The 57,671-nt window shown below is 55.7% G+C and carries 51 protein-coding genes (2 of these 51 only partly in view); 21 read left to right on the plus strand and 30 right to left on the minus strand.

What is annotated here, in order from left to right:
- From PHACT_RS16820 to dacB, 3 genes are all read left to right on the plus strand, one after another.
- Positions 1-379: the final stretch of a hypothetical protein gene (locus PHACT_RS16820; protein ID WP_449577882.1), read on the plus strand. The gene continues 1,829 nt to the left of window position 1, outside the view; the window shows 379 of its 2,208 coding nt (coding positions 1,830-2,208); its start codon lies off the left edge, out of view; the stop codon is at positions 377-379.
- 63 nt (positions 380-442) lie between these two features.
- Entirely contained in the window at positions 443-1,210 is a 768-nt protein-coding gene (locus PHACT_RS13850) for a hypothetical protein (protein WP_139141585.1), read from the plus strand.
- 201 nt (positions 1,211-1,411) lie between these two features.
- Positions 1,412-2,923: a D-alanyl-D-alanine carboxypeptidase/D-alanyl-D-alanine endopeptidase gene (gene dacB, locus PHACT_RS13855; protein WP_083264653.1), complete on the plus strand. Its 1,512-nt coding sequence runs from the start codon at positions 1,412-1,414 to the stop codon at positions 2,921-2,923.
- Positions 2,924-2,953: 30 nt separating this feature from the next.
- Here dacB and pstB read toward each other — a convergent pair whose 3' ends face one another.
- From pstB to purU, 5 genes are all read right to left on the minus strand, one after another.
- A complete protein-coding gene (pstB, locus tag PHACT_RS13860; protein ID WP_083264654.1) occupies positions 2,954-3,826 on the minus strand; it encodes a phosphate ABC transporter ATP-binding protein PstB in 873 nt (290 codons plus the stop codon).
- 25 nt (positions 3,827-3,851) lie between these two features.
- Positions 3,852-5,519 (minus strand): phosphate ABC transporter permease PstA, encoded by a 1,668-nt coding sequence (pstA, locus tag PHACT_RS13865; RefSeq protein ID WP_070118859.1) that lies wholly within the window; start codon positions 5,517-5,519, stop codon positions 3,852-3,854.
- Positions 5,520-5,576: 57 nt separating this feature from the next.
- Positions 5,577-7,874, minus strand: a complete 2,298-nt coding sequence (locus tag PHACT_RS13870) for an ABC transporter permease subunit (protein WP_070118860.1) — start codon at positions 7,872-7,874, stop codon at positions 5,577-5,579.
- Positions 7,875-8,103: 229 nt separating this feature from the next.
- Positions 8,104-9,078 carry a PstS family phosphate ABC transporter substrate-binding protein gene (locus PHACT_RS13875; protein ID WP_317622291.1) on the minus strand — a complete coding sequence of 325 codons (975 nt, stop codon included), beginning with the start codon at positions 9,076-9,078 and terminating at the stop codon, positions 8,104-8,106.
- Positions 9,079-9,201: 123 nt separating this feature from the next.
- Positions 9,202-10,071, minus strand: coding sequence for a formyltetrahydrofolate deformylase (gene purU, locus PHACT_RS13880; protein WP_070118940.1), 870 nt, complete (start codon positions 10,069-10,071; stop codon positions 9,202-9,204).
- 178 nt (positions 10,072-10,249) lie between these two features.
- Here purU and PHACT_RS13885 point away from each other — a divergent pair, with 178 nt between their 5' ends.
- The 5 genes from PHACT_RS13885 (at position 10,250) to PHACT_RS13905 (ending at position 14,448) form a co-directional block, all read left to right on the plus strand.
- On the plus strand, positions 10,250-11,290 hold the full coding sequence (locus PHACT_RS13885; protein WP_070118862.1) for a hypothetical protein: 1,041 nt from the start codon (positions 10,250-10,252) through the stop codon (positions 11,288-11,290).
- A gap of 100 nt (positions 11,291-11,390) precedes the next feature.
- The gene (locus PHACT_RS13890) at positions 11,391-11,801 is read left to right on the plus strand and encodes a hypothetical protein (RefSeq protein WP_070118863.1); all 411 of its coding nucleotides are present in this window, start codon (positions 11,391-11,393) and stop codon (positions 11,799-11,801) included.
- Positions 11,802-11,854: 53 nt separating this feature from the next.
- A complete protein-coding gene (locus tag PHACT_RS13895) occupies positions 11,855-12,274 on the plus strand; it encodes a VOC family protein (RefSeq protein ID WP_070118864.1) in 420 nt (139 codons plus the stop codon).
- Between the two features lie 59 nt (positions 12,275-12,333).
- The gene (locus tag PHACT_RS13900; protein ID WP_070118865.1) at positions 12,334-13,215 is read left to right on the plus strand and encodes a bifunctional 5,10-methylenetetrahydrofolate dehydrogenase/5,10-methenyltetrahydrofolate cyclohydrolase; all 882 of its coding nucleotides are present in this window, start codon (positions 12,334-12,336) and stop codon (positions 13,213-13,215) included.
- A gap of 36 nt (positions 13,216-13,251) precedes the next feature.
- On the plus strand, positions 13,252-14,448 hold the full coding sequence (locus PHACT_RS13905; protein ID WP_070118866.1) for an amino acid aminotransferase: 1,197 nt from the start codon (positions 13,252-13,254) through the stop codon (positions 14,446-14,448).
- A 23-nt stretch (positions 14,449-14,471) separates the two neighbouring features.
- On the opposite strand, the gene PHACT_RS13910 is transcribed toward PHACT_RS13905, so the two are convergent.
- Positions 14,472-14,909, minus strand: a complete 438-nt coding sequence (locus PHACT_RS13910; RefSeq protein ID WP_070118867.1) for a universal stress protein — start codon at positions 14,907-14,909, stop codon at positions 14,472-14,474.
- 99 nt (positions 14,910-15,008) lie between these two features.
- Positions 15,009-16,088, minus strand: a complete 1,080-nt coding sequence (locus PHACT_RS13915) for a 3-deoxy-7-phosphoheptulonate synthase (protein WP_070118941.1) — start codon at positions 16,086-16,088, stop codon at positions 15,009-15,011.
- A 208-nt stretch (positions 16,089-16,296) separates the two neighbouring features.
- On the opposite strand from PHACT_RS13915, the gene efpL reads away from it, so the two are divergent.
- Both efpL and PHACT_RS13925 read left to right on the plus strand, forming a co-directional pair.
- Entirely contained in the window at positions 16,297-16,860 is a 564-nt protein-coding gene (efpL, locus tag PHACT_RS13920; protein ID WP_070118868.1) for an elongation factor P-like protein EfpL, read from the plus strand.
- 44 nt (positions 16,861-16,904) lie between these two features.
- Positions 16,905-17,693 carry a class I SAM-dependent methyltransferase gene (locus PHACT_RS13925; protein ID WP_245730806.1) on the plus strand — a complete coding sequence of 263 codons (789 nt, stop codon included), beginning with the start codon at positions 16,905-16,907 and terminating at the stop codon, positions 17,691-17,693.
- Between the two features lie 13 nt (positions 17,694-17,706).
- Here the strand turns inward: PHACT_RS13925 and murJ are convergent, their stop codons facing one another.
- On the minus strand, positions 17,707-19,296 hold the full coding sequence (gene murJ / locus PHACT_RS13930) for a murein biosynthesis integral membrane protein MurJ (protein WP_083264655.1): 1,590 nt from the start codon (positions 19,294-19,296) through the stop codon (positions 17,707-17,709).
- 123 nt (positions 19,297-19,419) lie between these two features.
- Here murJ and PHACT_RS13935 point away from each other — a divergent pair, with 123 nt between their 5' ends.
- A complete protein-coding gene (locus tag PHACT_RS13935) occupies positions 19,420-20,649 on the plus strand; it encodes an NRAMP family divalent metal transporter (RefSeq protein WP_070118944.1) in 1,230 nt (409 codons plus the stop codon).
- Between the two features lie 162 nt (positions 20,650-20,811).
- Here PHACT_RS13935 and PHACT_RS13940 read toward each other — a convergent pair whose 3' ends face one another.
- The gene (locus PHACT_RS13940) at positions 20,812-21,282 is read right to left on the minus strand and encodes a Dps family protein (RefSeq protein ID WP_070118869.1); all 471 of its coding nucleotides are present in this window, start codon (positions 21,280-21,282) and stop codon (positions 20,812-20,814) included.
- 219 nt (positions 21,283-21,501) lie between these two features.
- On the opposite strand from PHACT_RS13940, the gene rpsT reads away from it, so the two are divergent.
- Positions 21,502-21,768, plus strand: a complete 267-nt coding sequence (gene rpsT, locus PHACT_RS13945) for a 30S ribosomal protein S20 (protein ID WP_070118870.1) — start codon at positions 21,502-21,504, stop codon at positions 21,766-21,768.
- Between the two features lie 197 nt (positions 21,769-21,965).
- Here the strand turns inward: rpsT and proB are convergent, their stop codons facing one another.
- The 4 genes from proB to rplU all read right to left on the minus strand — a co-directional run bounded on the left by proB (position 21,966) and on the right by rplU (position 24,992).
- Positions 21,966-23,090, minus strand: a complete 1,125-nt coding sequence (gene proB, locus PHACT_RS13950) for a glutamate 5-kinase (protein WP_070118871.1) — start codon at positions 23,088-23,090, stop codon at positions 21,966-21,968.
- A complete protein-coding gene (cgtA, locus tag PHACT_RS13955; protein ID WP_070118872.1) occupies positions 23,083-24,276 on the minus strand; it encodes an Obg family GTPase CgtA in 1,194 nt (397 codons plus the stop codon). The genes proB and cgtA overlap by 8 nt, the downstream gene beginning before the upstream one ends.
- Positions 24,277-24,388: 112 nt before the next feature.
- A complete protein-coding gene (gene rpmA / locus PHACT_RS13960) occupies positions 24,389-24,646 on the minus strand; it encodes a 50S ribosomal protein L27 (protein WP_070118873.1) in 258 nt (85 codons plus the stop codon).
- 34 nt (positions 24,647-24,680) lie between these two features.
- Complete coding sequence (gene rplU, locus PHACT_RS13965) at positions 24,681-24,992, minus strand: 50S ribosomal protein L21 (protein WP_070118874.1); 312 nt, start codon at positions 24,990-24,992, stop codon at positions 24,681-24,683.
- A gap of 277 nt (positions 24,993-25,269) precedes the next feature.
- Here rplU and PHACT_RS13970 point away from each other — a divergent pair, with 277 nt between their 5' ends.
- Both PHACT_RS13970 and PHACT_RS13975 read left to right on the plus strand, forming a co-directional pair.
- Positions 25,270-26,250 carry a polyprenyl synthetase family protein gene (locus PHACT_RS13970; protein WP_070118875.1) on the plus strand — a complete coding sequence of 327 codons (981 nt, stop codon included), beginning with the start codon at positions 25,270-25,272 and terminating at the stop codon, positions 26,248-26,250.
- Positions 26,251-26,299: 49 nt separating this feature from the next.
- Entirely contained in the window at positions 26,300-28,171 is a 1,872-nt protein-coding gene (locus PHACT_RS13975) for an acyl-CoA synthetase (RefSeq protein ID WP_169819485.1), read from the plus strand.
- Between the two features lie 15 nt (positions 28,172-28,186).
- Here PHACT_RS13975 and PHACT_RS13980 read toward each other — a convergent pair whose 3' ends face one another.
- The 3 genes from PHACT_RS13980 to PHACT_RS13990 all read right to left on the minus strand — a co-directional run bounded on the left by PHACT_RS13980 (position 28,187) and on the right by PHACT_RS13990 (position 32,227).
- Positions 28,187-29,419 carry a tetratricopeptide repeat protein gene (locus tag PHACT_RS13980; RefSeq protein WP_083264657.1) on the minus strand — a complete coding sequence of 411 codons (1,233 nt, stop codon included), beginning with the start codon at positions 29,417-29,419 and terminating at the stop codon, positions 28,187-28,189.
- Between the two features lie 121 nt (positions 29,420-29,540).
- The gene (locus tag PHACT_RS13985) at positions 29,541-31,205 is read right to left on the minus strand and encodes an electron transfer flavoprotein-ubiquinone oxidoreductase (protein ID WP_070118877.1); all 1,665 of its coding nucleotides are present in this window, start codon (positions 31,203-31,205) and stop codon (positions 29,541-29,543) included.
- Between the two features lie 107 nt (positions 31,206-31,312).
- Positions 31,313-32,227 (minus strand): TIGR01777 family oxidoreductase, encoded by a 915-nt coding sequence (locus PHACT_RS13990; RefSeq protein ID WP_070118878.1) that lies wholly within the window; start codon positions 32,225-32,227, stop codon positions 31,313-31,315.
- A gap of 178 nt (positions 32,228-32,405) precedes the next feature.
- On the opposite strand from PHACT_RS13990, the gene PHACT_RS13995 reads away from it, so the two are divergent.
- A complete protein-coding gene (locus PHACT_RS13995; protein WP_070118879.1) occupies positions 32,406-34,592 on the plus strand; it encodes a TonB-dependent receptor plug domain-containing protein in 2,187 nt (728 codons plus the stop codon).
- A gap of 32 nt (positions 34,593-34,624) precedes the next feature.
- Here PHACT_RS13995 and PHACT_RS14000 read toward each other — a convergent pair whose 3' ends face one another.
- Positions 34,625-35,341 carry a class I SAM-dependent methyltransferase gene (locus tag PHACT_RS14000; RefSeq protein WP_070118880.1) on the minus strand — a complete coding sequence of 239 codons (717 nt, stop codon included), beginning with the start codon at positions 35,339-35,341 and terminating at the stop codon, positions 34,625-34,627.
- Positions 35,342-35,520: 179 nt separating this feature from the next.
- Between PHACT_RS14000 and PHACT_RS14005 the strand changes: the two genes are divergently transcribed.
- A complete protein-coding gene (locus PHACT_RS14005; RefSeq protein ID WP_070118881.1) occupies positions 35,521-36,705 on the plus strand; it encodes a CaiB/BaiF CoA transferase family protein in 1,185 nt (394 codons plus the stop codon).
- A 45-nt stretch (positions 36,706-36,750) separates the two neighbouring features.
- On the opposite strand, the gene nfsA is transcribed toward PHACT_RS14005, so the two are convergent.
- The 3 genes from nfsA to PHACT_RS14020 all read right to left on the minus strand — a co-directional run bounded on the left by nfsA (position 36,751) and on the right by PHACT_RS14020 (position 40,440).
- The gene (nfsA, locus tag PHACT_RS14010; protein WP_070118946.1) at positions 36,751-37,488 is read right to left on the minus strand and encodes an oxygen-insensitive NADPH nitroreductase; all 738 of its coding nucleotides are present in this window, start codon (positions 37,486-37,488) and stop codon (positions 36,751-36,753) included.
- A gap of 111 nt (positions 37,489-37,599) precedes the next feature.
- The gene (locus PHACT_RS14015; RefSeq protein WP_070118882.1) at positions 37,600-38,859 is read right to left on the minus strand and encodes a serine hydrolase domain-containing protein; all 1,260 of its coding nucleotides are present in this window, start codon (positions 38,857-38,859) and stop codon (positions 37,600-37,602) included.
- A gap of 186 nt (positions 38,860-39,045) precedes the next feature.
- Complete coding sequence (locus tag PHACT_RS14020) at positions 39,046-40,440, minus strand: Do family serine endopeptidase (RefSeq protein WP_245730807.1); 1,395 nt, start codon at positions 40,438-40,440, stop codon at positions 39,046-39,048.
- 206 nt (positions 40,441-40,646) lie between these two features.
- Here PHACT_RS14020 and PHACT_RS14025 point away from each other — a divergent pair, with 206 nt between their 5' ends.
- Complete coding sequence (locus PHACT_RS14025; protein ID WP_070118883.1) at positions 40,647-41,885, plus strand: winged helix-turn-helix domain-containing protein; 1,239 nt, start codon at positions 40,647-40,649, stop codon at positions 41,883-41,885.
- Positions 41,886-41,902: 17 nt separating this feature from the next.
- Here PHACT_RS14025 and PHACT_RS14030 read toward each other — a convergent pair whose 3' ends face one another.
- The 6 genes from PHACT_RS14030 to PHACT_RS14055 all read right to left on the minus strand — a co-directional run bounded on the left by PHACT_RS14030 (position 41,903) and on the right by PHACT_RS14055 (position 48,767).
- Positions 41,903-43,156 carry an NAD(P)/FAD-dependent oxidoreductase gene (locus PHACT_RS14030; RefSeq protein ID WP_070118884.1) on the minus strand — a complete coding sequence of 418 codons (1,254 nt, stop codon included), beginning with the start codon at positions 43,154-43,156 and terminating at the stop codon, positions 41,903-41,905.
- 140 nt (positions 43,157-43,296) lie between these two features.
- On the minus strand, positions 43,297-44,511 hold the full coding sequence (locus PHACT_RS14035; protein ID WP_070118885.1) for an acyl-CoA dehydrogenase family protein: 1,215 nt from the start codon (positions 44,509-44,511) through the stop codon (positions 43,297-43,299).
- A gap of 135 nt (positions 44,512-44,646) precedes the next feature.
- Positions 44,647-45,411 (minus strand): SDR family NAD(P)-dependent oxidoreductase, encoded by a 765-nt coding sequence (locus PHACT_RS14040; RefSeq protein WP_070118886.1) that lies wholly within the window; start codon positions 45,409-45,411, stop codon positions 44,647-44,649.
- 168 nt (positions 45,412-45,579) lie between these two features.
- Positions 45,580-46,422, minus strand: coding sequence for an SDR family oxidoreductase (locus PHACT_RS14045; protein WP_070118887.1), 843 nt, complete (start codon positions 46,420-46,422; stop codon positions 45,580-45,582).
- A gap of 3 nt (positions 46,423-46,425) precedes the next feature.
- Complete coding sequence (locus PHACT_RS14050) at positions 46,426-47,442, minus strand: NADP-dependent oxidoreductase (RefSeq protein WP_317622290.1); 1,017 nt, start codon at positions 47,440-47,442, stop codon at positions 46,426-46,428.
- Positions 47,443-47,558: 116 nt separating this feature from the next.
- Positions 47,559-48,767: an aspartate aminotransferase family protein gene (locus tag PHACT_RS14055; protein WP_070118948.1), complete on the minus strand. Its 1,209-nt coding sequence runs from the start codon at positions 48,765-48,767 to the stop codon at positions 47,559-47,561.
- Positions 48,768-49,303: 536 nt separating this feature from the next.
- On the opposite strand from PHACT_RS14055, the gene PHACT_RS14060 reads away from it, so the two are divergent.
- A complete protein-coding gene (locus PHACT_RS14060) occupies positions 49,304-50,839 on the plus strand; it encodes an energy transducer TonB (RefSeq protein WP_070118889.1) in 1,536 nt (511 codons plus the stop codon).
- 34 nt (positions 50,840-50,873) lie between these two features.
- Here PHACT_RS14060 and PHACT_RS14065 read toward each other — a convergent pair whose 3' ends face one another.
- From PHACT_RS14065 to PHACT_RS14075, 3 genes are all read right to left on the minus strand, one after another.
- Positions 50,874-52,076: a CaiB/BaiF CoA transferase family protein gene (locus tag PHACT_RS14065; RefSeq protein WP_070118890.1), complete on the minus strand. Its 1,203-nt coding sequence runs from the start codon at positions 52,074-52,076 to the stop codon at positions 50,874-50,876.
- A gap of 18 nt (positions 52,077-52,094) precedes the next feature.
- A complete protein-coding gene (locus PHACT_RS14070; protein ID WP_169819486.1) occupies positions 52,095-52,640 on the minus strand; it encodes a chorismate--pyruvate lyase family protein in 546 nt (181 codons plus the stop codon).
- Positions 52,641-52,750: 110 nt separating this feature from the next.
- Positions 52,751-53,788 (minus strand): OmpA family protein, encoded by a 1,038-nt coding sequence (locus tag PHACT_RS14075; protein ID WP_070118891.1) that lies wholly within the window; start codon positions 53,786-53,788, stop codon positions 52,751-52,753.
- 259 nt (positions 53,789-54,047) lie between these two features.
- On the opposite strand from PHACT_RS14075, the gene phoB reads away from it, so the two are divergent.
- Both phoB and phoR read left to right on the plus strand, forming a co-directional pair.
- Entirely contained in the window at positions 54,048-54,761 is a 714-nt protein-coding gene (gene phoB, locus PHACT_RS14080) for a phosphate regulon transcriptional regulator PhoB (protein WP_070118892.1), read from the plus strand.
- A 123-nt stretch (positions 54,762-54,884) separates the two neighbouring features.
- Entirely contained in the window at positions 54,885-56,219 is a 1,335-nt protein-coding gene (phoR, locus tag PHACT_RS14085) for a phosphate regulon sensor histidine kinase PhoR (protein ID WP_070118893.1), read from the plus strand.
- Positions 56,220-56,260: 41 nt separating this feature from the next.
- On the opposite strand, the gene phoU is transcribed toward phoR, so the two are convergent.
- Positions 56,261-56,989: a phosphate signaling complex protein PhoU gene (gene phoU / locus PHACT_RS14090; protein WP_070118894.1), complete on the minus strand. Its 729-nt coding sequence runs from the start codon at positions 56,987-56,989 to the stop codon at positions 56,261-56,263.
- Between the two features lie 210 nt (positions 56,990-57,199).
- Between phoU and ppk1 the strand changes: the two genes are divergently transcribed.
- Positions 57,200-57,671, plus strand: the 5' end (the start) of a protein-coding gene (gene ppk1 / locus PHACT_RS14095; protein WP_070118895.1) for a polyphosphate kinase 1. The gene runs 1,694 nt beyond the window's last position; the window shows 472 of its 2,166 coding nt (coding positions 1-472); the start codon lies at positions 57,200-57,202; its stop codon lies beyond the right edge, outside the window.

Here is a 57,671-nt window from a genome sequence, read left to right on the forward strand (position 1 = left end):
AAGTCCGACCCTGAGCGGCGGCGAGGCACAGCGCATCAAACTGGTGGCGGAATTGGCCAAGGCCAAGCCACATCTGAGCCTGCGCGGCAGCAAGCCGCCACACAAACTGTATGTGCTGGATGAACCCACTGTCGGGCTGCACATGGCAGATGTCGAAAAACTGTTGCGGGTACTGCATCGGCTGGTTGACACCGGCAATACCGTGATTGTCATCGAACACAATCTGGACGTCATTGCCGAAGCAGACTGGGTCATTGATATTGGCCCGGAGGGCGGTGAAGCCGGTGGTAAAATTGTGGCACAGGGACCACCGCAAAAAATAGCCCGAAGCAGGAAGTCACATACCGCCCGATTCCTGGCGCCAATGCTGGCAGGTTGAGGAACTGAGACAGCCAAAAAGGCAGTCCAATGGGCATTGCCAGACAGAACAATAAACCAGCCCATGCTCACACCCCTCGCCCGGAATGCGACCACTGCCCAGGACGCCAGACACGAACCCGTGATCTTGTCGGACCTGCTGCTGGACAACGAACCCGACGAGCGGCATTCGCCGGGGCGGCACCGGACCCTGCCCATTACCCTATTGCTCAGCGTGCTCGCGCATCTGGCACTGTTTGGCATAGCCGCGCTGGCCGCAAAACGTGATGGCAGCACCATTGAGCAGGCCGTGCTCCGGCCCAGCATCCAGATCCGCTTTCAGCAACCACCGCCGACCACTGAAGCCGAGTCACCGGCAGATTCGGTGGACGCAACAACCCCGACTGAGCCCGCCCCACCTTCAGCCGCTCCCCCCAGTCTTGCACCCACTGAAACTATTGCCGGAGAGCCGCAACGCGATGAACCTGCCGGGAATCCGGATCTGCCACCCACTTCGACGCAACCAGTGCCACTGCCATCACTGAACGACCTGCGCACGGCAGCCAGGAATCGCGCCGAACAGGATCGCCGGAGCCGCGGTACCCACCCGGATTGCCTGGCACGCGAACGCCGCAGTGGCTTTGTCGACTGCGAGGAGGGTCAGAATCATGACTTTGCCAGCGCCGACGTTAATGCAACCTACGATTCCCTGAGCGCCACTCTGTCCGCCCAACCTGATCAGGGTCTGACACCACCATCGTTTACACGCGCCCGTGTGAAGGCAGCACTCGATATGTTCGACGCCCAACTGGGCACGACAAAAGTGAAAAAGAGCATTATGGAGGTGCAGTAAACTTGACTATTCTCAGTTTCAGGGTTGCATCAGCTGAGGGCCGGGCGGTGGCACATGGTGGCTTGAGGGGCGTATGCGACCCTTGGACGGTCGCATCCGAGCCCCCCAGGGACGGGTTCATGGGCGTCCCCGAGAGCCACTATGCGCCACCGCCCGGTCCGGCCTTCAGGCATTTAGTCTAACAAGAAGCCCTTGACGACAATGCTCACGTCAGCGACAGTGCTTACCGTCAACAACCACAAAGAACAGCCCGACATGCATTTCAACAGCATCCACAAAGCCGCCATCCTGGTTGCCGCGCTCCTCACCCAGAGCGTACTGCCACATCTGGCCACCGCACAGGACATCGGCGATATTCCACCGGAAATTCGAATAATCACCAACGGCCATAATTTCCCGGCCGATGCCTACACCCTGCTGGTTCAGGAGGTGGGCAACCCGACACCCGTGCTTGCCATCAATACCGACCAACCGATGAACCCCGCATCCACCATCAAAACACTGACTACCCTCGCCGGACTCGAAGTGCTTGGCAGCGACTACACCTGGAAAACCGAAGTGTATGCATTGGGTCCTGTCAGTGACGGTACTCTGCAGGGCGATCTGCTGATCAGAGGCGGCGCCGACCCGTTTCTGGTAGAAGAACATGTGCGCAGCATGTTAAAAATTCTGCGGCGCCGGGGCGTGCAACACATCACCGGCGACCTGATTCTGGATAACAGTCTGTTCGATACAACGATGCTGGCCGGCAGCCCGGTCGACAATCAGTCAGGGCGGGCCTACAACGTCGCGCCTGAAGCATTGCTTTTCAACTTTCAGGTCGTCAACTTTTTCTTCTACCCTCACACCAACGGCCGCGATGTAATTGTTCGCAGCGACCCCGCCTTGCCCAATCTGCGCATCGACAACCGCTTACGGCAGCGCGACGGCACCTGTACCGGTTATCAGCGCGGCATCAGTTTCAGCGAAAACTCTGAAAACAACACGGTCACATTCAGTGGTGAGCACCCCAGCCGATGTGGCGAATACAGTATGACGCGGGCCGTGTTAGATCCGGCACAGTACAACTATGGCCTGTTTCAGGCCCTATGGCGGGAACTGGGCGGCGAGTTTGACGGACAACTCCGTCAGGGCAGCCTGGACAGCCTCGCCACAGCCGACGCCACGCCATTTGTGGTCTGGCAATCACCACCACTTGGCGACATCATCAAGTCCATCAATAAATTCAGTAACAATATGATGACGCGTCAACTGCTGCTGACGCTGGGTCTTCAGCACGCCGGCGTACCTGCATCCATCGACAAAGGGATTGAGGCGGTGCAGCAATACCTGGACGGCGTCGGCATTGATCGCAGCGCTCTGGTGATGACAAATGGCTCCGGATTGAGTCGCGACACCACGCTGACCGCCGACATGCTCGGGGCTGTATTACAACGTGGCTATCAGATTCCAACCATGCCTGAATTTGTTGCCTCCTTGCCGTTGGCCGGCATCGACGGCACCATGCGTAACAGGATGACAAGCGGGGATGGCCACGCCAGCAGCCATATTAAAACCGGCTCACTGAATGACGTGGCCGGCATCGCGGGATATGTCCATGCCCGTTCCGGCAAACATTATGTGGTGGTGGCGCTGGTCAACCATGCCCAGGCACACGCCGGTCCCGGGCAGGAACTCGGCGATGCTTTACTGGGATGGGTGTGGCAGCACTAGATCAGGCCGGCTGAAACTCAGTAACCAGACCTAGCCATAACGACCAGTAATGTAATCTTCGGTCTGTTTCTTGGAAGGATTGGTAAACAGAGTGTCCGTATCACCGTACTCTACCAGATTACCCATGTACATGAATGCCGTGTAATCCGACACCCGGGCCGCCTGCTGCATGTTATGCGTCACGATGATGATGGTATAGTCACGCTTCAGCTCGTTGATAAGCTCTTCAATCTTCAGCGTTGAAATCGGATCCAGCGCCGATGCCGGTTCATCCAGCAATATCACTTCAGGTTCAATGGCAATCGCCCGGGCAATGACCAGACGTTGCTGCTGACCACCCGACATGCCAAAGGCATTGTCCTGCAGTCGATCCTTGACTTCGTCCCACAACGCAGCCGCGCGCAGTGACTTTTCGACAACTTCATCAAGCACCCGACGCGAACTGACACCCTGCAGACGCAAGCCGTAAGCCACGTTCTCATAGATACTTTTGGGAAAGGGGTTGGGCTTCTGAAACACCATGCCCACGCTGCGCCGCAGCTCTGCGACATCGACGTCACGATCATAAATGTTTTTGCCATCCATGATGATTTCGCCTTCAATGCGGCAAATATCCACGAGATCGTTCATGCGATTAAAACAACGCAGCAGTGTTGACTTGCCACAGCCCGACGGACCGATAAACGCGGTTACACGTTTTTCCGGCACAATCAATTTGATATCCCTGAGTGCCTGATCGTTACCGTAATAAAGATTGAGGTTATTGACCTCAATCTTGGACGTCTCATCTTCCAGGGCAAGCGCCTCGCGATCGGCAACTTTGCGCGCGCCGGCCGCCGAGATCGTCGGGCGATCCTGAGCGGCAGTTGTTCCGGAATTACTGTTGGCAGTCTGAGTTGTCATCGTGCGTTACTCTTCCTTTAATTGTTTAATCACCGGCGCTGCGATAGCGCTCGCGCAAATGGTTACGAATGCTGATGGCTGTCAGGTTCAGGATCACAATCAGCATGACCAGGACCAGTGCGGTGGCGTAAACCAGCGGGCGGGCAGCCTCGACATTGGGGCTCTGGAACCCGACATCGTAAATGTGGAAACCCAGATGCATGATTTTTCTTTCCAGGTGAATGTACGGGAAAGTACCATCAACCGGCAAGGTCGGCGCCAATTTGACCACGCCTACCAGCATCAATGGTGCAACCTCGCCGGCTGCGCGGGCTATCGCCAGAATCAGTCCGGTCATCATGGCCGGCGTTGCCAGCGGCACAATCACCTTCCACAGGGTCTCGGATTTGGTGGCCCCCAATGCCAGGCTACCCTGACGAATAGTACTGGGAATCCGCGCCAGCCCTTCTTCGGTCGATACAATGACAATGGGCAGCGTTAACAGCGCCAGCGTCAGGGATGCCCAGAACAGGCCGGGCGTGCCAAAGGTCGGTGCCGGCAACGAAGCTTGATAGAACAGTTCGTCGATATTGCCGCCCAGAAAGTAGACAAAGAAACCCAGACCAAACACACCATAGACAATCGAAGGAACACCCGCCAGATTGTAAACCGAGATCCGGATAATGCGGGTCATGGTGCCCTGCCTGGCGTATTCACGCAAATAGATCGCTGCCAGAATACCAAAGGGCGTAACAATAATGGACATCACCATCACCATGATGACGGTACCAAAGATGGCCGGGAAGATGCCGCCCTCTGTGTTAGCCTCTCGCGGTTCATCACTCATGAATTCCCACAGACGCTCGACATACTGAATCATTTTTGCGAATACAGACATCGCATTGGGCGCGGTCACCCGAACAATGGTCGCCAGGGTAATATCGACTTCGGTACCATCAGCGGTCTGCATACGCAGTGTATCCCGCCGGGTGCTCTGATAGATGGCGTCGAGCTCCGTACGCAACACGGCATAATCGGCGTCAAACTGCGCAGCCGCTGCTTCAATTCTTGCACGTTCCTGCGCTTCCACGTCAGCCGGCGGCGGATTCAGCTCAAGGTTGCGTTCGTCCAGACGCAGACGCTCGATACCGGTATTGATACGACCGATTTCGCCGCGCTCCAGACGCCGGATTTCCCTGAACAGTTCCAGGCTGCGGTCAACGGATGCCTGCAGCTCTGACCAGAAGTCAGCATCATCAGGCATGGCAATGATTTCGCCATCACGCAGCAGCGCCTGTGGCTGCCCATAGAAGTTGCCCCATTCACGACGCTCAATGACAAACGCATCGTCAGGGTACTGCCAGGGTGACATGCCCAACTCCAGAAACCAGACAAAATCACGTCCGGTCTGGTCACGGTTGCCCAGTTTAAACAGATGGCGAGTCAAAAGTTCGATGTCATCGGGGACGCTTTCGCCCGAATCCCGTGCCACGGCCGCACTGACAGATTCGCTGCGCACCAGCTCACCCATAATGGAGCTCTGCTCTCCCTCGGCGCGACTAATATCTATCACGGCCACGTCTGAAGGCCAGAAATGGCTGAATCCCCTGACCGCAATCAGGCCTATCAGCCCAATCACCATGATCATGCACATGGCAACCGCGCCGCCATTGAGCCAGATCCAGGGAGTACCACTTTTAAACCATTGTCTCATGCCATTTTCTCTCTACATTCGGCCGTTGCTGTTGATTCCGCACACTTGCCGTAAGGCTTACAGATTACTGTAGCGTTGTCGCAATCGTTGCCTGATGATTTCAGCAATCGTGTTTACAATAAATGTCAGCGCCAGCAGCACCAGCGCCGCCAGGAACAATACCCGGAAGTGTGACGAGCCCACGGCGGTTTCCGGCAGTTCCACGGCGATATTGGCCGACAGCGTGCGCATGCCTTCAAAGATATTAAAGTTCACCACCGGACTGTTACCGGTGGCCATCAGCACAATCATGGTCTCGCCAACAGCCCGGCCAAAGCCCATCATCACGGCCGAAAAGATACCCGGACTGGCAGTCGGCAAAACCACCCCTATCACGGTCTGCCAGCGCGTTGCACCCAGCGCCAGCGACCCCTGTGTCAGGTGCCGGGGCACCGTGAACACGGCATCCTCGGCGATCGAAAAAATGGTTGGAATGACAGCAAAGCCCATGGCAATGCCCACAATCAGGGCGTTGCGCTGATCATAGGTAATGCCGATATTTGTGAACCATTGCCGCATGCTGCCATCAAAGAACCATATTTCCACCCAGGGGCTGGCCTGGATACACACAGTGCCGAACAGCAAAATCAACGGCACCATCAGGGCCGCTTCCCAGCCGTCGGGTACACGGTTGCGTATGGAGCCTGGCAGCAGGCCCCACAGGTAGGCAAACAACAGCATCATGACCGGCATCAAAAAGAAGAAACTGAACACCGCAGGCAGATGATTTTCAACAAAAGGCGCCAGCCACAACCCCGCGAGGAAGCCCAGAATGACGGTGGGCAACGCTTCCATAATTTCAATGCTGGGCTTGACCACGCCGCGTAGCTTGGGTGTCATGAAATAGGCGGTGTAGATTGCCCCGGCAATGGCCAGCGGCATGGCGAACAGCATCGCGTAAAACGCCGCCTTCAAAGTACCAATGGTCAGTGGTGTCAGACTGAATTTGGATTCGAATTCGTCAGACCCTGATGATGACTGCCAGATATATTCGGGATCAGCACGACCTTCGTACCACACCTTGTTCCACATGGCGGCCCAGGACAACTGCGGATGCTCGTTCCACAAATCAGCATTGGTTACCTGACCCTGCTCGCTCAGCCATAACAGGCCGGTATTGATCTGGGAGATGGCCACCTGTTGCAGCGGCTGCTCGGTGACAGATTCCATGAACAGCGTTCGTGCCGAGGTCGCGTAGTGGATACCAAGTTGGCCGCTGGCATCAACGGCAACAAATCCTTTACGCGTGTATTCCGGCGCGATCGAAGTAATCGCGGCATCGTGAGAATTGAACTGACGGATCTCTTCCAGCCGGTATTGGTTCTGCTCGTTACGAACCAGAAACCATTGACTCAGGTCACCCTGCTCGGTACCAAACACGATGGAAACAGCACCCACCAGAAATTCAGCGGCGGTCACCTGAGTGCCAGCACCCACATCAACAGACTGCACCAGCCGTGCCTGCGCCGGCGTTGAAATATCGTAGTAGTGAACGAAACCACTTTCATCGAGCACAAACAGGTTGCGCAGGGATTTGTCGAGCAGCAGCTTTTGTGCCCGGCCCGGGAAAGGCGGCAGAGTGTGCACGCTGTTATTAACCTGAACAGCACCGGTCAACAGATTGGTACGTGTTGTCATATTGGCGAGTAGCAGGCGGCCATCTTCGGTTACCGCCGCCACCGCTGTGCCACCAACACCACGTTGCATGTTTTCAACAGCGAGCACCCGTAATGCACGACCCTGTTCGTCAATCTGGATAGGCGTCTCGCCCAGCGGGTACTGCATTTGCGGGGTGATCATTCTTTCGTCATCGGGAAAGCTGATCTGATAATCGTGGCGGGCAACAATGGCCTCACCGTTGCTGAGGCCATATACCATGGTATTGGAGATGGATTCAGCGGACCCAAAGCTGGTTACACTGGCCGAGTCAGGTACCGGCATGGCAAAACGTTGCGTCTCGGCACCGGTATTGGCATTAAAGAATATCGCTTCGCCGCGATCTGTGTACTGGATGCCGAGTTCTTCATATCGGTCCAGCAACAGCAGATAGGTTTGTGAGCGACTGTCGGGAATACTGTAATTGACCTGCGGAGTCACCGCGGCGCCACGCAGAATAGGGGCTACTTCGTAAAACAGATAGATAAAAATGGTCGCCAGTGCCAGTACTACGCCGTAACCCGCGGCGGTAATGCCCCAGCGTGACATTTTATCGCGCCGCATGCGTTTCTTGCGCAACGCCTGACGTCGGGCATGATCGGGCAGCAGACTTTTGCTGCTCTTGCCCGGGGCAGGTAAATCTGGGGAAATGTCGGTCATTGGTCAGCTTTGTCCTGGCTTCTTGTGTGGGCCGTTTCAGGATCTGGGGTCTGATTCGGCAGTCAACCATCAATGTCGACGCGAATGATATCAGCTCTGTATGACGCTTTTGTGACAAAGCTGTCTTATTTCCCGAAAAGTCGACATCCTTGTCGATACATCTTCCCAGGGGAGAGTCTGCAGATTAGCTCATCTGCATGACATCATCATGACAGCCTGACTCATCCCTTTATTCAATCCCCAGCTCACCCAGTATCCGGTTAGTCAGAACCGCTGGCAATGTGACAAAACCATCACGATCGACCACTTCCTGACCAAGTTTGCTGTATATCATTTTGACGAATTCACGCGTCATCGGATCCAGGTCACGATTTGGGTGTTTGTTAATATAGACAAACAGGTATCGGGCCAGAGGATAGTCACCACTGGCGGCATTCTCCGGCGTCGCCTCAAAGACTTCACCGCCTTCAGTGGCTGCCAACGGCACCACGCGGACCCCGGACGTGCGATAGCCAATACCAGAGTAGCCGATACCGTTGATCGACTCGGTCACGCCCTGCACAACCGACGACGAACCTGGTTGTTCATTGATACTGGATTTGAAATCACCGCCACACATGGCGTTGTCTTTGAAGAAACCGTAGGTACCGGAGACCGCATTACGGCTATAGAGCGCAAAGTCGCGATTCTGCCAGTCGCCGTCAAGGCCCAGTTCGCCCCAGCGGGTGACGTCCTGGCTGTAGCCACAACGACGGGTTGCTGAAAATATGGCATCAACTTCCGGCAGGCTCAGGCTTTCAATGGGGTTGTCACGATTGACGTAGACCGCCAGCATGTCCACAGCGACCGGCAGTTCCGTCGGCGGGTAGCCGAAGCGTTCTTCAAACTGCTGAATCTCTGACTGACGCATACCCCGGCTCATTGGCGCCAGCATGGCAGTGCTCTCGGTCAGCGCTGGCGGCGCTGTTGAAGAACCGGCGCCCTGAATCTGGACATTAACGTTAGGGTAAAGCTTGTTGAACTCTTCAGCCCACAAGGTCATCAGATTATTGAGCGTGTCGGAACCGATGCTGGACAGGTTACCGGATATACCGGAGACACGGTTGTAATCGGGCAGAGCCGGATCCACGTCGGCAGCGACGTGGGCACACAGCGACAGGGAGCCAGCGGCAGCAACAGCAGCTAAAGCGTGTTTAAGTTTCAACATCGGTTCGGTCTCCTTCAGGGCAACAAAAATGGTTCAGTGAACATGTGCGTCACTATAACCACGATATATGACATCTTTGTGACAAAGCTGTAATACACGCCCGGAGCCGACGTCGATACCTTATTTAAATACCACCGTTTTATTGCCGTTTATGATGATGCGGTGCTCACAATGCCACTTCAGGGCGCGGGCAAACGCTGCACACTCGGCGTCGCGACCAATCTGTATTAATTCATCAATATCGAAGTTGTGATCAATACGTTCTACCGCCTGTTCGATAATGGGTCCCTCGTCCAGATCTGTGGTCACATAGTGCGCCGTGGCCCCGATGATCTTGACGCCACGCATATAGGCCTGGCGGTAAGGATTGGCGCCTTTGAAGCCAGGCAGGAAGGAATGATGAATATTGATGGTACGCCCGGCCATGATTTCACACATGCGCGGTGACAGTATCTGCATATAGCGCGCCAGTGCCAGCACATCAACCTGTTTGCTGCTGACGATATCAAGCATCGCGTCTTCCTGCGCAGATTTGGTCTCGGGTGTCAGTGGCAGGTGAAAATAATCCAGCCCATACCATTCGGTGATCCCGCGCATGTCCTCATGGTTGGACACAACACCAACGACCTCTGCCGGCAGACCACCGCTGCTCCAGCGGTGCAGTATATCGTTCAGACAATGTCCGTGCCGCGACACGGCCAGCAGCAACCGGGGGCGTCTGCTCAAGTCGAAAAAATTCCATTTCATTAAAAACTGGCTGGCAATGTCAGCAAAATCTTCGTCCAGTTTATCGGTTGCCGGCAGGTGCGCGTCCACCTCTTCAAACTCCACCCGCATGAAAAAACGGTCGATGACCGGATCACGATGTTGGGCGGCCTCACTGATCGTCGCGCCGCGTTCGAACAGGAAGTCGCTGACTGCACGAACAATACCATTCGCTTCCGGGCAGGAAACGGTCAGAACATATTTGCTTTTGCTATCTGCTGTCATAAATTCCGTTTTTCCAAAGTTAGGCGCATCGCCCATTTGCCAAAGCCGGATGGTAGCATTTTTCCGACGCCGGTTAACCCTGCCCCCCGATCAGGGGGTGCCCGCAGACTGACGATTGCCCTACTCTATCGCCGTGGAATGACCCTCAACTAGTCAATATGGCAATGGAGCAAGTGAGATGGCAATTTTTAATAAAACGCTGCGGCGGGTACTGGCCCCCTGCATTGCAGGTGCCCTGATGATAGGCAGCAGCGCAGTTCTGGCGCAGTCAACATCAATCCCGGCATCCCTGGAAGGAACCTATTCATTGACCTTTGCGTCGACTCAAAGCGGTGCACCTCTGGCAAACGGCACCACCATCGACATGGTCATCGCCGCTGGCGGCACCATCTGCATCGCCGATCTGGTCCTGAGCAGCCCGACTGTAACAGGCTCGGAAGCGGTCTGGAGCATCGCTGACCTCGGCGTCAAACTGGCCGTGTCAAATGTAAGCTCAGGCAGTTTTACCGGCGCCACTGTCCTGTCTAATGCGGATGTTCAACTGGGCCAGTTCACCGGATCCAAGACCAGTAACGCTACCAGCTGTTCACTGCTGGGCGGGACACCGCCAGACATGAGCCAGGTCAGCACGCTGATTGCCAAGGCAGAAGAACTGTATGCAGATCTGTTCCCCAATACCACAGCGAACACGGCGTTTTTCACGGAAGGCGGTTATGTTTACCGTTTCTACGCCAGCACAGGCATCTACATCGGCATTAAGGATAATACCGTTTATGTTCAGGGCGGCGCGTTTGGTAACGGGGACCCAGTAACAATCGGCACCATCGCCAATACGCTGGCCGAGCTGACCGGTCAACCAGTGACCCCAATTGAAGAGCCCAATACAGGCATTCCGGGTGGTGACTACAAGCTGACCATTGCCGGAACGGTATCAACTAGCGGCGTCGCTACACCGTTCACCTTCGAAATCGACAGCATTCAGGCACCGGGTGACAATGAAGTCGACAACCTGGAAGAAGATGTCAAAAAGGCACTGAAAGATGCTGAAGGTGTGGATGCCAGCACGTTCAGCGATTTCCAGATCAGTGAAGCCAGTGTCAGCAGCGACCGGGTTTTCTATCGGGCCAGGTTTAATTCCACCACCACCACGCAAACCGTGATCGGACCTATCACGACAAACGTGGCTTATAACCTGACCTTTGAATACCTGAAGAAATAACCAGTCCCCGGGGTATGCGCCCCGGGATAAAAAAAGGGGGTTGTTGTCGACTGGCAACAACCCCCTTTTTTTATCCCTGAACGCGCGTTATGCTAGCTCGATGAACTTCAAACTCAAACGCCATACCCTGACGCTGTGCTTCGGCATGTTTATCTCTGCGCTGCTCAGCATCAACGCAGTTGCACAAGACCTCAACGGGCGCTGGCAGGGCTCGCTGGTGTCCGCGCAATATGATCCCATCACGATAGTTTTTAATTTTCAGCAGGCCGACAGTGACACCACGCCTACTGGCACGCTCGACATTCCGAGCCAGTTCCGCACCGGGCTGCCTATCGACAGCATCCGCATTCGCGATCAACAGATCACCGTCAGCATGCGCAGCATACAGGCGGAATACTATGGCACGCTGGTGCTGGCAGACAACGGCGACGTTGTTGCCATCGAAGGCGACTGGAACCAGTCGGGTGAATACGTCCCCTTGCGCCTCGAAGCCGCGACAGATCCTCAGTAGCAACGACCCTAAGCCGTCAATGAACACAGACGCGTTACACTCGGGAGTGAGTTATGAAATACCTGCACACCATGGTTCGTGTCAGCGACCTGGACGCATCCCTGGACTTTTATTGCAACAAGCTGGGCCTCAGGGAGGTGAGCCGTCGGGACAATGAACAGGGGCGTTTCACCCTGGTTTTTCTGGCTGCCGAAGGCGATGAGGATGCCCAGATTGAGCTGACCTGGAACTGGGATCCGGAAAGTTATGGCGAAGGTCGCAACTTCGGTCACCTGGCGTACCGCGTTGAAAACATCTATGAACTCTGTGCCGAACTGCAAAGCCAGGGTGTCACCATCAACCGACCGCCACGCGATGGCCGAATGGCGTTTATCCGTTCACCAGACAATATTTCCATCGAGCTCCTGCAAGCCGGTGATCCCCTGCCAGCGCAGGAGCCCTGGCTGAGCATGCCCAATACCGGCAAATGGTAGCTTGAGCCGTTGCCAGCGCTCGTTTATGATTGCCTGCTTTACGCAACCGGGGGCCCATCATGCAACTTCTCAATGGAAAACAGACAGCGGAGACGCTTAAAGCGCAGATAGCAGAGCAGGTTGATGAACTCCGGGCCCGGGGTGGCAAAATTCCTCATCTGGCGGCTGTTCTGGTGGGCAGTGATGGCGCCAGCGAAACCTACGTCAATAATAAAGTACTGGCCTGCGAGCGCGTCGGGTTCAAGTCCACGCTAATACGTCTGGACAGCGATGTCAGTGAAGACGCCCTCCTCGCCGAAATCAACAAACTTAATCAGAATGCCGATATTGACGGATTTATCGTGCAACTGCCCCTGCCCGAGCACATCAACGAAACACGGGTGACACTGGCGATCGATCCGGCCAAAGACGTTGACGGCTTCTGCCCGGCCAATGTCGGCCGACTGTGTCTGGGGCTGCCGACGTTTGTCTCGGCAACACCCAATGGCATCATGGAGCTGTTGCGCCATCACAACATAGAAACCGAAGGCAAACATTGCGTGGTGATCGGTCGCAGTAATATTGTTGGCACCCCCATGTCCTTGCTGATGTCACGTAACACCAATCCGGGTAATAGTACCGTGACCCTGGTCCACAGCCGCACCAAAGACATGGCTGCGATCTGCCGCAGCGCCGACATTCTGATCGTCGCCATTGGCAAGGCAGAATTTGTTGGGGCGGATATGGTCAAAGACGGCGCCGTGGTCATCGACGTTGGTATCACCCGATTGCCCGACGCAAACACCAAGAGCGGCTACCGCCTTGCCGGTGACGTCGATTTTGCCGCCGTCAAAGACAAGTGCAGCTGGATTACACCCGTGCCCGGCGGCGTCGGACCCATGACCATTGTCTCGTTGTTACAGAATACCCTGAAAGCACAAACCCTGCGCCAGCAATTTTGATGACCAAAAACAACCTTCTTGAACAGGAATGTCCACATGTTTGACAGCCTCAACCCGCTACCAGCCGACCCCATTCTGGGGCTGATGGCGGCGCACCGAAGTGACAGCAACCCACGTAAGATTGACCTGGGTGTGGGCGTATACAAAGATGAGCAGGGTAATACCCCAGTCATGCGGGCGGTCAAAAGCGCGGAAGCCAGATTATTGGCAGACCAGACCAGCAAGAGCTATGTCTCACCTGCCGGCCTGGCGACATTCAATACGCTGATTGCGTCACTGGTGCTGGGTGACGAGCTGACAAAGACGCTGGGCGATCGTCGGGTGACCTTTCAGACACCGGGTGGCTGCGGCGGCCTGCGCCTGGCTGCGGAATTTATCCAGAAAGTCAGACCCGCCAGCAAAATTCTGGTCAGCGACCCAACCTGGGCCAATCACGTACCCTTGCTGGGAGAGGCTGGCCTGCAAATAGAGACCTACCCCTACTACGACCACAAAAACCACGGTATCCGTTTCGATGCCATGATGGAGCGACTCAGCAAAGCCGCTGCCGGCGACCTGGTGCTACTGCATGGCTGCTGCCACAACCCATGTGGCGCTGACCTCAGCAATGAGCAATGGCAGGCCGTGGCTGAGCTGGCACAGACCAACGGTTTTACGCCGTTCATTGACCTGGCATACCAGGGCCTTGGTGACGGCCTGGCCGAAGACAGTTATGGGGTACGTTTGCTGGCAGAGAAACTGCCAGAATTGATTGTGGTGAGTTCCTGTTCCAAGAATTTTGGACTCTACCGCGAACGAACAGGCTCCTTGACCGTTATTGCAGGCAGCTCCGAGGCCGCGCGGGCGTCAGCCAGTCAGATTGCAGCTACGGCACGGGCCATCTATTCCATGCCGCCGGATCATGGCGCCAGCGTGGTTGCCGAGATTCTGGCCGATGACACATTGAACAGTGACTGGGAGCTGGAACTGACGGAAGTACGCGAACGTATAAATGGCCTGCGCTCTGCTTTGGTGACCGAACTGGACAGACAGGGCATTGATCGCGATTTCAGTTTTATCGAACAGGAAAAAGGCATGTTCTCGTTCCTGGGCCTGAGCGTAGATCAGGTGCAAACCCTGATTAACCAGTACAGTATTTACCTGGTTGATTCGAGCCGCATCAATATCGCCGGCATCAATAGCAGTAATATTGAATACCTGGCTCAGAGCATCGCCGAGGCAGTCAAGCGCTGAGCCTGACTGCCACCGGTCTGCGTTCAGACGCGAATGGTCAGTACATCACATTCGATGCCGTGTAACACCGCGTTGGCCGTGGAACCCAGCACTGCGCGCACCGGGCTGTGACCATGACTGCCAATAACCAGCAGATCGGTCCCCAGCTGTTCGCACAGCTTCTTGATTTCACTGGCCGGCTTACCGCGCAGAAAATGTAATTGCTGTGTCGGCACTGACGGCGATACAGCGGCCATTTTGGCGCGCATTTGAGTGGCAACCTGTTCCTGATGTTGCTTCTGTACTTTTTCGAAATCTGCCATATTGAGTTCGAAGGAATATCCGCCCACCAACGGCTCAAAGACCATCACAACATCCAGCTGGGCATGGTTGTCAGCGGCCATGCTCAATGCCCGGGTGATGATTTTGTCGGACTCTTCCGAGCCATCAACTGCGACAAGAACCTTTTTGTAATCCGTCATAATTGACTCTCCTTTTATCTGAAATCGGTTTCAGGTCACTTCATCTTAGTCAATTGGCATGGTTCCGGCAATATCGCACCCCATGGCGGATGGCGGAGATCAACCGCGCTTTCTGGTCGGCAACACCGATCGCAGCCGCGACGCCATCTCACGCAGCGCCACTTCCGTTGTCGGCCAGTCAATACAGGCATCAGTGATCGAGACTCCGTACTGAATCTCTTCCAGATCGTCCGGTATGGGCTGATTGCCGGCATGAATGTTACTCTCCAGCATGACACCTACGATTGAATTATTGCCCGCTTCAATCTGTGCTGTCACATCCTGCAGCACATCCAGTTGTTTTTCGTATTGTTTGCGTGAGTTGCCGTGGCTGCAGTCAATCATGATATTTTCGGCAATGGAGGCCTTTCGCAACTCTTGTTCACAGGCTGCGACAAAACTGGTTTCAAAATTGGGTTCTTTGCCGCCACGCAGGATGACATGGCAGTGCGGGTTACCGGAGGTCCGGAAGGCGGCCACTTTGCCCTCTTCAGTGACGCTGATGAAGGTGTTGATCGCCGACGCCGCACGAATGGCATTGACCGCCACTGACAGGCTGCCGTCCACATTGTTTTTGAAACCGACCGCCGACGAGATACCGCTGGCCAGCTTACGATGGGTCGGCGACTCCGTGGTGCGCGCTCCCACTGCAGTCCAGCTGACCAGGTCCTGCAGATACTGGGGTGAAATCAGGTCCAGCGCTTCCACCGCTATCGGTAAACCCAGCGCATTGATGTCGAGCATGAGCTGGCGGCCAATGCGCAAGCCATGTTCAATGCGATGGCTGCCATCCAGGTGCGGGTCGTAGATCAGCCCTTCCCAGCCGACGGTGGTGCGGGGCTTTTCAAAATACACGCGCATGACAATCAACAGCGTGTCTTTCAGTTCATCTGCCAACGGTTTAAGCAGACGGGCATAGTCCATCGCCACAGCAGTATCGTGTATGGAACAGGGACCCACAACAACGACCAGCCGGCTGTCTTTGCCATCCAGAATGCCTTTGACGCCGCGGTGGCCGCCCAGCACGGTTTCCAGGGCATCGCCTGTTAACGGCATCTCCCGCTTCAGTTGCGTCGGCTGAGGCAGCTCTTCGGCAGAAATAATGTGAAAATTATCAACTTCGTGTTTTGTTTTGGGCATTTTTATCAACTCACTCATTTTTCTTAGCTCACTCATTTCTCTCAGCTCGCTAAACGGTCAGATTCTGTCGCCTGTTATACATTTATTCTGACAACAGCGAAAGCGGCCCGTCACCAAAGCCAACTGTCAATATTTACAGGATGCCGGGGATACAGTACATTTCGATGCCGGCGCGAATGACAGGCATGGCTCTGAGGAATACAACGTCATGAAAGCAAATGAACTGAAACGCGGCATGATCATCGACATTGAAGGCGTGCCGCATCTGATACGCCAACTTGAAGGCAAAAGCCCGTCGTCTCGGGGCGGCGTCACCATGTACAAGGTGCGCTATACCAATCTTGCCACTCAGCAAAAACTGGATGAAGCCTACAAAGGCGATGACGTGGTCAGGATCGCTGACTGTGTGCGCACGAATGTCCAGTATTCCTACCGCGAAGACGACACGCTGTACTTCATGAGTACCGACGACTACAGTCAGTACGGTATCAATGCAGAGCAGATCGAGGATGACATTCCCTTCCTGACCGACCAGCTTGACGGCATTACCGCGCTGATCATGGACGAGAGATTGTTGGGCATAGAATTACCACAATCAGTGGTCATGGAAATTGTCAGCACGCCGTCCAGCGGCGGCAGTGCTTCCGCAACTGCACGCCCCAAACCGGCTGTCCTGAACACGGGCCTGGAAATTCAGGTACCGGAATACCTGAGTAGCGGCGAGAAGATAAAAGTCAGCACCGTCACCGGCAAGTTTGTATCCCGCGCCTGAGCGCGATGATTGTTTAAGCCAATGCACTAATCTGGAGAGAGAACATGATCAGAACCATTGCGAGATCTCGTGTAAGAAAGTCCGGTAGTGCACTGCTGGCGGGTCTGGCCATGTCACTGACACTGGTCAATCCGTCAGCATGGGCGCAGGAAGATGATTTTGCCGATACCCGCAACAAGATTGAAATGGCCATGCAGGGTGCCACCCGAACACCGGCGGAAACCGCCCGCGATGAAATTGAACGCAAGCCAATAGAAACACTCGAATTTTTTGGTTTCCGTGAAGACATGCGAGTACTGGAACTGGTGCCCGGCGCCGGCTGGTATACCAAGATACTGGCGCCCTCGCTGCGCGGCAGCGGCAAATTGTACGTTGCCATTGGCACCGATAACGTCGCTGAGCGCGTGCTCAATCAACCCGGTTTTGACGAAGTCGAAGTGCTGGCACTACCTGAAGGCATGACGCTGCGCGATCTGGCAGCGTTCGAATTTGATGTCAACGAGCTGGATCTGGTGCTGACTTTCCGCAACCTGCACAACATGAATTCACAAAGCCGGGCACACTTGAACGACGCCGTATTCAACAGTCTGCGCTCAGGCGGACTGTATGGGGTCATAGACCATACCCGTCGTCACCTGGAGCCTGACAACCGTGACAACGGCCGACGTCTTGACCCGGTGCTGGTGATCAAGGAGATTCAGGCTGCCGGTTTTGAACTGGTCGACTTCAGCGACCTGCACGCCAGTGTTGCCGACAATCTGACGCTGGAAGTGGGGCACGAATACGTGACTGGTCGCACCGACCGCTTCACTCTGCTCTTTCGCAAGCCCTGACCGGCGGCCCTGCTCAGGCCTGTCGTCGGAAGTCGGCAGGCCGCATGCCCAGTACCAGCAAGGTCAGCAGATACAATGCCATGCCACCAAAACACAGTATCGCCATTTGCGCGATGCGCTGCCAGGTACCCCAGTCCAGCCACTGCAGCCAATCGCCGGCGTAAAGCACCAGAAATACACTCATCACAGCATTGGCACACATCAGCCTGACCAGGAACGATACCCAGCCCGGCTGAAACTCAAACACACCTTCACGACGCAAGCCCCGGAACAGCAGACCGGCGTTCAGATAAGCGGCCAGTGACGTGGCCAGAGCCAGGCCCGTATGGGCCATGTCCAGCATAAATACCAGCACAATATTCATACCCATATTGGCCACCATGGCAATAATGCCAATGCGTACCGGCGTTCGCGTGTCATGACGTGAATAGAATCCGGGGGCAAAAATCTTGATGCACATAAATGCAATCAGCCCCAGCGAGTATGCCTGCAGACTGTAGGTCACCATGACCACGTCGCTGGCGGTGAAGTTGTCATTCTGAAACAGCGTGATGATCATCGGCTGAGCCAACAGCACCAACGCCAGACTGGCGGGCACCGCGATCAGCAGAATCAGCCGCAGCGCCCAGTCCAGCAGGGCGGCAAACTCCGCCTGGGAGCGCTCAGCGTGGCGCCGCGACAGGCTGGGCAGCACAACCGTTGCCACCGCAACAGCAAAAATCCCTAACGGCAAGTCCATCAGACGTTCGGAAAAATACAGCCAGGACACACTACCGGCGACCAGCAGGGAGGCAATAAAGGTGTCTAACAGAAGATTGATCTGACTGACAGAAACGCCGAACAATGCCGGAATCATCAATTTTATGATTCGGCGCACGCCCTCGTGGTCTTTCACCAGTCGCGGCCGGGGCATTAGTTGCAGGCGCACCAGAAATGGCAACTGAAACAGCAATTGTGCAATGCCCGCCATCAGTACACCCCACGCCAGCGCAATCTCCGGCTGTGAGAAGTAAGGACTGAGTAATAGCGCCGAAGCGATCAAAAACAGATTCAACAAAGCCGGGGTCAGCGCCGGTACCGCAAAGCGGTCATAACTGTTGAGGATAGAACCGGCAAATGCGGTCAGGGAGATCAATAGCAGATACGGGAAGGTGATGCGCAGCATGTCGACAAACAGCGCAAATTTTACCGGATCTGCGGTGAACCCATAGGCGATGGGAACTGAAATCCACGGTGCCGCCAGGATCACTACCGCCGTGATCAGCAGCAAGACGCTGCCCAGATAACCTGCCACGGCATTGATGAGCATCTGAACCTGCGCCAGCGAACGGGTGCTGCGATACTCCGACAGGACTGGTACAAAGGCTTGATTGAAGGCGCCTTCGGCAAACAGGCGGCGCAGGAAATTGGGGATTTTGAATGCCAGAAAAAACGCGTCAGCGCCATCCCCGGGGCCAAACACGCGCGCCAACACGATATCCCGCACCAGGCCCAGAATCCGAGATACAAACGTCATGCTGCCGGTCACGGCGCTGGAGCGCAACAACCCCCGGCGGGGCCCGGGTGTTTCGGGCTGCTGGTTATCAGTCGTCTGGCTGGTCAAAATCTGCTCTCAATTGCCGGGGTCTGTACCGGTGGCCTGCATTCCATTATGCTGCGCAAGGCGCATTATCGCACCATCCAGAAAAAATACGATATCAGAAGACGGGTTCACAATAAAAATATTATGGAAAAATCAAGACTTATAGAGCGCTGGCGAGCCACCGGTCCCGGACTGGTGATGGCCGCTGCCGCCGTTGGTGCCTCCCACCTCGTTGCCTCCACCCAGTCAGGCGCCCTGTTCGGTTGGCAATTGCTGTGGCTGATCGTGCTGGTCAACGTTCTCAAGTATCCTTTTTTCCGTTTTGGCGTGCAATACACGCTCTGGAACAACAAAAGCCTGGTTGAAGGCTATCAGGCCAAGGGCCGCGGCTGGCTGCTTGCGTTTACCGCACTGAACCTGATCGCCGCCGCGGTTAACACTGCGGGTGTGTTACTGCTGACTGCCAGCCTGCTGCAATATTTTATTCCCGGCAACCTGTCCCTGACCCTGCTCTGCCTGATTCTGCTGGCAATATGCCTGGTGATCCTGTTGGCCGGACATTACCGGGTGCTGGATGGGCTGTCGCGGGCACTGATGCTGGTATTGACCGTCTGTACCCTGATCGCCGTGGCCATCGCCTGGCAAAATGGCCCAATGGCACCGGCTGACTATGTCAGTCCGTCGCCCTGGCAGCTGTCGGCGCTGGCGTTTATTGTCGCCACCATGGGCTGGATGCCGGTCCCCATTGAGTTGTCGGCCATCAGCTCGATGTGGCTGCGATCAAAACAGAAGCTGACCCAGGTGTCTCTGTCAGACGGCCTGTTTGATTTTAATCTGGGATATGCCGTCGCGGTGATTCTGGCCGTTGTCTTTGTTGCACTCGGTGCCCTGTTGCAACATGGCACGGAACAGGAAATTGCCATGGCCGGCGCCGCGTTTGCACAGCAACTGGTCGCCATGTATGCCAACACCATTGGCGACTGGGCTCGCCTGTTCATCGCCTTTATAGCGTTCATGTGTATGTTTGGCACCACGCTGGCGGTACTGGACGGCTATGCCCGCACACTGGATGAGTCTTTTCACCTGTTGCGAGGAAGCAGCGGTGAGCGCCGCAGCGGGACGCTGACGGCATGGATCATGGGACAGGCAACCGCGGGCATGGCGATTATTCTGTTCTTTCAGAGTGCGCTCAGTCCGATGCTGACCTTTGCCATGACACTGGCCTTCCTGACCACGCCGTTTTTTGCCTGGCTCAACTTCAGTCTGGTTCGGGGCAAGGGAATTTCGCTGGGGATGAGTGTCTGGGCCTGGATCGGCATGGTTTATCTGACGGCGTTCAGTCTGGTGTTTCTGGCCTGGTATTTGCTGTTCTGATCAATTTGTCGCTTACCGAACGGTGGTAGCAGCCAGCCCTTCCACTGTCAGTGGCGCCTCTACCTGCCGGGGGTGCCCGGAGCCGGGTCCGGGCACCCCCGGCAGGTAGAGACATCAGCGTGATCACTTCGACGGGCTGGCTCTCACCCCATGGCGGTGTAATTACTTGTTGATGGCGCGTAGCATCCAGGCAGTTTTCTCGTGAATGCGCATGCGGTCTGAGGCCATGGCTGACGTCGACTCGTCATCCGCGTCATTGGCCAGCTTCAGCACATCGCGACAGGTTTTCACCACCTGCTCATGTCCATGGGTCAGCAGATCCACCATCTGCTTGGCATCCGGCACACCATCCACTTCTTCAATCGAACTCAGACGTGCGAACTCTTTGTAGGTGCCTGGCGCCGGCACGTCCAGCGTACGGATGCGCTCTGCGATATCGTCAACAGCGACGGCCAGCTCGGTGTAGTGCTCTTCGAACATCAGGTGCAGTTCACGAAACCTCGGACCTTCAACGTTCCAGTGGAAGTTGTGTGTCTGCAGATACAGCGTATATGAATCGGCCAGTAATCGTTTCAGCCCGTCCGCGACTTCAGTCCGATCAGCTTTGTTGATACCAATATCAATCTTACTCATGGTTCAATACTCCTTTGGTTTCACCATAATGTGCTGGATAGCTTAACATACGTGCCAATTTACGACAGAGGGGCGATAATGGATCGAACTTGTGGCTTTCCCGGTGCTGCATTTTCTGTCATAGTTTATGCCACAGTGCCTTGACAGAAGACTGAATTATCGGCATAGTACCGCGTCTTGAATTTTGCCACACGTTGACAGTATCGTAAGGAGCATCAGTTGGCCAACACCGTACAAGCCCGAAAGCGCGCACGTCAGAATGAAGTCGCTCGCCGCCACAACGCCAGTTTCCGTTCCATGGTTCGCACCTACATCAAAAAAGTAGTGACTGCGGTTCAGGAAGGCAACTATGACAACGCCACCGCCGCTTACAATCGCGCGGTACCGGTTATCGACCGTATGGCGGACAAAGGCATTATTCACAAGAATAAAGCTGCTCGTCACAAGAGCCGTCTGAACGCTGCCATACTGGCACTGAAGGCGTAAAACGTCGCGGCGTCCGGCAGCCGTCGGACACTGTTGCCCGAACGAAAGCCGACTCTACTAGAGCTTTCGCGCGCCTGGTTTGTCATGAGTACAAACTTGTTATGCACACAAAATTGCTATGCACATAAAAAAAGCCGGTTTCGACCGGCTTTTTTTATGCTCCACACTCAAGTTTCAACACTGCCATTGGCAACCTGCTACTCAGTCAGCACCAGGTTGTCACGATGGATCATTTCGGCATCACCGACATACCCGAGTATGCCTTCTATCTGCCGGCTTGACTGGCGCAGGATCTGGCTCGCCTCGCGACTGTCGTAATTGACCAGACCTCGCGCAATCTCCTGGCCTGATTCATCAACACACACCACCATTTCACCGCGATCAAACTGCCCATTAACGGCAGACACACCAACTGGCAGCAAACTGCGCCCTGATTCGCGCAGCACGGTGACCGCACCAGCATCTATCACCAACTGTCCTTTTGCTTTCAGATGCCCGGCAAGCCACTGTTTGCGTGCCGCCATGGGCTGCTTCTCCGGCAGCAGACGCGTGCCAATGGACTCTCCCTGGGCCAGCCGTACCAACACATCAGGTTCTCTGCCACTGGCAATGATGGTACGCGCACCGGAGCGCGCAGCCAGACGGGCCGCGGTAATTTTGGTAATCATGCCGCCACGACCCAGGCTGCCACTGCCTCCAGCCATCGCCAGCAGCCGGCTGTCCTCCGCCATGGCCTCAGCAATCAATGGCGCATCCGCCTGAGTCCGCGGATCCGCTTCATGCAGGCCCTGCTGATCGGTCAGAATGATCAGGGTGTCAGCACCCAACAGATTGGCCACCAGTGCACCCAGCGTATCATTGTCGCCAAAACACAATTCAGCCGTGGCGACCGTGTCGTTTTCGTTGATAACAGGCACCACCTGCATGCCGACCAGGCCCGCCAACGTACTACGCGCGTTAAGATAACGACGACGATTGGAGAGGTCGTCGTGGGTCAGCAGAACCTGAGCGGTGTGGACGCCGTATTGCTGGAAACAGCTTTCATAGGCCTGGATCAGCCCCATTTGCCCCACAGCGGCTGCGGCCTGCTGCAGGTGTATCTCGCGGGGACGTTTCTTCAAGCCCAGTCGTTTGACGCCCTCGGCAACGGCACCAGACGACACCAGCACCACTTCAATGCCGCCTTGCTGCAGGCTCACCAGTTGCCGGACCCATTTTTCAATCGCATCGCGATCAAGCCCGGTGCCATTGTTGGTAATCAGCGAACTGCCAATTTTAACGACCCAGCGCCGCGTGCCGGCACCGTCTCTGGATTTATTCATAAACGACTGTCACACCATCATCGTCATCATCGTCTTCGTCAAAGTCATCAAAATCGTCACCATCATCAACAGCGCGCCGTTTGCGGGTCTGCTCGATGCTGCGGCGGATTTCGAATTCCATCAAACGGTCACGCTCGCGCTCGGCGTCGCGATAAGCCTCGTCATCGACCAGCAGGCGCCTGTGCTCTTCAACCGAGCGCATGATGTCGTGGCACAACTGCTTACAGCCTTCACCATTAATGGCTGCAATCGGGTACATCGGAATATCCCAGCCCAGCTCATCAACAAATCGCTGTTTCAGTTCAGCCAGCGCTTCCGGATCGGCCATATCGCTTTTATTCAACACCAGCCAGCGCTCTTTTTGCGCCAGGGTGGCACTGAAGCCAGCCAGCTCATCCACAATGGCCTTGGCCTGAACCACCGGGTCAGATTCGTCCAGCGGCACAGCATCGACCACATGTAACAGCAAACGCGTGCGTGACAGGTGTTTGAGGAAACGAAAACCAAGACCTGCACCTTCCGAAGCACCTTCAATGACACCGGGGATATCGGCCATCACGAAACTGCGCTCCATCTCGATACGTACCACGCCCAGACCGGGCACCAGCGTGGTAAACGGATAGTCAGCCACTTTTGGACGCGCCGCTGATACCGCGCGCAACAGCGTTGATTTGCCCGCATTGGGCAGACCCAGCAGACCGGCATCGGCAATGACCTTAAGCTGCAACTGCAGCGTGCGGACTTCGCCGTCTGTGCCTTTGGTGTGTTTGGTCGGGGCACGATTGGTACTCGACTTGAACCGGGTGTTGCCCAGGCCATGGAAGCCACCTTTGGCTACGGTCACGCGCTGACCATGCCCGGAAATGTCAGCAATCAGTTCTTCGGTGTATTTATCAACAATACTGGTACCGATCGGCACCCGCACCTCAAGGTCATCACCGGCCCGGCCAGTGCAGTTGGCGCCCATGCCACCCTGCCCCGCCTGCGCGATGTAGCGCCGCTGAAAACGGAAATCGACCAATGTATTGAGATTGCTGTCGCCTACCAGATAGACGCTGCCGCCATCGCCACCATCGCCGCCGTCCGGGCCGCCCCTGGGAATGTATTTCTCGCGACGAAAACTCAGACAGCCATTACCGCCCCTGCCTGCCTCGACCGTGATTTCAGCTTCATCTACAAACTTCACTTTGCTTACCACCCATACAAAAAAGCCCCGTCAACTGACAGGGCTTTACTGATCACATCACCGCATTGGCAACCCTGCTCGCAGGAGCCGGGAATACCGGGTCAGCAGACCCTCAGGCCTCTACGATGCTGACGAATTTGCGGTTGTTCGGACCTTTTACTTCAAACAGTACACGACCGTGTGCCTTGGCAAACAGTGTGTGATCTTTACCAATACCGACATTGGTGCCGGCGTGGAAGCGTGTACCACGCTGACGAACAATGATGTTACCAGCCAGAACCTGCTCGCCGCCGAATCGTTTTACACCCAGTCGTTTGGATATCGAATCGCGACCGTTACTGGTACTACCGCCTGCTTTTTTATGTGCCATGATCTACTCCCGGGCTGACTCAGCCCCTTAATACTTAGCCTTTGATACCTGTAATGCGAACTTCAGTGAACCACTGACGGTGGCCCTGACGCTTACGGTAGTGCTTACGACGGTTGAATTTGATGATTGTCACTTTCGGCGCGCGGCCCTGAGCAATCACTTCCGCGGTTACGGTGCTGCCATCTACGTAAGGCGCGCCAATCTTGACGGACTCGCCTTCACCTACCATCAGCACTTTGTCAAAATTGATCTTCTCGCCAGTCGGAACTTCAATCTTTTCCAACTTCAAGGTCTCGCCTTCAACAACCCGGTGCTGTTTGCCACCACTTTCAATAACCGCGTACATATGAAACTCCAGTATTTGGGAACTCTGGCCAGCGCCCCTGACAACTGAGATGGGGCCCAAACCTACAGCACCGCGGCCATGGCCGTTGCGCTCTAATCTATAAGGGCGGGCATTTTACGAGAAGCAGGCGCAAGTGGCAAGCATTTCTCACTGATTTATGCAGGGAATATGGTGGCTGGTCCAGCGGCGGCTTGACAGCCCAACGCTTCGCCCCTAGCATTGCCGGCGCACCATCCTGTCCAGAGCCATCCTATTGATAGACGGTATACTATAACCAATGCATAAAGAAGCCGTGCATAATACGATCCGCGCCATTGTTGCCACTGATTTTGAGGCCGTCAACGAGTTTATCGTTGAGCAGCTGCATTCCAATGTCGATCTGGTAGAAAACATCGGTCACTACATCATCAATGCCGGTGGCAAGCGCATGCGCCCGATTCTGGTGTTGCTCAGTGCGCGCAGCTGCGGCGCCACCAACGATGATGCCGTCAAGCTGGCTGCCGTCATCGAATTCATTCACACCGCCACGCTGCTGCATGACGACGTAGTCGACATGTCAGCCATGCGCCGCGGTCGCCCCACGGCCAATGAACAATGGAACAACCCCTCCAGCGTGCTGGTCGGCGACTTCATCTATTCACGCGCTTTTCAGGTCATGGTCAGAATCGGCAACATGGACGTCATGCAGGTCATGGCAGATACCACCAATGTCATCGCCGAGGGTGAAGTGCTGCAGCTGCTGAACAAGCATCGCACCGATACCAGTGAAGCCGACTACATGCGCGTGATTCGCGACAAAACCGCTGTCCTGTTCGAGGCCGCTGCCTACTGCGGCGCCATCGTTGCAGGTGCGCCGACGGAGACACAACAGGCGCTGAAGGCCGCAGGCATGCATCTGGGCATGGCCTTCCAGTTAGTGGACGACGTACTCGACTACGATGGCGATGCATCCGAGATGGGCAAGAACATCGGCGACGATCTGGCCGAAGGCAAACCGACACTGCCCTTGATCCATGCCCTGCAGCAAAGCAGTGGTGCCGACAAAACGCTGCTGGAACAAAGCATCATTAATGGTGGCCCCGAAAACCTGGATCAGGTTATCCGCATTATTCGCAACTCCGGCGCCCTGGCCTACACTCGCCAGAAGGCACATGAACAGGCTGATCTGGCACGCGCGCAGATCAATACACTGCCTGATTCCAGCTATCGCACGGGCCTGCTGCAGATGTGCGAAATGGCTGTCGCACGGGTTAGCTGATCATGATATAACTCGGTGCACAAAAACAGCGGAGGAGAGGCACCGAACAATGAACAACCCGATACTCGACACAATGCCCGACATCGAGGCCTTTGAAAAAATTCCGCTGGCTACACAATTCCCCGCTCAATCCGCGTTCGAGCTGATCGAACAAAGCGCTGCCCTTTATGGCGACGACCCGGCACTGGATTTCCTGCTCACTGGTCGCCGCGACGAAATCCCACAGACCCTGAGCTTCAACGACCTTGCCGACGTGACCCGACAGACAGCCAACCTGTTGAGCAGTCTGGGCCTGCAGGGTGACGAAGCGGTCTCGATTTTGCTGCCGATACTGCCACAGTCACACCCTCTGATTCTGGGCAGCCAGGTTGCGGGCATTGCCAACCCGATCAATCCCATGCTTGAACCCGGCCACATGGCAGAAATCATTCAGGCTGCGGGTGCACGCGTCATTGCCTGTCTGGCACCTTCAGATCACGTCCCGTTATGGGACAAACTGTTGCATATCCTGCCCAATCTGCCCGATATCCATACCATCCTGGTTGTCCATCAGGAAGGACTGACAGATCCTTGCAGCATGCCGGAGATTGCCGGTCGCGACATCAAGCTCATTGATTACAATACCGCGGTTGCGGAACAGGACAAACAAGCACTGACCCGGCAGCGTGACCTGACAGCAGACACGATTGCTGCCTGCTTCCACACCGGCGGAACCACCGGCAAACCCAAAATAGCCCAGCTGACTCACGGTAACATGGCATACCTTGGCCAGCTTTCTCGAGTGCTGAATTCGCATCTGGGTCGGCAAACCGCCTTGTGCGGACTGCCCCTGTTTCACATCTTTGGTGTCATCATTCTGGGAATTGGTGCATTTGCCGCGGGCAACCGCATTGTTCTGATGACACCGTCCGGTTTTCGCAACCCGGAGGTGATCAAGAACCTGTGGCACCATGTCGCCCGCTTCCAGGCAAACAGCTTTGCCGCCGTACCCACCGTACTGACGGCACTGGCACAAGTGCCTGTTGGCGACGAAGATACCAGCAGCCTGCAACGCATTAATTCCGGCGCCGCCCCGCTATCCCCGGCATTTGAGCAACGCTTTGAAGAGAAATACCAGGTTGCCGTCACCAACGGCTATGGCATGACTGAAACCACGTCACTGATTACCCGGCCACCGGAATTTCAACCACCCGGCAGTGTCGGCCTCCGCCTGCCCTACTCCCGGGTCAGAATCGCACAGCTTAGCGGCACCCGAATCAGCAAAGACTGCAAGACTGGCGAAAGCGGTGTGGTACTGGTTAAAGGCCCACAGGTGTTTGCCGGCTACAAGGCAGAGTCGGACAACGCACAGGCCTGGGTTGACACTGAATGGTTCAATACCGGTGACCTGGGTTACCTTGATGAACAGGGTTTTCTGTATCTCACCGGCCGCGCCAAGGATCTGATTATCCGCGGCGGCCACAACATTGACCCGGAACTGATCGAGGAGCCGCTGAACCTGCACCCGGATGTCATCAGTGCGACCGCCGTCGGCATGCCGGATCCTTACGCCGGCGAATTGCCGATGGCGTTTGTGGTGACCAGACCCGGCAGCACGATAACGCCACAGGCGCTGCTGAGCTACTGCGAAAAAGAAGTGTCAGAGCGCGCCGCCATACCAAAGCGCATCGAATTTATAGACGCAATGCCGATGACCGCAGTGGGCAAGATTTTCAGGCCTGCGTTGCGGCAACAGATCAGCGCAGCGATTCTTCAGGAGCATCTGGAGCGGGAACATATCAACGCGATGGTGACCACTCGTTTTGATAACAAAAAAGGGTTGACCGCAACAGTAGCGCTGCAGGATGCAACGCGGCAGGAAGAAACTGAAGCATTGTTGAGCCCTTACAATGTAGCTATCAATGTGACGATTGACGGCTAGTCGCCGGTACCGCTGTCAATTGTCAAAGCGGACACTGAACCCAGCGCTGCTCGCGCGCAGGATGGTACGATTGTCTACCCGCCTGACGCGCGACTGACTGGTGCGATAGGTCTGGTCGCCCAATTCGCGCAAAGCCACGGCGAGATCCCGTGCCTCCTGAAACTCCTCATCCTGCCCCAGTTCCCGGTAAGTCAGACCCAGGGCCAGGTAGAAGTCAGGCTCCAGCCGGTTGCGCTGTATTGCACGCTGGTAGTGGGTCTGCGCACTTTCATAGTCTTCATCGTTGAACGCTATGTTTCCGCGTGCATAGTGAAAATACGGATTTCGGTTATTGTAATGCTGCACCGCCCGGCGATATCGCGCTGCCTCGGTTTCGTTGCCGCGTATTGCATAGAACCTGGCAAGATTGTTCACTGCTGTCGGGTAGTTTTTGTCCAGCCAGGCCGCTTTCATGTAGCTGTACTCTGCCCGTTCGTCATCGCCCGCTGCATTCCAGGCACTTCCCATGTTATTCCAGGCAATGGCGAGTTCGGGGTCGGCCTCCAACGCATACCGAAACCAGGTCAGCGCGTCGTCTATCCGCTCATTAACCAGGTGATCAACAGCCAGATTGTTGAAATACAGCGCCAGCGCCTGCTGATCGGTAATGACTTCGGCGGTCTGATGCTGCAGCGGCACATTGGGCAGAAAATCGACGATATACTGATCGCTGCCTCCCAGACTGCCCAGGGCATTGATGTGCTCGCTCATCACCATTAACTCGCCACGCCGGTCCCATTGCGGCCTGACCTGGGCTGTCTGATATTCCACCTGCAGCCCGTTATAGCGGGCCATGGCAATATAAAGATTGACCAGTGTCAGGCAATTGGCGCGGCGTCGCGCGAATGCTTCAGAGGCGCTGAAATTCGCTGAATCGTCGTACTGGATATTTAGAAACTCGGGGGCGAAGAGAAGCTCCTGTAGCCGGATCACGAGGTCCCAACCACGCAGCTCAGTGTCAACATGCGCCGACATGTATGCGGCCAGATCGCCGTCAACTGCCAGCAGATCGACAGCGGGCATCGGCGTTGCGTTGCTGTTGTCCAGCATGCGCTGTTCCAGCGCGGTGTCGGGAGTAAAACCAGGATTGAGGCTAAGCAATTGGCACGCTTGCAGCAGCACCAGCACAAAGCCCATCATGATGACACGGCACAACGGTCGCAACCTTGCGACGGCCATAGAGTGTTGAATCAAGTGCACTACGCGCATAACGACCCACCTCGCCCTGTCTTATAAACAACCAGACCGTTCAGGCCGACGGAATATTCCGACTACGAAGCTAAACCAGCGACCCGTGGCCGGACGCAGACGCGCCCGGCCACGGTCAGTCTTACATATTGGGGTAGTTCGGCCCACCGCTGCCTTCGGGCACAACCCACTGAATATTTTGCGCCGGATCCTTGATATCACAGGTTTTGCAATGCACACAGTTCTGGCCGTTAATCTGAAAACGTTTGCCGCCTTCCCCATCGTCCAGTACTTCGTACACGCCCGCAGGACAGTAGCGCTGCGCTGGCTCATCATAAACCGGCAGGTTATGTTTGATCGGCACCTCGGGATCAATCAGCTTCAGGTGACAGGGCTGATCCTCGGCATGGTTGGTGTTGGACAAAAACACCGACGACAGCTTATCGAAACTGATTTTGCCATCGGGTTTCGGATAGTCGATTTTGGGGCATTCACTGGCCGGTTTCATTTGCGCATAATCATGCGACCTGTCTTTGAACGTCAACGGAAAGTGGCCACCGAAGATATTGTGCTCAATGAAGCTCAGGCCACTGCCAATCCAGAACCCGAACTTGTGAAAGCCTGCGCTGAAGTTTCGTGTTTTGTGCAACTCTTCGTACAACGCCGATGATTTAACGCGCTCGCCGTATTCGGTGAGATCAATGCCCGGTTTTGCCGTTTCCTGTTGCAGGGATTCGAACAATGACTCCGCTGCCAGCATGCCTGAGCGCATCGCCGTATGACTGCCTTTGATTTTTGCCGCATTCATCGTGCCGGCGTCACAACCAATCAGCAGGCCACCTGGGAAACTCATTTTCGGCAATGAATTCAGACCACCTTTATTGAGCGCTCGAGCGCCATAACTCAGGCGTTTACCGCCCTCAAGGTACTGGCGAATAACCGGGTGCTGCTTGAATTTCTGAAATTCGTCAAACGGACTGATATGCGGATTTTTGTACCCAAGGTCAACAATCAGACCCAGGTAAACCTGGTTGTTTTCTGCGTGGTACAGAAACCCACCACTGGACCCGGCATAACTTGCGCCAATCATTGGGTAGCCGGCAGTGTGCACTACCAGGCCTTCCTTGTGCAGCTCAGACGGGATCTCCCAGACCTCTTTCAGGCCGATGCCATAGTGTTGCGGGTCGCTGTCCTTGTCCAGCTCAAAGCGGGCGATCAGTTCCTTGCCCAGGTGACCCCGGCAGCCTTCGGCCAGAATGGTGTATTTGGCGTGAAATTCGAACCCGGGTTCAAACGCATCTTTTTTCTCACCGTTGGCATCAACGCCCATGTCACCGGTCGCCACCCCTTTCACCGTACCATCTTCGTGGTAAAGGATTTCGGCTGCAGCAAAGCCCGGGAATACTTCTGCACCCAGCTCCATGGCCTGCTCGGCCAGCCAACGGCACAGGTTGCCCAGGGAAACAATGTAATTGCCATGATTGCGCATGGGTTTGGGGACCAGCAGGTCTGGAAAACGTACCGACTTTTCCTCTCCGGGCAGATAATAAACATCGTCACCGGTCACCGCTGTGTTCAGGGGCGCGCCTTTCTCTTTCCAGTCGGGAAACAGCTCATTCAGTGCCGACGGCTCGAAGACAGCCCCCGACAGGATGTGCGCTCCGACTTCCGAGCCTTTTTCAAGTACGCAGACGGAAATCTCCTTTTCTGCCTCTTGCGCCAGTTGTAACAGGCGGCAGGCAGTCGCCAGGCCTGCTGGTCCGGCCCCAACGATAACGACATCGACTTCCATTGACTCGCGTTGCATACTTTGGTCTCCCCCTCACGTGCGTGTGCAAAATGCTCGTTTGATAACAATCCGCCTCTGGCAGACATCATCAGTGGCGCGCCCGCCGCGCGGGCACCGTATTATCCTTAATTCGGCCCTGAATCGCAAAGACATGCTGACAGTGCCGTTTTCAGCTCCGGGTATCTGAATTCAAATCCCTGGGCCTGCAATCGTGCCGGTTTCACATTCTGCCCATGCAACAACAGCCGGTCGCCCATTTCGCCGAACATCAGCTGCACCATCGTTGCCGGCAACGGCAGCACAGCGGGCCTGTTGACCGCAGCAGCCAGCTCCCGGGTAAACTCGCGATTATTGACGGTGCCGGGAGCGGTCACATTAAACACGCCAGCTTCGGACTCCGCCGTTAGCAGGAACTGCATCGCTCTGATGACATCAGAGCGATGCACCCAGGACATGAACTGCTCCCCATCGCCTATACGCCCCCCCAGAGCCAGCCTGAAAATCGGTAACAGACGCGCCAGCATACCGCCATCGGGTCCAAGGACAACACCAAACCGTAAAATACAGACCCTGATTCCCAGCGCCTCAGCCTTGCGTGCCTCCTCTTCCCAGCGCAGGCAAAGCTGGTGACTGAATTCATCATGGACGGGTGAGGTTTCGGTCAGTGGCGCCGGGCCGTGCGCCCCGTAGAAGCCCACTGCAGAAGCGGTCAGCATGACCTGTGGTTTATGCTGCAGGCGTTGACAAAGTTGCACCAGCGCCCGCGTGGTCTGTAGACGACTGTTCAGCAATACCTGCTTGCGCGCCTGCGTCCAGCGTTTTTCGGCAATACCGGCACCCGCAAGATTGATGATCGCGTCTACTTTCTGGTCCTGTTTGATTTCATCCAGACTGCGCACCAGCTCCAGTCCGGTGCCCAGTATCAGACGAGCCCGGGCATAATCGCGCACCAACACCGTGAGGTGATGACCGGCAGCAAGCAATTCATCTGCTAAACACGAGCCGATAAAGCCCGTGCCACCCGTTATCAGAATTCGCATGGTAATAGACCTTTTGCGTCAGTATTTGGCCACAAATATGGCAAGCTGCCTCCAGTTCCTCACAAATTGTTACAACAGTGAACGCCACTTTTTTGATAACATTACACTTATTCTAAAACACCCTTTCAAAACTCTGGCTGTCGCCCTTCGTATCGAAGGAACAAGGACTGAACCAATCATGATTCGTCGTCACATCATCTCGCCCATTTCTCGTGTCATCGCGCCCTCTGTTTTCAGCACACGCTTGCGTGTCGGCGCTCTGGGCCTGCTGGCAATCAGCTTATCAAATACCAGCATTCTGGCAAACGCCAATGAAATTGCCGCCTCTGCTGCTGAAGACTCCACCGTTATTTACCCGGCATCCTTCTTTCAGCCATATAATCCGGTATCCGTCAACGACATGATCGACCGCATCCCGGGCGTCAGCCTCAGTGGCGGCGGTGGCGGCCGCGGTCTGGGCAGCGGCGGCGACCTGCTGATTAACGGTCAGCGCCTGGCCGGCAAGGACAACTCACCCCAGGATCAGTTGCGCAGAATTGCCGCGCGCGAAGTAGAGCGCATCGAAATCATTCGCGGCACCTCCAGTGATCTGGCGGTTCGTGGTTCCGGCCAGGTCGTCAACGTAGTACTGCAGGATGCCGATACGCGCGCCAGCACCTCCGTTGAAGTCAGCTCTGATCGCCACGCTGACGGCACGGTACAGCCAGGCGCGTCCATTTCACATAGCCGCCAGACCGGCAACTTCTCCGCCATCGTCAGCCTGCAGGCAGACCCCCAGTACGGTCACCAACAACGTCTGGAAACCAGCTACACACCCGATCTGACGCCAACAGAAATCATGAACCAGAGCGAGGTCCGGGATCGCATGGCCTACCAGGCCAGCACCGTGCTGGGTTACCGCACTGGCCAACACCGCATGCAATTAAACGCCCTTTACGGTACCTCGGATCACCCGGTCGACATCTCCCGGCAGTATCGTGACCCGGAATCAACGGATGTTGTTGCGCGCATTGAACGCGAACCCATCGACAACGTGGAAAACAACTGGGAACTGGGCGGCGACTACGAATTTGAATTTGCCGACGGTGCCAACCTGTTGTTTCTGTTTGTGGTAAATGACGAGACCGACAACAGCGTCCGCGAGCGTTTTTTGAGGGAAGCGCCGCAATCGAATTCAGCAGAGAATAAATCTCTCTATATTCAGTCCAACAGCCGGACACGTGAACGAATCGCGCAGGGCACCTATAGCTGGTCGCTGGCAGAGGATCAGGATCTGCAACTGGGCGCCGAACGTGCTCAGACCATTCTCGATTCCAGTCTGCTGATCGGCCGGAACTCGGGGACTGCTGAACCGTCGCCCGAATTCGGTGACCTGCGACCAGCACTGAACCTGTCCAACCTGGGCTCCAGTGTGGAAGAAATGCGTTATGAAGGTTTTGCTGTCCATAACTGGACACTCAACGACCGCATGACGCTGGAGAGCAGCCTGGTCTATGAAACCTCGGAAATCAGCCAGAGTGGCGCGTTAAGCCAAAGCCGCGACTTTCAGTTCTGGCGTCCGTCGGTGGATTACCGCTTTAACATCACCAACTCCCTGCAGCTGCGCGCGACCGTGGCCCGCGAGGTTCAGCAACTGAGCTTTGCCAATTTCACGGCAACGGCGAATACCGACGATAACGACAAAGATGCTGATGCCGGCAACCCGAATCTGGTGCCGACCAAGGAAATCCGTTACGAGCTGACCATGGAGTATCGTCTGCCCAATGACGCCGGTGTTGTCAGCTCCCGTTTTTTCCTGCGCGACCTGGAAGATCAGATCGGGCGTATCAACGCCTCTTCCAACCCGGATAACCCTGTTTCCGCCGCCGGTAACATCGGTGATGCCAAACGCTGGGGCGTTTATCTGGATGGCAGCACGCGACTGGGCCTGCTGGGCATGCCGGACGCGATTGTCTCCTCCAGCCTGTACCTGTTTGATTCCGAGGTGACCAATCCGATACTGGGCACCACCGAGCGCATCAATGGCCGTGGCCGCGCCCAGATGGGCTTCCGTCACGATGTGGTGAACTGGAACCTGAATTACGGATTTGACTATAACCACCCACTTAACGGTGGCGAGCGCAATATCGAGGTCAACACCATTGACCGCACCAATGGCGGCCCCAACCTGACCATGTTTGTATCAACGGTGTTGTTCGATGACGTCACTTTCAGGCTTGAATCCAACAATACGCTGAACGAAGAGTATTGCCGTAACCGCGTTCGTTACAGCGGCCCGGCGGCAGCTGGCAACATCAGTGAACTCGAAGATGCGTGCTGGGGATACGGTCGAAAGCTGGCGCTTAAAGTGCGCAAGACCTTTTAAGGCTGCTGACGACCGCCCCGGACCTGGACGACTTATTCTGGCTTGCTGAAAATCAGCATGTGTTGCCAGGGCAGGAAGTCCAGGGTGTCGTCCCAGTGCAGACCAAACACACTCATTTCCCGCACCACCTGCTCCTCGCTCATTTTATGCAGCGGCCTGATGGGCACAGTGTCATCCTCTGCCCGGTATTCAAGCAGGATAACGCGCCCACCAGGTTTCAACGCGTTATTGATGCCGTCCATCATTTCAAAGGGGTGGGAAAATTCGTGATAGGCGTCTACCAGTAATACCACATCGACTGCATTTTCCGGCAAGCCCGGATCATCAATCTGTCCCAGTAAGGGCTCGACATTGCTGATGCCCAACTCGGCCTGGCGCTGCCTGAGCAAGGTCAGCATCTCCGGCTGGATATCGGTTGCCAGTACTTTGCCTTCAGGCACCAGCGGAGCCATGCGGAACGTGAAATAACCGGTGCCAGCACCAATATCGGCCACGACATCATCAGGTTCCAGCCCCATATTGGCGACCACTTCGTCAGGCATCTCTTCATGGGTACGCTGCTCCCGCTCCAGCCAGCCGGCGGCCTGATGGCCCATGACTCCGGAAATCTCGCGTCCCATATAAAATTTGCCAGTACCGCCCTGACTGCGAGCGGGATCAAACTCATACCCCGGATTTTCAGCCGCCTGCAGCGCCGAGGTGCTGACGAGAGCGGCAATAATAACGGGAAACAGCTTCAGTAACTTCATGATTTCCACCTTTAGACTTTATTCGGGTTTGCAGACAGCGGCTTTACACTGAAGAGTACCAGAAGCGAGACAGCATTGGTAAAACTTGCAGCACCGCAGCGTCCAGGCGCCGAAACACAAGGATGCCACAGCTATGATAGAATCCGGGCGACTAAAAACTCCGGGAGCAACAGACACACATGAGCAACGTTCTTGAAGGTATTCGGGTACTGGATTTCGGGCGCTATATTGCCGGGCCATTCTGCGCCAGCCTGCTGAGTGACATGGGCGCCGAAGTCATTCGTATCGAAAAAGTGCAGGGCAGTGAGGACCGTTTTCTTTCCCCGGTCAGCGAAACCGGTGACGGCGCCCTGTTCATGCAGATGGGCCGTAACAAGCAGGGCATGACCTTGAACCCGATGAAGCCTGAGGGCCGCGAAGTCGTGAAAAAGCTGGTAGCCAGCGCCGATGTAGTGGTCGCCAACCTGCCTCCTGACACCTTACAGGCCATGGGCCTGGATTACGCCAGCCTGACCGCAATCAAACCCGATATCATTCTGACCATGATTTCCGCCTTTGGCACCGGTGGCCCCTACAGCAACCGGGTCGGTTTCGACGGCCTGGGCCAGGCCATGTCGGGCGCCATGTTCATGACCGGCACACCCGACCAGCCGGTAAAGTCCTATGCCCCGTTTATCGATTTTGGTACCGCCAGCCTGAGTGCGGTAGGCACCATGGCGGCGCTGCTCGAGCGACAGAAAACCGGCAAAGGCCAGGTTGTTGAAGCATCGCTGTTCAATACCGCCCTGACCATGATGAATGGCACTCTGATAGAACAGGCCATGATTGAACGCAATCGCACCGCAACTCTGAACCGGTCGCAGACCTCAGGCCCGGCTGACACCTTTAAAACCAATGACGGCTGGGTACTGATTCAGTCTGTGGGCGGCCCGTTGTTTGAACGCTGGGTGGCACTGATGGGTGAGCCGGAGTGGCTGGACGATCCGCGTTTCCGGGATGACATTACCCGTGGTGACAATGGCGCGCTGATCAGTGAGCGCCTGGCCCGCTGGTGTGCTGAGCGCAGTTCAGCAGAGGTGCTTGCTGAAATGGAAGCAGCCCGTATTCCGGCCGGCCCGGTCATGTCGCCGCAACAGGTGCTGGACGATCCCCATGTCGCCGCGCGTGGCATGTTCAAGCAACTGGACTATCCGGGCGCCGACAAACCGGCACCGGTGATGACCACGCCCTTCAGCCTGTCCGGCAATCCGACAGCGGTCAAACATCGGGCACCTCTGTTGGGTGAACACACCAACAAGATCATGCAGGAACTGGGTTACTCAGCCGAGCAGATCGAGCAATTGCGCGCTATCCGGGTCATCTGACACACCCCGGGGGCCAGATTCTGCCCCCGGCATCCAGACAGCGCCCTATTTCATGCCAAAGCCCTGCTCGGCCAGGAATCCCCGCATATGCGGTCGTGACTTTTCGCTGAGCAGTGTGGCAACCTGCTCACTCCAGCACACACCATGGCCGCCACCCGTGCGCATGCGGTAGTACTCACGAATGCGATCATCATAGGCATCGATCTCCGCGGCGTCCTGACTGTCATCGTAGACTTCTTCTTTCACAATTACCGACAGCGGCAATCTGGGTTTAACTTCGGGGTCCTGATCCGGATACCCCAGACATAAACCAAACACCGGATACACGCCTGTTGGTAATTGCAATAAATCAGACACCTGGCGCGGGTTATTGCGCAGGCCACCGATATAACAGATACCCAGCCCCGCCGCCTCAGCAGCAACAACGGTATTCTGTGCCATCAGGGCTGCATCAACGGTGGCGATAATAAAGTGCTCGGTGTAATCACCTGCAAATGCTTTTTCGTATTTCACACAGCAGTTGCCAGCCCGGCGCACATCGGCACAGAAAACCAGAAATTCGGCGGCTTTTTCCACGTACGGTTGATTGCCGGCGAACGCGGCCAGTTGTGCCCGGCTTTCCGGTTTACTGACTCTGATTACGGTTGCGCCCTGCAGAAAACTTGAGGTCGCAGCGCTCTGGCCAGCGCCGAGAATCTCTGCCAACAGACCGTCAGGCAGAGCCTGATCCTTGAATTTGCGGATACTGCGGTGAGACTTTAACAGGTCAATCGTGTCGTTCATGACATTACCTTTTGTTTGTTTCAGATCAGTTTTTATATCAGGCCAGCCTGGTGCCAGTGACAACTTATTACCAGGTCAACTGTTTAAAAATTCAACCGTTTACAAGTTCAACTACAGCGCGTTGATATTGGCCTGCAGATTATCGAGGAATTGCGGTACCACATCATTGGCGAGGCGGGTCTCGGCATTGAACATGACCACCAGTGCAATATCGTAGGCGGGAACCAGCACAATCTCGGATCGGTAGCCGCGCACGCCACCGCCATGATGAATCACGCGCATACCATCGTAGTCGAGAATGCGCCAGCCCAGCCCATACCAGGCCTGCTCCACTTTTGGCCAGCGGTTGAAATAGTTGCCACTCGGCGTTTCCACCACGGGCGTGTGCTGCATGTCGAGCAGGGAACGCGGCAGAACCTCCGGATAGCCACCCAGATTGGCCTGTGCCCAGCGCACCATATCCATGATGCTGGCATTAACGCCAGCAGCCGGGCCGGTTGTGTAATACGCGGAATTGACGGAACTCAGACGCCAGCCATCGCGACCGTACTGATGCGGCGAACTGGCATTAGGGTTGTCGCGGAATGCTTCATAGCCCATTGATGCCTGACTCATGCCCAGCGGCAGGAAGATATTTTCCACAACAAAATCATCATAGGTGGTTCGCAAGCTCGCCTCAACGACGTCAGCGATCAGCGAGAAAACCACATTCTGATAACCATAACAGCGGCCGGGCGGACAAACGGTAGGAATCTCGTGGAATTTTTCCTGGATTTTTTTGTACGCGACACCGGCATCGAGCATGTTGGAAAAGGCATGCGGCATCAGGCCCGTGGTATGACTGAGCACGTGTCGCAGGGTCATCTCCCGGGTCGCAGCGTCAGTACCGATGTTATAGGGCAAAATCGCCGATATGGGGTCGTCCCAGGTCGAAATGTTGCTGCTGACCAGTTGCGATGCCACGGTTCCAGCAAAGGTCTTGGACACCGACGCAATACGGAACACAGTATCGCGGTCGACGGCAACACCTTCCTGCACGCTGCGCACACCGTATGAGGTCAGATCAAGAATATCCGATGACGACACGATCGCCATGGTGGCGCCGGGTATCTGCAGGTCATCCAGTTCCTGTTGCAACCAGTTCTTGTAGGTACTGAAGTCGGCAATATCGGCATGGGCAATAGGCGCTGGCAATTGCCCCGGTAGCTGATGGAATGCGGGCTGAACGCCCTGCTCCATCAATGACGTGGAAAACGGCGCATCATCTGCCTGCGCCAGCGCGACGGGCATAACCAGCGTCACCAGCGCAGAGGCAAAGCAGGTCAGTGGGAATAAAACTGATGGCAGGCGCAGGGGTGCAATTCTGGGCAAAATACAGCATTCCGTCAGAGCAATGATTTACCGGCGCCATGAATTGTCAACGCAGGGATTTGCCAAGGAAAATACCATGTCACAGGGAATTTGCAAGCATTGCACGCCGCCTGCATGGTGCGGGAGCGACCGAAAATCAGGTAAAAAAAGCCGACCTGCCGAGGCGGCAGGCCGGCCACAAGAGGATCAGGACACAATCAGCAACAGCTTCTGTCCATCCCTCACTACACCCAGAGCTACCACTCTGGCTTCCTCACTCAACATACGGTTGAAATCACGCAATGACTGCACGGGCTGTCGGTTGACTTCGGCAATGATGTCACCCGGGCGCAGACCCGCAGCCCAGACCGGGCTGCGCTGGGCAACGTCGGCCACTTGCACCCCGGCGTCACTGCCGGCAGCGTTCTGCAACTGCGCTCCCAAAAAACGCGATTCATCGGCCCGACGACCATTGTCAGTCGACTCGCTGGCGGCGAGCGCCGACTCACCGTTACTGGCAATGATCTGGGCGCTGACACTCATGCGTTCACCCTCGCGCATCAGCCCGAGTTCAAGTACCTGATCAACGCCGGCAAGCCCGACAGCATTGCGCAGTTCGCGACTGCTGGTGATCGGCTCACCATTAATGGCAACAACAAGATCAGACACCTGCAGGCCGACCTGATCGGCCACCGAGTCTGGCATCACCTGAGTAATCAACGCACCGTTATTGGCGCCCAATTGCAGGGTTTCCTCCACCAGCGGCGTGTGATCACGAATAATGACACCAAGCTGACCACGCCTGACCACGCCGTCACGCTCCAGGTGTGTGACAACAGCGGCAAGCATATCGACCGGCACTGCGAACCCGACTCCAGAGCTGGTGCCCGAACCGGAAATAATCGCGGTATTGATGCCCACCAGACGCCCCTGCAGATCGACCAGCGCACCACCCGAGTTGCCGACATTGATCGCCGCATCGGTCTGAATGAAGTCCTCATAGTTGTCATTGTTGATACCGGCCCGCCCCAGCGCACTGATAATGCCGGAGGTCACCGTCTGTCCAATGCCGAAGGGATTTCCGATAGCGACCACATAATCGCCAATACGCATACGCGTGGCATCTGCCAGTTCAATTTCGGTCAGTCGATCGGCACTGACCTGCAGCAAGGCTATGTCGGTGCGCTCATCACTGCCGATCAGCTCAGCTTCCAGCACACGGCCATCGAGCAGCCCCACATTGATGCTGTCCGCGCCTGCCACCACGTGATGATTGGTCACGATATAACCTTCTTCGCTGTCAACGACCACGCCGGAACCGGCACCTCGTGCACGCCGTACCGGTGGCTGCTGGCCATTGCCGCGAAAACCGAATACGTCGGGCATCTGTTCTACACGGGTGACCGATATATTGACCACCGCCGGCGTCACCGCCTCCAGCATTGGCGCCAGGGACGGCATGGCATTGTCATAAACCATCGGCGCCTCAGCCTGCGCCAACGCCACCGGCGACATGCCAGGGGCTAGAATGGCAGCCATCATTGCCACCTGTGCCAACCCTGTTTGGATACTTCGTTTGACTAGACCTGTTCGTTTCATCATCAACCACCTCCGTCTACCGTTGATTTGCCACGCTGCAGTCAGCGCTGTCTTGCCACGGACTTGAAGATATGCCTTGCCGACGCCATATACCTGAGGGAAAACGGAAATAAATGTCCAGATTTTGTGAAGTTGGCACTTTTCCGGTTTATAACGGTCTTAGTTAACTATAATCACGATGTAAATGGTTGACACGATACGGAGCCGCCATGAGCGAAGTAGCAGCCTCGAGCGAGGAAACAGCCTTGGGCGCAAAGACAGCCTTGAGCGAAACAACAGCCTTGGGCGCAAAGACAGCCTTGAGCGAAACAACAGCCTTGAGCGATAAAACAGCCCTGAGCCAGGACACAACCCCGACCTGCGCCTCTTTGATGCAGGCTCAGAGTTTTACGCTGGACTGCTGGTACGTTTACCCGACGCAAAACCGAATTCAGCACAAACTTGATCACGAGAACAGTCGTCAGCTTGAACCCAGATTGATGCGCCTGCTGTGCCTGCTGGCCGCGTCAGCCGATGCCGTGGTCAACCGCGACGACATCACCTCGTTGCTATGGCCGCGGGTAGTGGTCAATGAAAATTCGCTCACTCGCGCCGTGTCTGACCTGCGGCGGGAGCTGACGCCCGCTGGCAGCAAACGCACGAGCGTTATACAGACAATCCCCAAGCGTGGTTACCGGCTGACACAGGCGCCCTCGGATATCAATGCAGCGCCACCTGCAGGGCAGGCCCGGCACCCGGCAAACAGACAACCGACCCTGAGGCAGGCCGCCGCAAACCGGTGGCTTCAACGCTGGACACCCAGTATTGCCGCCAGCTTCATGCTGGCACTGGCGCTGGTTATCCGGCTCACCGGTGACAATCAGGGTGCGCCAGCGGTCGCGCAATTGCCGACGCCGGCAGACGCTGGCGCTAACCAACAAATGCATTACGACCAGGTAATCACCGCCCCGACGTTGACGGCCGAGATGACACGGGACACGTTGATGAACACGGAAACAGCCATCAACGATGGTGAATCGAGGTTTCAGATCACCCGACTGGGCGATGCCCAGAATGCCGAGGCGCCATCGTGGCACATGTCATCTGCAAGGCAAGCGGAGCAGACCAGACCAGCCACGCTGGGGCAGTCACTGTTGACCCCCGATGGGCAGCTGCTGGCCTACGTCGACAACCAAGACGGTATCGCCAGCCTGAACCTGCAACCGGCCATGAGCGAGGCAGAACCCTGGGTTGCTTTTACCACCGACGAGCGCATTTTCCAGTTGCAATGGTCACCGCTGGATGCCGGCATTCTGTTAACGGTGGGCCAGAGCACAGACAACGCTGCTGATCGCGCGTCGTACCTGCGCCTGATGCTGCTGGATCTGGAAACATTGACGGTACAGGAACTGTACCGGCGAGAACTGCCGCCGGAGGCCTGGACACAGGACATCGGCAACCTGACCTGAGTCAGGCGCTAGCGGTGCTACCCGAGCAGCGCATCGGATACGCGAAGCGCGCTGACAACACCGTCTTCGTGAAAGCCTTTGCCCCACCAGGCACCACAGAACCAGGTCCGCTGCACGCCGTTGATCAACGCCCATTGTGTCTGCGCGTCGGCAGCGGCGCGGGTGAAAACCGGATGTGCATAGTTGAAACGACCCAGTATGGATTCTGGCGCAATACGGTCGGTATCGTTGAGACTGACCAGGAACTGTGCGTCGCCAACAATGCCCATCAACCGATTCATGTCGTAGGTAATGCGCGGTAAACCACTGCGATCCTCAGTCAGGTAATAATTCCAGCTCGCCCAGGCGCGTTTATTGGCCGGCATGACCGACGCGTCCGTATGCAGCACGACATCATTCGCCTGGTACTGGATCGCAGCCAGCACTGCCTGTTCGGACTCGCTGGCATCACCTAATAGCGCCAGAGCCTGATCACTGTGACAGGCCAATACCACCTGATCAAACTGCTCAACGCCATCGCGGGTGACAACATCGACGTTCTCTGCGTGCCGTTTGACCTCCGTCACTGGCGTTGACAGTCTTATGCGATCACTGAAACCAGCACTCATGGGCTCAAGGTAAGCCCCGGATCCACCCACAAGTGTCCGCCAGCGTGGTCGGTTGTGGACATTCAACAGCCCGTGGCGAACCATAAACGGCACCATGAAGCGCACAGGAAATTCCAGCATGCGCTGAAACGGCGTTGACCAGATGGCGGAGGCCATTGGCACCAGGTAGTAGTCGCGAAACCTGTCACCTAAACCCATGTCCCGCACATAGTCTTGAAGCGACGAGTCCGGTATGCAGTCGTTCTCGAAATCGCTGATGGCCTGCTGGTTAAAACGCAGAATATCGAGCAGCATTTTGATATATGACGGCGACAACAGGTTTTTGCGTTGCGCAAACAATCCGTTATAAAGCGCCAGCCTGCCAGTAACACCCGCATATTCCAGACCTGTGGTCTGACAACTGACACCAAAACTCATGTCAGAGTCGCGCCACTGTATACCCAGCTCATCCATCAGGGCGATAAAATTTGGATAGGTCCAATCGTTAAAAACGATAAAGCCGGTGTCAATCGAATGGGATTGGCCATTGACAGAGACATCAATGGTGGCGGTATGGCCGCCGAGGCGATCGTCGGCCTCAAAGACGGTAATATCGTGATGACGGTGAAGTTTGAAGGCGGTGGTCAGGCCGGCAATACCGGTTCCGACAATGGCTATTTTCAAGTTAAGAATCCTGGCGGTAGCTGACGTAGTGGCAAGCTCACTTGCACAAAAAGGCGCAATCTCCAACTGAGTTGCTGAATCAATTTACGTCAGCATGCCTGCGCCGGATCACCCGACGCAGGCACCTGTCTGCTAGCCTATCAGGCGTACTTGGCCAGCTCTTTGCGTGCGATGACCCGGCGGTGGACCTCGTCCGGGCCGTCAGCCAGACGCAGGGTTCGCTGCGACGTCCACAGGGCAGCCAGCGGCGTATCCTGAGACACACCGGTGGCTCCGTGCATCTGGATGGCACGATCGATAACCCGCAGGGCCATGTTGGGCACGGCGACCTTGATCTGGGAAATTGCATCGCGTGCCGCCTTATTGCCGATGGTATCCATCAGGTAGGCAGCCTTGAATACCAACAGACGACACATTTCAATCTCAATGCGACTGTCAGCAATTACGTCGTAGTTACCACCCAGTTCTGCCAATGGTTTGCCGAACGCTTCCCGGCTCATTGAGCGTGTGCACATCAGATCGAGAGCACGTTCCGCTGCACCAATCGAGCGCATGCAATGATGAATGCGACCTGGCCCCAGACGCCCCTGGGAGATTTCAAAACCGCGGCCGCGACCCAGGATAATATTCTCTTTTGGCACACGGACATTGCTGAACCGTATATGCATGTGACCATGAGGCGCATCATCCTTGCCAAACACTTCCATCGGACGCAGGACGTCAACGCCGGGCGTGTCCATTGGCACCAGTATCTGGGACTGACGGTTGTGTTTGGGCGCTTCGGGATCAGTCACCACCATCACAATCATGATTTTACAGCGCGCATCGCCGGCACCGGAGATATAGAATTTCTCTCCATTGATGACCCAGTCGTCGCCATCCATGACGGCACTTGTTGCTATATTGGTGGCGTCAGAGGAGGCTACGTCCGGCTCGGTCATAGCAAAAGCAGACCGGATTTCACCGGCCAGCAGCGGCTTCAGCCATTGCTCTTTCTGTTCATCCGAACCATAACGTTCGAGCACTTCCATATTGCCTGTGTCTGGCGCGCTGCAATTGAATGCTTCTGAGGCCAGACGACTGCGGCCCATGATCTCGGCCAGGTGGGCATACTCCATGTTGCTGATGCCAGCGCCGCCCTGACTCTTGGGCAGGAAGAAATTCCACAGCCCCAGTGTTTTTGCTTTCGCCTTGAGGCTGCCCATGATCTCGTCCTGTCTGGGCGTATGAGACCAGCGATCACCGACACTGACTTCGTCGTGGTATTCCTTCTCCACCGCCGCCACGTCGACTTCGACAAACTCGCGAATCTTTTCACGTACTTTTTGCATTTCTTCAGACAATCCCAGATTCATTCCCGATTCCTCATGATGATGTTCATGTTTTTATGTTGTTCTGCGCCTGATTTCGGTGCGCTTGAACGTCAGGTTTTTCCATTCAGATAGCCGGCAGCCCTTAGCCGTCGACCCGGCGCCGTTAACCTGTAACTTTCAACCTGTAATAGTGCCACCGCCATCGACAACCAGCGTCTGTCCGGTGGTAAAACTGCCGGCATCCGATGCCAGGTAAATCGCGGCGCCAGCAATCTCTTCCGGCTCACCGATTCGTCGCAAGGGGTACTTGGATACCGTTGCTTTGTATGTTTCCGGATTCTCCCACAGCGCCTTGGCAAAATCTGTCTTGATCAGGCCCGGCGCAATGCAGTTGACACGAATATTTTTGGGTCCCCATTCGACAGCCAGGTTGCGGGCAATCTGCATGTCGGCCGCCTTGGAAATGCCATAGGCACCCAGCACGTCTGTACCTTTCAGGCCGGCAATCGACGAGACAATGATGGTTGCACCGCCGCCGTTTTCGGCCATACCCGGCAACACCAACTGGCACAGCCGATGCGCGCTGCCGATGTTTGAGTGCATGATTTTATCAAACGCTTCGTCCGGAATGTCCTGTGACGGGCCGTAGAACGGATTCAGGGCAGCATTGATAACCAGGATATCGATCTTGCCAAAATGCTTGATGGTGGCATCAACCAGGGTTTTGAGTTGTTCCTTGTAGTTGATATTGCAGGCTACCGGTAATGCTTCGCCGCCATCGGCGTTGATTTTGGCGGCAACCTCGTCACACGCATCCTGATTACGGCTTGAAATGACCACCTTGGCCCCCGCATTGGCCATATGGGTTGCTATTGCCAGGCCAATCCCCTTGGTTGAGCCGGTGATCAGGGCTACCTTTCCGCTCAGATCGAATAAACTCATGTCTGCTCCCCTCTTCTTACCCCATGGCATCGCTGCCGCTCGTCGATAGAATCACAACCAACATACAGGTTATAAATTCAGTGAATTATACTTAGCTGTATTATAACAAGAGCACACAATACCTGAAATCCCTGCGTCCTGCCAGCCAACAGGCAGGACCGCTGACGCTCAGTCCTCCGCCATCCAGGGGCGCGCGCCTTTGCTTACATGCGTACCTCCGTCAACCGGAATCACTGCACCATTGGTGTAGGCGCCGGCTCTTGAAGCCAGATAAACCAGCACCCCGGCTATTTCTTCCGGCTGCCCTGCGCGCCCCATGGGGCTGTCGGCGGCAATATCATCGCCAAACTCACGCAATACATAATCGGTCATGCGTGACTGGAAGAAGCCCGGCGCCACTGCATTCACAGTGATATGACGAGGCCCCAGATCAACAGCCAGAGTTCGCGTCAAATGGTGCAGGGCGGCCTTGCTGGCAGAATAGGCAAAGGTGGGCACCCGCTGCACAATCGGCACCTGCAGACCATCCATGGAACCGATATTGATGACCCGAGCCGGATCCGGGGCCGACGCTGCCTGTGTCAGCAATGGCAACAGATCCCGGGTCAGTGCAAACACCGCATTGACGTTGGTCGACATGACCTTGGCAAACGCATCATCCGGGTAATCCTCTACCCTGGCGCCCCAATTGGCGCCTGCATTGTTCACCAGAATGGACAGACCTTGCCCGGCAAAGTGATCCTGCAGAAAATCGCCCAGTCGCCGTCGATCATCGGCTTCGGTAATATCGGCGGCAATCGCCAGACAATCGCCCAAGGGCCGAAGCTGCGCCAGCGCAGCGTCGCATTTATCCTGTTTGCGTGATGCAATAACCACGCGCACACCCGCCCGCAGCAGCGTCTCGGCCATGATCAGGCCCAGACCGCTGCTGCCGCCGGTGACCAGAGCAGTTTTGCCAGCCAGGCCGAACAATTCACTGATATTCAGCGATGATGTCTGTATTTGTGCCATGGTTTATTCGTCCGCTATTTTTACCAGCTGCTTGCCAAAGTTTTTGCCTCGCAACAAGCCCCGGAACAGTTCAGGCGCGTTTTCGAGACCTTCGCCGACAGATTCGCGATAGTTGATTTTGCCTGCATTCACCCAGGCGCCCAGTTTTTCGGTCGCCTCTGGCCAGCGCTCCTGCCATTCGGTGACCACAAAAAAGCGGTGCTCAGGCACGTCATCCAGTGCCTTCAGAATATGGAAAGGTGTTTCAGCCTTGGTGATATCGGTGTCGTTATAGTTGGAAATATAACCACAGATCGGGACCCGTGCACCCGGGTTGAGCAGAGGTGCAACTGCGCGCGTGACATCGCCACCCACATTTTCAAAATAGATATCAATACCATTCGGGCAGGCCGCTTTCAGCTTTTCCGCCAGGTTGCCGCTTTTGTAGTCCAGGCAGTCATCAAAGCCCAGCTCCTCTTTGACATAACGACATTTCTCTGCGCCACCGGCAATACCAATGGCGCGCAGCCCTAGCGTGCGGGCGAGTTGGCCAACCACCGAGCCGACGGCGCCCGATGCTGCGGCCACCACCAGGGTTTCACCGGCCTGTGGCTTGCCCACTTCTGTCAATCCGAAAAAAGCGGTACGGCCTGGCATGCCGACCACACCCAGATGCGCGGATAAAGTGCCATTATTCAGATCCACTTTCATTAATCGTGGATCGTCATCGTCTGCCACAATCATCGTCTGCCAGCCCATGTGTGCCGTCACATGATCACCCACCTGAAAGCGTGAAGATTCTGATGCAACCACAACTCCCGCAGACTCCCCGGTGATGACATCACCTACCTGCAGGGGTTGTGCATAGGATTTCACATCGTTCATGCGCCCACGCATGTAGGGGTCCAGTGACAGCCAGATTACCTTGATCAGAATCTGACCTGATTGCAGCGTCGGCACATCCTCCTGTACCAGACTGAAACAGTCATCACCGGGTTCGCCGACAGGCCGCTTGGCCAGTAACATCTTGTTATTTTTCATCATAACTCCTTTATTTGGATATATTCTCACAATAAGATGCCCTGCATACTAGCTCAGTCTCAGCTCAGCTCACAACCCGGCTCCCAAGCCGTGCAGCCAGTAACCAGTGATTGCACTCAGGCGCAATGTGCCTGATCAGCAACCTGCCTCCGCAACTCAAGCAGCGCTGCCCTGATCCGTGCCAGACCCAATTGCCACTCGGATTCCGTCAACAACAGCGTGGGCAACAACCGCACCACTGCATTTTTAGTCGGTGTCACAATGACACCCTGAGCAGCACAGGCATCTGTCAGCGGCCAGACCCAACTGTCGGAACCCAGTGCCAGCGCCAGCATAAAACCCTGTCCCCGGACCTCGCTCACCAGGTCGGAAAATGTCTGTTGCAACGCCTGCAGATCCTGCAGCATGATCTGACCAAGCACGTTGACGTGCTCAGCAACACGATGCTCACGCAAATAGCCCACCACGTCAGCGGCGACCGCGCACATCAGCGGATTGCCGCAGTATGTGCCACCATGGTCGCCCAACTGCACGGCGCTGGCCACCGCCTGCGTCATGGCAATGGCTGCAAACGGTAAGCCACCGGCGATACCTTTGCCCATGGTCATTATGTCGGGTCTGACGCCAGTGTCACTGATGGCAAAGAAAGCGCCGGTTCGGCAGAAACCCGTCTGCACTTCATCAATAATCAATAACGCACCGTGTGCCCGGCACTGTTGCTGCAACTGACGCAGAATTTCGTGTGACACCGCCTTGACACCGCCCTCACCCTGAATCGGTTCCAGAATCACGGCCGCCACATCGTCATCAATCATGGCAGCAAGATCATTGACTGCGACAAAGTCATTGCCAGGCACACTGGGCAGAAACCGTGCACTACTGCTGGCACCACCCGAGACTGAAAGCGTCGCCAGTGTCCTGCCATGAAAAGAGCCGTGCACCGCCAGCACGCGCTGCCTGCCTGTTATCTTTCTGGCAAACTTCAACGCTGCATCATTGGCCTCGGCACCGCTGTTGGCAAAATAGATCCGGTCCAGTCCATCCGGAAGCACCTGTTGCAACTCAAGCAACAGGCGCGCCCGTGCCGGTGAATAGGTGAAGCCGGAATTCGGATTCTGCATAATGCAGGCTGCCTGCGCTGACAGCGACGACAGCATGACCGGATGTGCATGCCCCAGGCAGGTAACGCCCCACCCGGACGTGAAATCCAGTAGCTGATTACCATCCCCATCCCAGACAAAGGCACCCTGACCTCGCTCAATAACCAGAGGCTGACGTTTGCATACGGTCAGCCCCAATGAATTTTCCACTTGTATTACGTCCATAAACACCTCGCCATTTTCATCAAAGCTCACAACATCCGGATTAAATTCGGGGTAAAAAACAGGCAAAAAAAAACCTCTGAGGCCAGCGGCGCACAGAAGTTTTTGATTGGTTTGTTAACTGTTTTGTTATTTCAGTTGAGCAGTACCCTCACCTTCAATCTCTGTGACGCTGGCGCAGCAAAGCGCCGCCGCACGCGCACGGCGTGCAGCTGCCGCCAATGCGGGCAGTGCCAGAGCAAATAAATTGATCGGTGAGTAAGTCATAAAATCAGGTTACAGAACCATGCAACATTTAACAGAATGCGAAATCTAAGTAATTTACAACAACAAGTCAAGATGTACGCTCAGTCACGCGCCACCGCTCCCTGTCAGGCTCCGGTGGCAAGCGGAAACGCTTTCATGGCGACTGTTTTTGTATATACTCAGGGTACACCCATGGTTGGCGATGACACATTTAACAGGGCAAACATAAGCTCGGGGCCTATAAGCCCACTGTCAGTGACCAACCAGCTATTCGTGGGGCGGGAGGGAAAATCATGTCGTTAACACACCTTTGGCATGTTGTTCGGCGGGCGGGCGACTGGCCGCTACTGACTTGCGGCCTGGGTTTCGTATTACTGCTGGCCGCAACCGCCCTGTCGGCCGCCGAGGAACCTCCCAGAACAGAGGACTCAGCAAAGCCTGCATCGTCGCTGGCCGCCCGCGTGGAACACCTTAATATTCTGCGGGAACGGGTCGCGCAGCTACAAAACCAGCAAGGGCAATACGACCCTGGCCTGCTGAACGCCATGAACGGCTTGAGTGAAGCACTGATCTCAGTTGGCGAATTCAGGGAAGCCAATGATGTGGTTGAACAACAGATTCAGATTCTACGCGTTACCGACGGCCTGTACACCGATGGCCAGATCGCATTGGTGCATCGTCAATTGTCTATCATGGCAGCCCAGAGAAACTGGCTGGGCATGGAGGACAGATTGCTTTACCTGTCCTGGTTGCTGGAGCGCTCCAGCACACTTTCAGACAGCGAAAGAATTAGTAATATCAAGGTAATGCGAGACTGGACTCGCCTGTTGCTGAGCCGCGGGCCGCGTCAGCAGGAGGCCGCTTATCTGTTCCAGCTTCGCGATCTTGAGGAATCAGCCCTGGCGATGGCAAGGGAGACCAATGCCACTCCCGCAGTGGTGCAGGCGATGCTGTATGACCATGCCTTAACGGAATTTTACATTGCACTGGGTATCGTCGACAGTTCTGACACCAGCCGGCAACTGATCAACCGCACCGAAGGCACACCAGCAAACAATTTGCGCCCGATCCAGCGCATGACCAGTGTACAGGACATAGAGGCGACTTACGGTGCACGCACCAGTACTGTCGTGGAGCGCGCCCACCGCGCTGCCATGATGCGCCACTACGTGCTGATCAAAGAACTGGAATCGACCCTGTTGCCGGCAGATAAAGAAGCCGGCGACCTGGCCAGCGCGGACCCTGAAGCCGCAGCGATGATGCAGCTGTATCTCGGTGACTCGGTGCTGTTGCGGCAGCAGTACGAGCTGCGTATTGGTGCCATGGCCGGCCCCGACCGGGGACAAAGCAGTACCGGTTCGGCCAACAGTTATTACCAGCGTGCCTGGGACCTGTTACTACAGGCAGGCTACTCTGCAGATCTATTGAACAGGGCATTTTCCTGCCCTACATTGCTGCCTCTGCCGACATTCTCCAGCCATCTGGAGACGACCGGAGACGCTTGTGATCCGACTGGCGATCAACGGATTGAGGTCCCAGCTGCCGCGTTGGTCCACAACGGTATTCCTGGCTTGCGTTTTCAGGCCATGCCGGGCAGCTCCCTTATGAGCCAGGCGGCGGGTATCAGCGCAACGCTCAGCTTTAGCCTCGGTGTCAATGGACAGGCTGACCGCATGCAGGTGCTGGCGGCCGAGCCTGACAGCACGGCGGCCCGAATTCGGGGCCGCGACAGCCTGCAGGGCCTGCAGTTCCGGCCGGCACTGCAGAATGGCAGAGCCGTGCGCACGGAAAATGTGACTATGACCCTGTTCAGTCTTGAGCCTGGCTAGCCTGATTGAAATTGCCTGTCACCGGCGCGCCTGCCTAACTGCGCTTGTCAGGCACAATGCCACGGGCGACCAGATCATCAAAAGCGTCACCGGCAATGCCCATTTCAGCCAGAATTTCCCGATTATGCTGCGCGAATTTCGGCGGCAGACGTTCCAGCCTGCCCGGCGTACGGGAAAACTTGATTGGAATACCGGTCATTTTGTACCAGTCTTTTGCCAGGTTCATGGACCGGTGCACGGTATGTGGGTGCTCCACGACCTGCGCGGTGTTGTAAATCGGGCCAGCAGGCAGACCGGCAGACAGCAGTCGCTCGCACAATTCATTGCCATCGATTTTCATCAAATATGACTCGATCTCGGCTTTCAGAATTTCCCGGTTTTTGACCCGGTCTGCATTACGGGTAAAACGCTCATCAGTGGCAAGTACCGCTGCACCAATTTCCTCGCACAACTTACCAAAGGCCCGGTTATTGCCGGCCCCGATGAAGATATCGACGGTCCGCGTTCTGAACGTCTCATAGGGGCTGATGTTGGGATGGGCATTGCCGGTGGCGACCGGCACCTTGCCAGACATATTGTAATTCACCACGTGTGGATGCATCAGGGATACAGCGCAATCATACAGGGTCATGTCTATGTACTGACCGTGACCGGAGCGCTGACGCTCATGAGCGGCCATCAGCACCGCGATGGCAGAATATAGCCCGGTCCCCATATCCACCATCGCCACGCCCAGACGTGTTGGATTACCACCGGGCTCGCCGTTGACACTGAACCAGCCCGCCATCGCCTGGACGATGGCATCGTATCCAGGAAAGCCTCCCAGCGGGCCATCAGACCCAAAACCACTGATGCGACAATGGATCAATCGGGGAAAGCGTTTTTTTAGAACGTCTTCGTATCCCAGACCCCATTTCTCCATGGTGCCGGGTTTGTAATTCTCCAGCAACACATCGGCATCTTCCAGGAGCCTGAGCAGAAGCTCTCTGCCCTCTTCCTGCCTCAGATCAAGAGCCATGGCTCGTTTGTTGCGATTAACACCAATAAAATAGGCTGCATCGCCGTCGTGGAAAGGCGGCCCCCAGTCACGAACCTCATCGCCCTGTGGCGGTTCTATTTTGACAATTTCAGCCCCATGATCGCCCAACACCTGCGTACAGTACGGGCCACCCAGTACTCGGGTAAGATCAATAACTCGCAGCCCTTCAAGGGCGCCATTGCTTGATTGTTCAGTCATGCTCTGAATCCTGTAAAGTTAATCGCGACATTCGAGGGTGTTGATCTGCTCAATCAGCGCGGGAAGGAAAAATTCGGCAACCAGCAGTGATTTACCTTGCAGATGAAAAACCGACCGCCGCCCCCAATGATCCGAAAAACGCACCAGCTCAGGCTCATCCCGGCGCAATTGCGGATGACGAAACAAAAAGCCGCCCAGAGGGCGATCGCGCAAGCGCACCAACTGACGCAGTGAGCCCTGTACGCTGCTGCATGGAATGAGAGAGTGTGCGGCAACCCAGGGCCGACCGTGCCCGCACAGCAGCACACGACGGGACCACATCATTTGTGTCGCCTGGCGTTTACCAAACACTGATATCGTCTGATGACTGCCCTGGATCCAACCTTCGTCCAGAACCCTCACCCTGAATGCGCCTCCACTCAGCGCCTGCAGGCGACTGGTAAGGGAACCCGGGTCAAGCAGGCATTGTCGCCAGATGGGTGATGGCGGTGACCAGTGCTGTTTTATCTGGCGCCATGGCAGATCAGCATCAGCCCTGTAGTTTGAAAATTGTGTCGCAGTCAACTCATGTCCTCTGCCTGACAGTTAATCATATTCAGATTAGCTGTAGCAATAAAAAACTCCCTGCCGCCCAGAGGACGACAGGGAGTTCATTTTACGGAACAAGCGTTACATCAATCGCGCATTTGTGGGCGCTGAACCGTAGAGGACAGCACACTTTCCACGCGGCGATTGCGCTCACGACCTGCGGCCGTAGCATTGTTTGCCACAGGTTGTGATTCACCGTATCCATTTGACGTAATACGCGCAGGACTGATGTTAAACCGCTCGATCAACACCTGACGAACTGCTGCCGCACGACGCTGGGACAGCTCCTGATTATACGCTTCCGTACCAACGCTGTCGGTATGACCGCCGAGGGCGGCAACCGTATCTTCGTTGGCATCCATGAAGTCGGAGACCCGACGGATTTCATCGAAATATGCTGGTCGCACTTCGGACTTGTCGAACTCGAACTCAACATTCAGCTCAATGCGCGCCACTTCTTCAATCATGATTGGACACCCCCGATCATCGACCGCGTACGTGCGCGGTGTATCGGGGCAGGCATCACGATCATCAGGTACACCATCGCCATCGCTATCAACCACGGCGGGCGCAGGCGCTGGTGTTGGTGCAACTGGCGCTGCTGTGCGCGACGACCCGAGATGGAAAACCAGCCCGGTATCAATACCAAAATCGTAAGTGCCATCATCAAAGCCATAGAATGTACGCGCAGAAGCACGCCATTCGACTCGGTCATTGAAGCGATAGCTAAGACCGGCACCCGCATTCAGCGTGGTGTCGTCGTTAGAATGGAAATGGGTATGACCAAGGCCGGTGGCGAAAAATGGTGACAATACGCCAACCGAATTATCCAGTTTGTAGATCGCATCCAGACGAATGCTGCGCAGCCGCTCCAGTCCGGCCAGCGTATTCATCTTGATGTTGGCATGACTCAGCTCCAGGGCAAGGTTGTCACTCAGCCCGTAGCCCAGGCCGACCGTGTAACCAAACTCATCTTCGGACTGCCGCTCACTATCAAAATCCATCCATTGCACACCCGGTGTGATGTAAAACCGGTCCTCGTCCGCAACTGCCGACTGTGCTGACATGCCAAGCGCTCCCAGCGCAATAGCAAGACTCAAAACTTTAACTGACTTGTTGTCCATGGTCTCTCCTTAACTTCTTTTTTGCTGCAGCTAGAGTAACCTGCACTGTGGGTGATTATGCAACCTTGTGGGTTCACGCGACGCAGTATACATGAGTCCTGAGCGGTATTGATATCGGCACGCTGTGACTACACTCACACAGACGCACAAATCGTTACTTTGGCTCAATGCCGGCAGTGTTATGCTGCTATATTGTCATGAAAATGTAATATTTCACTGCTTTAATACGCTACAGCAATTAACGCCAAGGTAGCAACGTATGACCAACGAACAGACTATTCTGATTGTCGACGACGAAGCCGCAATCCGCGACATGATCGGGATCGCACTGGACACCGCCGGATATTCAAGCATGGTTGCTGAAACCGCGCTGGAAGCACATGTCAATATTGTCGACAAGCGGCCGGATCTGGTCCTGCTTGACTGGATGCTACCAGGGGGTAGCGGCATCGAACTGGCTCGCCGTCTGAAACGTGAGGAGCTGACTGCCGACATTCCCATCATCATGCTGACCGCCAAAACCAGTGAAGATAACAAGGTTCAGGGGCTGGATGTCGGCGTTGACGACTACGTTACCAAACCATTTTCACCCCGGGAACTGGTCGCCAGAATTAAAGCCGTATTGCGTCGCAGCTCAGGGAATCTGAGGGACAAACCCATTCGGGTTTTTGATCTGGAGCTAGACCCGGCCAGTCACCGCGTCACGCTGAACGACCATGCCGTCGACATGGGACCCACCGAATACCGGCTGCTCAACTTCTTTATGACCCATCCCGAAAAAGTGTTTTCCCGGGATCACATCCAGGATCAGGTCTGGGGCGCCAACGTTTATCTTGAGGAGCGTACCGTCGATGTTCACATTGGCCGCCTGCGCAAGGCGCTGACTTCGGCATCAGGCCAGGGCATAAACTATGCAGGCCTGTTACAGACCGTCCGTGGCGCCGGCTATCGCTTTTCCACGCGACCTGACTGATTTTCCACGCGACCCGACTGACAAACGTTGATCAAAGACCCAACAGGAACCAGAGTGGCGCTGGTCTGAACCCTCCGTTTTCGCTATAGTCGCGCCAGACTCATCCATTGCAAGGCCTGACCATTGATATCCGATTGGCAATCTGCCCTGAAACGCCTGACGTTGATCTTTCTGGCCCTGTTGCTGGCCGGCTGGCTCATCGGCGCCCCAGCCCTTGTTGTGTTGGTCGGCACCATTGTTTATCTGATTTACCATCTGCGCCAGCTGCGCCGCCTGTACAACTGGCTGCGCGATAACCAGAACTCGGAACCCAGCCCGCCGCCGGAAGGCCACGGTATCTGGGGTTTCGTTTTTGATGGTATCTATCTGCTGCAGCGACGCGAACGTGACGCACTGACCCATCTACGCAGCATCATTGACAAGGCGCAGGAGTCAACTGGCGCCCTGGAAATGGCCGTGGTCATGATCAGTAACAAAAACGGCCTGGAATGGTGGAACCCGGCGGCCTCACGCCTGCTCGGGTTTCAGAGCCCCAAAGACCGCAACCAGCCTGTCACCAACCTGATTCGTGAACCCCAGTTCATTGACTACTATGGCAAGGGACATTTCAGCAGCCCGTTGAAACTGAGCTCCCCTGTCAACCCGGCATTAATGCTGGAGTTCCAGATCACCAGTTTTGGCGACGGTGAGCGCTTGATGCTGGTCCGCGATATCTCCCAACTGTACCGCCTGGAAATGATGAGAAAAGACTTTGTCGGCAATGTTTCGCACGAACTGCGTACGCCGATTACAGTCATCACCGGCTACCTGGAAACCATGCTCGACGACCGCCAGAATATCGCACCACGCTGGAGCAGACCACTGGAGCAGATGTATCAGCAATCGCAGCGTATGGAGAACATTATTCGCGACCTGCTGACGTTGTCACAACTGGAAACCCGCTCCGCGTCCAAACAACTGTCTGCTGTGCAGCTGCAGTCACTGCTGCGTGAAATAAAACAGGATGCTGAACAGGTAAGCCAGGACAAAAAACAGGTTTTCCAGCTCGACTGTGACCCGGACATTTATATCCGGGGCAACATCAATGAGCTATACAGTGCGATCTCCAACCTGACTATTAATGCCGCCAAATACACGCAGGCAGGCGGCAATATCTCACTCAACGCCTACACCACCCGCGACGGCCTGACCATCAAGGTGACCGATAACGGCCCGGGCATTGAGGCACATCACATCCCCCGGCTGACGGAACGCTTCTATCGTGTCGACGAGAGCCGCTCCACCGATACCGGCGGCACGGGCCTGGGACTGGCGATTGTGAAGCATGTGCTGGCACGGCATGGTGGACGCCTGGACATTGCCAGCAAGATTGGCGATGGCAGTCAATTCAGCTGCCTGTTGCCTGCTGACCGGGTACTGACTGCGGAGCAGGCAAATTCGCGCAGCCCGGCAGGCTGAACACCTGCCTTGCTGGCGTCATCGCGGTATCGTGCAGAGGGTTACTTGAGTTCGGCTTTCACCTGTTCTTCCATGCCGGACAGACCTGCATGACGAACGTCGGTGCCCATGACCATGTAAACAACATGCTCAGCAATATTTTTGGCGTGATCGCCAACACGTTCAAGTGAGCGCAATGCCCAGATCACATTCAGTACCCGGGTGATACTGCGCGGATCTTCAATCATGTAGGTGATCATTTCCCGCATGGCAGTGCCATACTCAAGGTCAACGCTGACATCTTCACGGGCCACTGCCAGCGCTGCCTCAGCGTCATAGCGGGCAAATGCGTCCAGCGCCATATTGACCATGTGGCGGACACGCTCACCAATGTGACGAATTTCTACGTACCCTTTGGATGAATCGCCCTGATCCGCCAACTCTATGGCCAGACGCGCAATTTTCGCAGCCTCATCGCCGATACGCTCCAGGTCATTGGTCGCCTTGATAATGGCCAGCACCAGGCGCAGGTCACTGGCGGCCGGCTGCCTGCGCGCCAGAATTCGATTGCAGGCTTCATCAATGTTGATTTCCATATCATTGACGGCATCATCTTTGGCACGAACAGTTGTGCCCAGGTCACTGTCAGCGGAAATCAGAGCCGACAGCGCATCGCCGAGCTGATGCTCGACCAGACCACCCATCTCCAGCATACTGCTTTTTATCTCTTCCAGCTCCTGATTGAACTGTTGTGAAATATGGTGACCGTGAACACCTGCATCTGTTTTCATATCAAAGGATTCCTTGCGGGGCTTGTGGCGAAGCTTACTCTCCGGCACCAGTACAATACAGATCTTATGTGACAATTAAATGACAGTCCAGCCAGGCGCCGGTAAACCGGTCAGCCTCCTGCCGATTTCAAGAAACTGTCACATGGAAAGCCATGTAATCAGCATCGAGCTGATATAGAATAGCGAATCGCGTTCGTCAAGGTAAGAGCAATGAGCAGCAGTCAGCCATCCAAGGTCACACTTACAGACGCAAATCCCGGGCCTGAAACGCCCGGTTGCCCTGCCGTGGCAGCGGATATCGATCTCAGTGCCAGTGAATATTACCTGAACCGCGAGTTGAGCTACATGCAGTTCAACCTGCGCGTTCTTGAGCAGGCAAAGAACCAGCAGCACCCTTTGCTGGAACGATTGATGTTTTTGCTGATTTTCAGCTCCAACCTGGATGAATTTTATGAGATTCGAGTTTCCGGGCTTAAGAAACAACTGGGGTTTGGCCGCCAGCGTCCCGGCCCCGACGGCAAGTATCCCCAGGAAATTCTGAGTGAATTGCATGAGCAGGTCCGGCTTGCCTTGCAGGAACAGTATCGTATCCTGAATGAAGAGTTGTTGCCGGCCATGGCCGAACAGAACATCCGTTTCCTGTATCGCCATGAATGGGATGATAATCTGGTAGCCTGGACGC

Origin of the sequence: Pseudohongiella acticola (assembly GCF_001758195.1) — a bacterium.
GTDB lineage: Bacteria > Pseudomonadota > Gammaproteobacteria > Pseudomonadales > Pseudohongiellaceae > Pseudohongiella > Pseudohongiella acticola.

Excerpts from the sequence above, each read along its gene's own strand:
- PHACT_RS13885 (WP_070118862.1), top strand. The coding sequence starts at position 10,250 with ATGGCAATTTTTAATAAAACGCTGCGGCGGGTACTGGCCCCCTGCATT.
- PHACT_RS14055 (WP_070118948.1), bottom strand. The coding sequence starts at position 48,767 with ATGGACGTAATACAAGTGGAAAATTCATTGGGGCTGACCGTATGCAAA.
- PHACT_RS14025 (WP_070118883.1), top strand. The coding sequence starts at position 40,647 with ATGAGCGAAGTAGCAGCCTCGAGCGAGGAAACAGCCTTGGGCGCAAAG.
- PHACT_RS13915 (WP_070118941.1), bottom strand. The coding sequence starts at position 16,088 with ATGCCCAAAACAAAACACGAAGTTGATAATTTTCACATTATTTCTGCC.
- PHACT_RS13975 (WP_169819485.1), top strand. The coding sequence starts at position 26,300 with ATGAACAACCCGATACTCGACACAATGCCCGACATCGAGGCCTTTGAA.
- PHACT_RS13850 (WP_139141585.1), top strand. The coding sequence starts at position 443 with ATGCTCACACCCCTCGCCCGGAATGCGACCACTGCCCAGGACGCCAGA.
- PHACT_RS13935 (WP_070118944.1), top strand. The coding sequence starts at position 19,420 with ATGGAAAAATCAAGACTTATAGAGCGCTGGCGAGCCACCGGTCCCGGA.
- PHACT_RS13990 (WP_070118878.1), bottom strand. The coding sequence starts at position 32,227 with ATGCGAATTCTGATAACGGGTGGCACGGGCTTTATCGGCTCGTGTTTA.
- phoB (WP_070118892.1), top strand. The coding sequence starts at position 54,048 with ATGACCAACGAACAGACTATTCTGATTGTCGACGACGAAGCCGCAATC.
- PHACT_RS13985 (WP_070118877.1), bottom strand. The coding sequence starts at position 31,205 with ATGCAACGCGAGTCAATGGAAGTCGATGTCGTTATCGTTGGGGCCGGA.
- PHACT_RS13870 (WP_070118860.1), bottom strand. The coding sequence starts at position 7,874 with ATGACCGACATTTCCCCAGATTTACCTGCCCCGGGCAAGAGCAGCAAA.
- PHACT_RS14060 (WP_070118889.1), top strand. The coding sequence starts at position 49,304 with ATGTCGTTAACACACCTTTGGCATGTTGTTCGGCGGGCGGGCGACTGG.
- purU (WP_070118940.1), bottom strand. The coding sequence starts at position 10,071 with ATGACAGCAGATAGCAAAAGCAAATATGTTCTGACCGTTTCCTGCCCG.
- proB (WP_070118871.1), bottom strand. The coding sequence starts at position 23,090 with ATGAATAAATCCAGAGACGGTGCCGGCACGCGGCGCTGGGTCGTTAAA.
- pstB (WP_083264654.1), bottom strand. The coding sequence starts at position 3,826 with ATGACAACTCAGACTGCCAACAGTAATTCCGGAACAACTGCCGCTCAG.
- phoU (WP_070118894.1), bottom strand. The coding sequence starts at position 56,989 with ATGAAAACAGATGCAGGTGTTCACGGTCACCATATTTCACAACAGTTC.
- PHACT_RS14005 (WP_070118881.1), top strand. The coding sequence starts at position 35,521 with ATGAGCAACGTTCTTGAAGGTATTCGGGTACTGGATTTCGGGCGCTAT.
- PHACT_RS14000 (WP_070118880.1), bottom strand. The coding sequence starts at position 35,341 with ATGAAGTTACTGAAGCTGTTTCCCGTTATTATTGCCGCTCTCGTCAGC.
- PHACT_RS13890 (WP_070118863.1), top strand. The coding sequence starts at position 11,391 with ATGAACTTCAAACTCAAACGCCATACCCTGACGCTGTGCTTCGGCATG.
- PHACT_RS13995 (WP_070118879.1), top strand. The coding sequence starts at position 32,406 with ATGATTCGTCGTCACATCATCTCGCCCATTTCTCGTGTCATCGCGCCC.
- PHACT_RS13940 (WP_070118869.1), bottom strand. The coding sequence starts at position 21,282 with ATGAGTAAGATTGATATTGGTATCAACAAAGCTGATCGGACTGAAGTC.
- PHACT_RS14075 (WP_070118891.1), bottom strand. The coding sequence starts at position 53,788 with ATGGACAACAAGTCAGTTAAAGTTTTGAGTCTTGCTATTGCGCTGGGA.
- rpmA (WP_070118873.1), bottom strand. The coding sequence starts at position 24,646 with ATGGCACATAAAAAAGCAGGCGGTAGTACCAGTAACGGTCGCGATTCG.
- PHACT_RS14050 (WP_317622290.1), bottom strand. The coding sequence starts at position 47,442 with ATGAAAAATAACAAGATGTTACTGGCCAAGCGGCCTGTCGGCGAACCC.
- nfsA (WP_070118946.1), bottom strand. The coding sequence starts at position 37,488 with ATGAACGACACGATTGACCTGTTAAAGTCTCACCGCAGTATCCGCAAA.
- PHACT_RS13980 (WP_083264657.1), bottom strand. The coding sequence starts at position 29,419 with ATGCGCGTAGTGCACTTGATTCAACACTCTATGGCCGTCGCAAGGTTG.
- PHACT_RS14065 (WP_070118890.1), bottom strand. The coding sequence starts at position 52,076 with ATGACTGAACAATCAAGCAATGGCGCCCTTGAAGGGCTGCGAGTTATT.
- PHACT_RS13900 (WP_070118865.1), top strand. The coding sequence starts at position 12,334 with ATGCAACTTCTCAATGGAAAACAGACAGCGGAGACGCTTAAAGCGCAG.
- PHACT_RS14020 (WP_245730807.1), bottom strand. The coding sequence starts at position 40,440 with ATGATGAAACGAACAGGTCTAGTCAAACGAAGTATCCAAACAGGGTTG.
- PHACT_RS14035 (WP_070118885.1), bottom strand. The coding sequence starts at position 44,511 with ATGAATCTGGGATTGTCTGAAGAAATGCAAAAAGTACGTGAAAAGATT.
- PHACT_RS14045 (WP_070118887.1), bottom strand. The coding sequence starts at position 46,422 with ATGGCACAAATACAGACATCATCGCTGAATATCAGTGAATTGTTCGGC.
- PHACT_RS13925 (WP_245730806.1), top strand. The coding sequence starts at position 16,905 with ATGATCAGAACCATTGCGAGATCTCGTGTAAGAAAGTCCGGTAGTGCA.
- PHACT_RS14040 (WP_070118886.1), bottom strand. The coding sequence starts at position 45,411 with ATGAGTTTATTCGATCTGAGCGGAAAGGTAGCCCTGATCACCGGCTCA.
- efpL (WP_070118868.1), top strand. The coding sequence starts at position 16,297 with ATGAAAGCAAATGAACTGAAACGCGGCATGATCATCGACATTGAAGGC.
- PHACT_RS13895 (WP_070118864.1), top strand. The coding sequence starts at position 11,855 with ATGAAATACCTGCACACCATGGTTCGTGTCAGCGACCTGGACGCATCC.
- rplU (WP_070118874.1), bottom strand. The coding sequence starts at position 24,992 with ATGTACGCGGTTATTGAAAGTGGTGGCAAACAGCACCGGGTTGTTGAA.
- PHACT_RS13910 (WP_070118867.1), bottom strand. The coding sequence starts at position 14,909 with ATGACGGATTACAAAAAGGTTCTTGTCGCAGTTGATGGCTCGGAAGAG.
- PHACT_RS13970 (WP_070118875.1), top strand. The coding sequence starts at position 25,270 with ATGCATAAAGAAGCCGTGCATAATACGATCCGCGCCATTGTTGCCACT.
- PHACT_RS13905 (WP_070118866.1), top strand. The coding sequence starts at position 13,252 with ATGTTTGACAGCCTCAACCCGCTACCAGCCGACCCCATTCTGGGGCTG.
- pstA (WP_070118859.1), bottom strand. The coding sequence starts at position 5,519 with ATGAGACAATGGTTTAAAAGTGGTACTCCCTGGATCTGGCTCAATGGC.
- dacB (WP_083264653.1), top strand. The coding sequence starts at position 1,412 with ATGCTCACGTCAGCGACAGTGCTTACCGTCAACAACCACAAAGAACAG.